At 34.0% G+C, this 57,671-nt stretch carries 45 protein-coding genes (1 of these 45 running past the window's edge); 4 read left to right on the top strand and 41 right to left on the bottom strand.

From position 1 onward, the window contains the following. The 13 genes from BLT22_RS08810 to xylB all read right to left on the bottom strand — a co-directional run. Positions 1-338 carry the 5' portion of a PilZ domain-containing protein gene (locus tag BLT22_RS08810; protein ID WP_091762567.1) on the bottom strand. It extends 43 nt beyond the left edge of the window, so 338 of the gene's 381 nt are visible here — the first part of the coding sequence; its start codon is at positions 336-338; the stop codon falls past the left edge of the window. Positions 339-1,152: 814 nt separating this feature from the next. Further along, positions 1,153-1,275 (bottom strand): hypothetical protein, encoded by a 123-nt coding sequence (locus BLT22_RS12495; RefSeq protein WP_256333884.1) that lies wholly within the window; start codon positions 1,273-1,275, stop codon positions 1,153-1,155. Between the two features lie 605 nt (positions 1,276-1,880). Beyond that, entirely contained in the window at positions 1,881-2,816 is a 936-nt protein-coding gene (gene whiA / locus BLT22_RS08800) for a DNA-binding protein WhiA (protein WP_091762563.1), read from the bottom strand. A 33-nt stretch (positions 2,817-2,849) separates the two neighbouring features. Beyond that, on the bottom strand, positions 2,850-3,863 hold the full coding sequence (locus BLT22_RS08795; protein ID WP_371861801.1) for a gluconeogenesis factor YvcK family protein: 1,014 nt from the start codon (positions 3,861-3,863) through the stop codon (positions 2,850-2,852). Then, positions 3,860-4,747 carry an RNase adapter RapZ gene (gene rapZ / locus BLT22_RS08790; RefSeq protein ID WP_091762559.1) on the bottom strand — a complete coding sequence of 296 codons (888 nt, stop codon included), beginning with the start codon at positions 4,745-4,747 and terminating at the stop codon, positions 3,860-3,862. The genes BLT22_RS08795 and rapZ overlap by 4 nt, the downstream gene beginning before the upstream one ends. 306 nt (positions 4,748-5,053) lie before the next feature. Then, positions 5,054-5,248: a YgaP family membrane protein gene (locus tag BLT22_RS08785; protein ID WP_176935418.1), complete on the bottom strand. Its 195-nt coding sequence runs from the start codon at positions 5,246-5,248 to the stop codon at positions 5,054-5,056. 199 nt (positions 5,249-5,447) lie between these two features. Beyond that, the gene (locus BLT22_RS08780) at positions 5,448-7,181 is read right to left on the bottom strand and encodes a phospho-sugar mutase (protein WP_091762555.1); all 1,734 of its coding nucleotides are present in this window, start codon (positions 7,179-7,181) and stop codon (positions 5,448-5,450) included. A gap of 257 nt (positions 7,182-7,438) precedes the next feature. Beyond that, the gene (trxB, locus tag BLT22_RS08775) at positions 7,439-8,392 is read right to left on the bottom strand and encodes a thioredoxin-disulfide reductase (protein WP_087058886.1); all 954 of its coding nucleotides are present in this window, start codon (positions 8,390-8,392) and stop codon (positions 7,439-7,441) included. Between the two features lie 99 nt (positions 8,393-8,491). Further along, entirely contained in the window at positions 8,492-8,917 is a 426-nt protein-coding gene (locus BLT22_RS08770) for a tetratricopeptide repeat protein (protein ID WP_091762553.1), read from the bottom strand. A gap of 126 nt (positions 8,918-9,043) precedes the next feature. Next, entirely contained in the window at positions 9,044-11,950 is a 2,907-nt protein-coding gene (locus BLT22_RS08765; RefSeq protein WP_176935416.1) for an insulinase family protein, read from the bottom strand. Between the two features lie 1,249 nt (positions 11,951-13,199). Continuing rightward, positions 13,200-14,627: a D-xylose transporter XylE gene (gene xylE, locus BLT22_RS08760; RefSeq protein WP_091762549.1), complete on the bottom strand. Its 1,428-nt coding sequence runs from the start codon at positions 14,625-14,627 to the stop codon at positions 13,200-13,202. A 1,328-nt stretch (positions 14,628-15,955) separates the two neighbouring features. Further along, entirely contained in the window at positions 15,956-17,284 is a 1,329-nt protein-coding gene (gene xylA / locus BLT22_RS08755; protein WP_091762547.1) for a xylose isomerase, read from the bottom strand. Between the two features lie 418 nt (positions 17,285-17,702). After that, positions 17,703-19,193: a xylulokinase gene (gene xylB / locus BLT22_RS08750; RefSeq protein ID WP_091762545.1), complete on the bottom strand. Its 1,491-nt coding sequence runs from the start codon at positions 19,191-19,193 to the stop codon at positions 17,703-17,705. Positions 19,194-19,690: 497 nt separating this feature from the next. Here xylB and BLT22_RS08745 point away from each other — a divergent pair, with 497 nt between their 5' ends. Next, positions 19,691-20,848, top strand: coding sequence for an ROK family transcriptional regulator (locus BLT22_RS08745; protein WP_091762543.1), 1,158 nt, complete (start codon positions 19,691-19,693; stop codon positions 20,846-20,848). 230 nt (positions 20,849-21,078) lie between these two features. On the opposite strand, the gene galU is transcribed toward BLT22_RS08745, so the two are convergent. The 23 genes from galU to BLT22_RS08630 all read right to left on the bottom strand — a co-directional run bounded on the left by galU (position 21,079) and on the right by BLT22_RS08630 (position 49,024). Continuing rightward, entirely contained in the window at positions 21,079-22,017 is a 939-nt protein-coding gene (galU, locus tag BLT22_RS08740) for a UTP--glucose-1-phosphate uridylyltransferase GalU (RefSeq protein ID WP_091762576.1), read from the bottom strand. Between the two features lie 117 nt (positions 22,018-22,134). Beyond that, entirely contained in the window at positions 22,135-23,136 is a 1,002-nt protein-coding gene (locus BLT22_RS08735) for an NAD(P)H-dependent glycerol-3-phosphate dehydrogenase (RefSeq protein ID WP_091762541.1), read from the bottom strand. After that, positions 23,121-23,816, bottom strand: coding sequence for an HAD-IA family hydrolase (locus BLT22_RS08730; protein WP_244945727.1), 696 nt, complete (start codon positions 23,814-23,816; stop codon positions 23,121-23,123). The genes BLT22_RS08735 and BLT22_RS08730 overlap by 16 nt, the downstream gene beginning before the upstream one ends. A 35-nt stretch (positions 23,817-23,851) precedes the next feature. Then, positions 23,852-24,721 (bottom strand): prolipoprotein diacylglyceryl transferase, encoded by an 870-nt coding sequence (gene lgt / locus BLT22_RS08725; protein ID WP_091762537.1) that lies wholly within the window; start codon positions 24,719-24,721, stop codon positions 23,852-23,854. An 18-nt stretch (positions 24,722-24,739) separates the two neighbouring features. Beyond that, complete coding sequence (hprK, locus tag BLT22_RS08720) at positions 24,740-25,678, bottom strand: HPr(Ser) kinase/phosphatase (RefSeq protein ID WP_087058905.1); 939 nt, start codon at positions 25,676-25,678, stop codon at positions 24,740-24,742. A gap of 297 nt (positions 25,679-25,975) precedes the next feature. Next, entirely contained in the window at positions 25,976-26,311 is a 336-nt protein-coding gene (locus BLT22_RS08715; protein ID WP_087058907.1) for a phage holin family protein, read from the bottom strand. 2 nt (positions 26,312-26,313) lie between these two features. Beyond that, entirely contained in the window at positions 26,314-26,625 is a 312-nt protein-coding gene (locus tag BLT22_RS08710) for a PspC domain-containing protein (RefSeq protein WP_091762535.1), read from the bottom strand. Positions 26,626-26,643: 18 nt separating this feature from the next. Then, on the bottom strand, positions 26,644-28,419 hold the full coding sequence (gene liaX / locus BLT22_RS08705) for a daptomycin-sensing surface protein LiaX (protein ID WP_091762532.1): 1,776 nt from the start codon (positions 28,417-28,419) through the stop codon (positions 26,644-26,646). Between the two features lie 346 nt (positions 28,420-28,765). Next, positions 28,766-31,618 (bottom strand): excinuclease ABC subunit UvrA, encoded by a 2,853-nt coding sequence (gene uvrA / locus BLT22_RS08700; protein WP_091762530.1) that lies wholly within the window; start codon positions 31,616-31,618, stop codon positions 28,766-28,768. A 157-nt stretch (positions 31,619-31,775) separates the two neighbouring features. Further along, positions 31,776-32,435, bottom strand: a complete 660-nt coding sequence (locus tag BLT22_RS08695; protein ID WP_091762528.1) for an HD domain-containing protein — start codon at positions 32,433-32,435, stop codon at positions 31,776-31,778. A 189-nt stretch (positions 32,436-32,624) separates the two neighbouring features. Further along, positions 32,625-34,421: a two-component system histidine kinase PnpS gene (gene pnpS / locus BLT22_RS08690; RefSeq protein WP_091762526.1), complete on the bottom strand. Its 1,797-nt coding sequence runs from the start codon at positions 34,419-34,421 to the stop codon at positions 32,625-32,627. Further along, positions 34,418-35,128: a response regulator transcription factor gene (locus BLT22_RS08685; RefSeq protein ID WP_087058921.1), complete on the bottom strand. Its 711-nt coding sequence runs from the start codon at positions 35,126-35,128 to the stop codon at positions 34,418-34,420. The genes pnpS and BLT22_RS08685 overlap by 4 nt, the downstream gene beginning before the upstream one ends. A 58-nt stretch (positions 35,129-35,186) precedes the next feature. After that, entirely contained in the window at positions 35,187-36,386 is a 1,200-nt protein-coding gene (locus BLT22_RS08680) for a PDZ domain-containing protein (RefSeq protein ID WP_087058924.1), read from the bottom strand. A 347-nt stretch (positions 36,387-36,733) separates the two neighbouring features. Next, positions 36,734-37,930, bottom strand: a complete 1,197-nt coding sequence (locus BLT22_RS08675) for a C40 family peptidase (RefSeq protein ID WP_171034381.1) — start codon at positions 37,928-37,930, stop codon at positions 36,734-36,736. Between the two features lie 94 nt (positions 37,931-38,024). Continuing rightward, complete coding sequence (gene ftsX / locus BLT22_RS08670; protein ID WP_091762525.1) at positions 38,025-38,912, bottom strand: permease-like cell division protein FtsX; 888 nt, start codon at positions 38,910-38,912, stop codon at positions 38,025-38,027. Further along, positions 38,902-39,588 carry a cell division ATP-binding protein FtsE gene (gene ftsE / locus BLT22_RS08665; RefSeq protein ID WP_087058932.1) on the bottom strand — a complete coding sequence of 229 codons (687 nt, stop codon included), beginning with the start codon at positions 39,586-39,588 and terminating at the stop codon, positions 38,902-38,904. Before ftsE ends, ftsX begins: the two co-directional genes overlap by 11 nt. A gap of 450 nt (positions 39,589-40,038) precedes the next feature. Continuing rightward, positions 40,039-41,140 (bottom strand): peptide chain release factor 2 gene (prfB, locus tag BLT22_RS08660; RefSeq protein ID WP_176935414.1). Its coding sequence is split into 2 segments (ribosomal slippage): positions 40,039-41,076 and positions 41,078-41,140, totalling 1,101 coding nucleotides; the frame shifts between segments, so codons are not numbered across the junction. 219 nt (positions 41,141-41,359) lie between these two features. Next, a complete protein-coding gene (gene secA / locus BLT22_RS08655; protein ID WP_091762521.1) occupies positions 41,360-43,825 on the bottom strand; it encodes a preprotein translocase subunit SecA in 2,466 nt (821 codons plus the stop codon). 226 nt (positions 43,826-44,051) lie between these two features. Then, a complete protein-coding gene (locus tag BLT22_RS08650; RefSeq protein ID WP_091762519.1) occupies positions 44,052-45,050 on the bottom strand; it encodes an IS30 family transposase in 999 nt (332 codons plus the stop codon). A gap of 168 nt (positions 45,051-45,218) precedes the next feature. Next, positions 45,219-45,797, bottom strand: coding sequence for a ribosome hibernation-promoting factor, HPF/YfiA family (hpf, locus tag BLT22_RS08645; protein ID WP_087058940.1), 579 nt, complete (start codon positions 45,795-45,797; stop codon positions 45,219-45,221). 160 nt (positions 45,798-45,957) lie between these two features. Beyond that, positions 45,958-46,653: a ComF family protein gene (locus tag BLT22_RS08640; protein ID WP_091762517.1), complete on the bottom strand. Its 696-nt coding sequence runs from the start codon at positions 46,651-46,653 to the stop codon at positions 45,958-45,960. Beyond that, a complete protein-coding gene (locus BLT22_RS08635) occupies positions 46,646-48,013 on the bottom strand; it encodes an ATP-dependent helicase ComFA (protein ID WP_236048904.1) in 1,368 nt (455 codons plus the stop codon). The genes BLT22_RS08640 and BLT22_RS08635 overlap by 8 nt, the downstream gene beginning before the upstream one ends. 153 nt (positions 48,014-48,166) lie before the next feature. After that, the gene (locus BLT22_RS08630) at positions 48,167-49,024 is read right to left on the bottom strand and encodes a DegV family protein (protein WP_091762515.1); all 858 of its coding nucleotides are present in this window, start codon (positions 49,022-49,024) and stop codon (positions 48,167-48,169) included. Between the two features lie 161 nt (positions 49,025-49,185). Between BLT22_RS08630 and BLT22_RS08625 the strand changes: the two genes are divergently transcribed. Both BLT22_RS08625 and BLT22_RS08620 read left to right on the top strand, forming a co-directional pair. Beyond that, positions 49,186-49,821 (top strand): YigZ family protein, encoded by a 636-nt coding sequence (locus tag BLT22_RS08625; RefSeq protein ID WP_087060398.1) that lies wholly within the window; start codon positions 49,186-49,188, stop codon positions 49,819-49,821. 179 nt (positions 49,822-50,000) lie between these two features. Beyond that, positions 50,001-51,092 carry an LCP family protein gene (locus BLT22_RS08620; protein ID WP_091762513.1) on the top strand — a complete coding sequence of 364 codons (1,092 nt, stop codon included), beginning with the start codon at positions 50,001-50,003 and terminating at the stop codon, positions 51,090-51,092. Positions 51,093-51,140: 48 nt separating this feature from the next. On the opposite strand, the gene BLT22_RS08615 is transcribed toward BLT22_RS08620, so the two are convergent. Further along, positions 51,141-52,232: a glycosyltransferase family 4 protein gene (locus BLT22_RS08615; RefSeq protein ID WP_091762572.1), complete on the bottom strand. Its 1,092-nt coding sequence runs from the start codon at positions 52,230-52,232 to the stop codon at positions 51,141-51,143. A 171-nt stretch (positions 52,233-52,403) separates the two neighbouring features. Between BLT22_RS08615 and BLT22_RS08610 the strand changes: the two genes are divergently transcribed. Further along, entirely contained in the window at positions 52,404-53,504 is a 1,101-nt protein-coding gene (locus BLT22_RS08610) for an LCP family protein (RefSeq protein WP_091762511.1), read from the top strand. A gap of 76 nt (positions 53,505-53,580) precedes the next feature. On the opposite strand, the gene BLT22_RS08605 is transcribed toward BLT22_RS08610, so the two are convergent. The 4 genes from BLT22_RS08605 to nagA form a co-directional block, all read right to left on the bottom strand. Further along, positions 53,581-54,399: an SGNH/GDSL hydrolase family protein gene (locus BLT22_RS08605; protein WP_091762509.1), complete on the bottom strand. Its 819-nt coding sequence runs from the start codon at positions 54,397-54,399 to the stop codon at positions 53,581-53,583. A 227-nt stretch (positions 54,400-54,626) separates the two neighbouring features. Then, complete coding sequence (locus BLT22_RS08600; protein WP_091762507.1) at positions 54,627-55,343, bottom strand: GntR family transcriptional regulator; 717 nt, start codon at positions 55,341-55,343, stop codon at positions 54,627-54,629. Between the two features lie 103 nt (positions 55,344-55,446). Next, positions 55,447-56,145 (bottom strand): glucosamine-6-phosphate deaminase, encoded by a 699-nt coding sequence (locus BLT22_RS08595; RefSeq protein ID WP_091762570.1) that lies wholly within the window; start codon positions 56,143-56,145, stop codon positions 55,447-55,449. A 22-nt stretch (positions 56,146-56,167) separates the two neighbouring features. Next, positions 56,168-57,304: an N-acetylglucosamine-6-phosphate deacetylase gene (nagA, locus tag BLT22_RS08590; protein WP_091762505.1), complete on the bottom strand. Its 1,137-nt coding sequence runs from the start codon at positions 57,302-57,304 to the stop codon at positions 56,168-56,170. Positions 57,305-57,671 lie beyond the last annotated feature (367 nt).

Below are 57,671 nucleotides of genomic sequence, written 5' to 3'. Positions count from 1 at the left end.
CTTTGATATCTATTGATTCGTCTAATTAGTTCTGATTCTTTCTTAGTGGATAAAGAAATCAGCTTCACGCCATATTTGATATATCTATCTTCTTCTTTAAAAGAGTTCCTAACAATATAGCCTTCTAATTCAAATTTTTCACCTTCTAATTCAAACATAAACGTATATTTATTATAATTCGATATTGGGAATTTCTTTCGACTCATAAAAGATAGACCATTTCCACTAATATTGATTAATATAATATTATATGTAGATTTTTCATTGGCGTAATTAATCATAGTTGCCTGCTCAAAACCTTTTATTCTAACTCTAAATAGTCTTCTCCTGTTCAGCATTCACTTTGCCCTCTTTTCATGAAATAGTAATTAAACCCATGACCCTCTTCTTTTTCTATTTGATCTATATACGTAATTATTATCTAATTAATTTTTCAATTCTATCTTAACATAAAACAATCAAAGTGAAATAGAACTAAAAAAGATTAATCTTCCTTGATTTCAAAAAAAGACCCTATTTTTTAGGGTCTGAAAGTTTATATTACCTCACCAGAAGAGAATCGTAATGAAATAAACTTTAAGAACTATAAGGAAGATTTAACCTGATATAACAACGATTTACTCTTTCTCCAAGTTATAGGAAGTATAAGATATATACTAAGGAGAGTACTTTTTTACTGATAATACTTAAATATAATAAAAGAGCAGAACTTAATTTACATTTTTTGGTTTCTTTTTCTTTAATGAATTATATAAAACTATTACGCTTTGTATGGTGATCCTTGCTGATCATATTTAAGTTTTGGATTTTCCATCTTATATGCAGACCAACCCAACTATTATTATTAGTATCTAATGCTTTACCCAAAGCAACACTCGTACTTGCATAAGTTCTCATATAAAAAAGTAGAAATGACGCACCCAGTTGGAATTGGAAAAAATGCAGCTATAGATGCAACAAGTGATGATACTCAAAAATTCGCAACAGCTTCAACAACCCGTCTACCAACAGTTTCTTTAGAACTTAAACCACTACTTTTTTCGCTTTCTTTCACTACAGCAGAGGTTTCAATGAGCATTAGTGATGTTTTCTTTTTGGTTTCATTATTTACTATTTCTAACAGAATAACTTTAGAATCTTTATCTAAGTATTCTAGAATGGTGTTCCCATTTTTTTATATTTATTAGTGGTATGATCGATAGAATCAATTTGTGCTTCTTTTTCTAAGGATAGTTCATGTTCACTAATTTCTTCATTATCGTAAAATTCAGCCATCCAAACACTTGGCTCACTAACGATATAACTCGTATCAAAGTTTTCTTTTGCATGAGCCGTATTATTTTCTAAAACACTAAAGGTGGAATAAAAGATTAGATATTATTATTTTAACACCATTAGCAATAACTATTTACTCAATTTATATAACAATTTAGTTATTCGATGTAATAACAGTATAAGTGTTATAAAAATAATCATACTAAAAAAAATATTAAGACTGAAAACATCACTAATTACTGTCTGAATATATGCAGACAAAAAAAGGATGACAAAAAAAAGGAAATTTGGAGTCCCTGTTATTTCAGATAACTTCTTTTTATCCATATTATACTTCTCCTCTCTAACGTATTATTAAACTCAAATCATATCGGTTTTTAATCTACACGGATTCAAAAATTGATTCAAAAAAACAGAAGTGCTAATATATCAACACTTCTGCATTATATTACCTCACCAGAGGGAATCGAACCCCCAGCTTGAGAACCGGAATCTCAGGTGTTATCCATTACACCATGGTGAGTTGACAACTCTGTAATTTTACTTTATTTTATCTGTTTTTACAAGGATATCCTGATTCTATTAAAGCTGGATATCCTTACTTCCTAAGCATGCTGCTGTTTCAGCTCTTCTGCCATCTGATTTAGTTTGCGTAATCGATGATTGACGCCGGATTTAGAAACGCCCCCATTAGGTACAAGTTCTCCTAATTCTTTTAAGCTGATATCGGGGTATTCAACTCTTAATAAGGCAATTTCTTGAAGCTTGTCAGGAATAGAGTTAAGACCAACAATACGGTCAATAAATTTGATATTCTCAATTTGTCTACCGGCTGCATCAATTGTCTTATTCATATTCGCATTCTCACAGTTCACAAGACGGTTGACCGAGTTTCGCATATCTCTTACAATTCGCACATCTTCAAACTTGAACATACTCCCTGTAGCACCTATCAAAGCTAAAAAGTTTGCTATTTTCTCAGATTCTTTCAAATAAACAATGTACCCATTTCTTCTTTCATGCGTTCGACCATTCAATTCAAATTCTTGCATCATCTGACAGATGTCTTCATTATGCTCTTCATAGCTAGAATGAATTTCAAGGTGATACCGACTCGTTCCAGGACTATTGACAGATCCTCCAGCCAGAAATGCCCCTCTAAGATAAGATTTAGCTTTTTGTCTACTAGTCAGAATTTCATTTGGGATATGTCCATGATACAACATCCCATCCATTATACCTAGTTCCGATAAAATCAGTTTACTGCCACTTTTCAATCGAACAATGTACACATTATTTTTCTTTAATTTCATCTTTTTTCGAACCAAAAGCTCCGATTCCACATCAAAATTATCTTTGATTAGAGAATAGATTCGTCTTGCAATTGCTGCATTTTCAGTTTGTACATTCAACAAGAATTCTTTATTAACTATACTTAAGGTCCCATTCATTCTAATTAATGCTGCTAGTTCAGCTTTTGCATGTTCAGGATGAACTTCTAGCATGGTCAGTTCTTTTTTTACATCAGCTGCAAATGACATTCCATTCCCTCCCTTCATTTGAAGCACTTCTTCTTAAAAGTTTTTAAAAGCTCGTTGAGAGTTAAAAGCAGTTCTAAAAATCTCTTCAGCTACTTTTTCACCATTATGATAAACACCATGATTCCTCATCTCTAGAAAATCATCAGAGATAATATGTGGCACTGCTTTTTTCAAACCTTTGAAATCATGTTCTACTTGGAGCAGATTTTCTGTCGACTGTTCTTCTTCTACATACTCAGCAGGAACTTTGCCGATGTTCGCTAATGCAATATCTATAAATTTTTCACCTAAATGTCGATGCAGTACGTCAATATGATCAGCGTCTGACATCCCTTCAGTTTCTCCTAATTGAGTCATAATATTACAGATATATACGACGTTTGCTTCTGTAGCCATAACTGCTTTTCCTATATCAGGAATCATTAAATTTGGTAAGATGCTTGTGAATAGACTACCTGGGCCTAAAACAACCATATCTGCATCCATGATTGCTGAAACGACTTTCCTGCTTGCTTTGATTGGATGAGGTTCTCCTACACAGGACAACGCAACATAATCGATCAATTTGCCAGATTGAGCGATGTGTGACTCGCCTTTTGCAGTCGTTCCATCCATATACCGTGCATTTAAAACAAGTGGTTCTTCAGCAGCTGGATATACATGACCTTTGACTAGCATCATTTTTGCTAGAATCTGAATAGCTTCGTAAATGTTTCCTTTCATATCTGCAGTTGCTGAAATAATCAGGTTGCCGATCGAATGCCCCGATAAAGACTGATCCTCAGATTGAAAACGATACTGAAAAATATCCTTGTGCACTTGAGGAATTTCTGACAATGCAATTAAAACATTTCTTAAGTCTCCTGGTGGAACAGCATTGAGGGTTTCTCGCAGTGCCCCACTACTTCCTCCATCGTCTGCTACAGTTACGACTGCAGTAACATCCGCTTCTTTCTCTTTTAAACTTTTTAATATAACTGGAAGTCCGGTGCCACCACCAATCACAACAATTTTAGGACGCCTTTTTTTTAATCTTGTTTTTATCATGATCTCACGGTTGACTCCTTCGTTTTGTCTTTATCACGATGAGTAATATTAACTAAATACCCATCTGCTTCAACTTTATGACCTAATCGTTCGGCGATGGCTACAGAACGATGTTTTCCGCCAGTACAACCAATCGCAATTGTAATATTACTCTTTCCTTCTCTTTTATATCCTGGTAAAGAATAATCTAGTAGCTCTGCAAATTTTTTGTAAAATGGCTCTGTTTCAGGCTGCTGCATAACATAATCATATACTTTCTTATCTAAACCAGTCTGAGGTCTCAATTCTTCGATATAATGAGGGTTTGGCAAGAACCTAACATCCATCACAATATCTGCATCAATAGGCAATCCATATTTAAACCCAAAAGAGACCATTTCGACACGAAACATTTCTTTTTCTTTTGCTTTAAAACTTTCAATTAATTTTTCTCTTAATTGTCTTGGAGTTAAATTTGTCGTATCCAACACAACTTGAGCTCGCGTTTTAATATCTTCAAGCAGCTCTTTTTCTTTTCTTATCCCATCTATTGTGCGTCCGTTTGTTGCTAAAGGATGTGAACGACGAGTTTCTTTATATCGAGAAACAAGTTCTTTTTCTGTTGCTTCTAAATACAAAATACGCGTAGTAATATGGGGACTATTTTCAACTTTCAAAATGGTTTCTTTCATTTGTTCAAAGAAATCCCGCATTCTTAAATCCATAACTAAAGCAATCTTTGAAAAATGACCAGATTCTCTGACTAAATCCCAGAATGTTGGAAGTAAATTTGGCGGCATATTATCAACACAATAATACCCCATATCTTCAAAGCTCTGCATGGCAACGGTTTTACCAGCGCCACTCATACCTGTAATGATAACAAGTTCAATATTTTCTCCCATAGCTCAACACTCCTTTTTCTATAAAAGTCCCACATTAGTTTAACACTCTATTCTGTCCATTCCTTACATTATAACATTCCGGGCGTGTCATGTATAGCCTGTGTATACATTAATTTAAAAATATTACCTCAATATTAACCTATTTATGCTCCTAATGAATTATATAATTTCAAGCAGTATTAAAAGGACAATCAAATCTAGAAAAGAAACGCTAGTTTGATTGTCCTTTTAACTCTCTATTCTATTAGCAGTTCCAAAAAAAGTTAACCTATCATTCCCTATTTCGCTGAACATTCATTAATTTTTCTAATCACTTTTCAAAGTGCTTTTTCCAGTCACTTCATACATTCCACATTTTTGTGTTTTTCCTGATACCAGTAAAGCTATACCAACTATTCCTACTATTTTACCTATTCCTTTTGTAAATAAGAGTAATGGCGCTAAAGCCGCTCCAAAAATAATTCGTATAGTACTATCTAATTCTCCGACATTTTTATCCATAGCAATTAGCATCCTTTCTTTGATTCCATTTATTCACTTATTATAAAAAACATTTGCATGTACCTAAAGAGATACACCTTGATAAAATTTATATTGAATATAAATTTGTATAGAAATAGATAAAAACAGAGCAACTCTATAAAACCTAGAGATACTCTGTTTTTAATATTGAATACTCATTTCTTTAATAACAGTTGATCTAATTATCTTCTACAATTCTTTGTATCGCTTTTTCAAATGCAGTAATTTTTTCTTCAACAGCTACACCTGAGTCATCAAAAGCAGCAATATAGAATTTAATTTTTGGTTCTGTACCAGAAGGACGCGCTGCTATCCAACTAGAATCTACTAAACGATATTTTAAAACGTCAGCTGATGGCATATCAATTGTTTCTTCTATTCCATCCTCGTTTATACGTTTACCCGTTTTAAAATCTTCAATTTCTTTAATTTTAATTCCACCAAAACTTTTTGGTGAATCATTTCTTAATCTTTCCATTAAATCATTGATTTTTTGAGCGCCTTGGATTCCGTCCATTTTGATTGAAATAGTTTTTTCTTTATAGTGACCATATTCATGATAAAGATCTTGTAAAGCATCAAAACAACTATAATTTCTTTCTTTATGATAAGCAGCCATTTCAGCACTCATAATTAATGCTTGTATGGCATCCTTATCCCGAACAAAAGGTTGCACAAGATAACCATAACTTTCTTCGAATCCATACATAAATGTATGAGAATAATCTTGTTCATATTGTTTGATTTTTTCAGCTATAAATTTAAATCCAGTTAATACATCAATTGTTTTTACACCGCTTTTTTCAGCGATAGATTTTGGTAAATCGCTTGATACAATTGATTTGATTATGACACTATTTTGAGGTAAAGTTCCAGTTTCACGGTGAGCTCTCAGAATGTAGTCTAACATCAAACTAGCAATTTGATTCCCGGTTAACACCTCATAGTGACCCTTAGCTGTTCTCACAGCCATACCTAGGCGATCAGCATCTGGATCGGTCGCAATCAGAATGTCGGCATCTATTTTACATCCAAGTTCTATCGCTTTTTCGAATGCAGCCGGATCTTCCGGGTTAGGAGATTTAACGGTTGAAAATTCTGGGTCTGGTTCAGCTTGTTCAGGAACAAGTTCAATATTACGGAATCCAGCTTGTTTTAATGCTTTTACTCCTATCATCTTCCCAGTTCCATGTAAGGGAGTGAATACTATGGTTAAATCATTGGCTACTCTATCGATCATATCAGGGTTAATCGTTACTCTTTCCATTGCATCCAAATAAGCTTTATCAACATTTTCACCAATAATTTCTAAGAGGCCATTTTCCTTGATTTCAGATTCTTCAGCAACTTCAATCGCAAGCATATCTTCCACACTTCTTACATACCTTGTTAAATCGTCTGCCTCTTTAGGAGGTAATTGCCCGCCATCTTCTCCGTACACTTTGTAGCCATTATATTCAGATGGATTGTGACTAGCGGTTATCATAATTCCTGCAGCAGCTTGAAGATGACGTACTGCGAAAGAAAGTTCTGGAGTGGGACGCAAACTTTCAAATACATAAGCTTTTATGCCATGAGCACCTAAAGTTCTAGCTGACTCAATAGCAAATTCTTTAGACATATGACGAGAATCGTAAGCTATTACTACTCCACTTTTCTTAGCTTGCTCACCTTGTTCTTCCTCAATAAATAAGGCAAGACCTTCAGTTGCTTGACGCACAGTATAAATATTCATTCGATTAATACCTGCACCAATGATCCCTCGCATACCCGCTGTACCAAATTCAAGTGGAGCATAAAAAGCATCTTCTAATTGAGATTCATCTTGTTCAATATTTTCTAAATCTTTTAAAATATCTGCATCTAGTTTAGAATGATTTTTCCATGTATTGTAGGTTTCTTGCCACTTCATATATATAACCTCTCTTTTAAGTAATTTTATTTTGATATTGATTTAATTGTACCATTTTTATTTTTTTTATGCATGAACTTGATATAAAAGGCTTACATAACACCTCTTATTATACGCATTTTAAGACTGTTTAACAATATAAAAAAGCACAGTTTTAAGATTCATAAAACTTTAGACATTTTCTAAAGCTTTAATGATACTTAAAACCATACTTTTTATTTATCATATTAAAAATCAAACACATTTAACGATTAGAGTTAAACACTTTGTTTTTCCAATTTTTCTTTCAACTCTTCAACATATTGGTAAGCAGCATTACCAGCGACAGAACCATCTCCAACAGCTGTGGCTACTTGACGCAATACTGTTTTGCGCACATCTCCAACAGCAAAAATTCCTGGAATGTTCGTTTCCATATTTTCATCTGTTTCAATCCAACCTTCTTCATCAGTAATTTCTAATGATCGGAATTGATCGGAATTAGGTAATAACCCGATATAGATAAAAGTACCTTCTGCTTCTAAAGTAGAAGTTTCCCCCGTTTGGATATTTTTAATGCGCACAGCATTGACAGCATTCTCGCCTTCAATTTCTTCTACAACAGAGTTCCAGACAAATTCGATTTTATCGTTTTTAAACGCTCTATCTTGGAGAATTTTTTGTGCGCGAAGAGAATCTCTTCTATGAACAATCGTTACTTTACTAGCAAATTGCGTTAAATAGGTTCCTTCTTCAACAGCAGAGTCTCCTCCACCAACTACGATAATGTGCTTTTGCTTGAAGAAAGCTCCATCACAGACGGCACAATAAGATACGCCTCGCCCATTAAATTCAGCTTCTCCAGTAACACCCAGTTTCTTATGCTCTGCACCAGTTGCTACAATAATTGATCGTGTACGAAATGTTTTATTAGAGGTTACGATTTCTTTATATTCTTCCCCATTAATTATTTCCTGAACATCTCCATATGCATATTCAGCACCGAATTGCTGTGAACCTTCAAACATTTTTGTGGAAAGATCTGGTCCAAGGATACTATTAAATCCAGAATAATTTTCAATTTCAGCGGTATTATTCATTTGTCCGCCTGGAAGGCCTCTCTCGAGCATCAGTGTAGCTAAGTTAGAGCGAGAAGCATAAAGTCCAGCAGTTAAACCACCAGGACCTGCACCAATGACAATTACGTCATATATTTTATCAATGACTTCCATATAATAACTCCTTTCAACTGTTTCTCTTTCTATTATAATAGAAATGCTAGTCAATACGCTAGTGTTTTTTCTTACTTTTAGTAAGTTTCAATTTTTCAATCAAATGCCTTTCGATTGCGTTTCAATTATTTTCTTCATTTCTAAAGCTTCTAATTTATAAGAACCTGAATGATTTCCTTCAATATATTTTTCTAATAATGATAGAGCTTTATTGTATTCTTTTAAATGCAAATAATTTGTTGCTTGAAAAAAATAAACTTCATGATATCTTTGAATTAGATTATTTAAAAGTGAATCAAATAGTTCAACTGATTTTTCAAATTCAAAAGAATGCTGATAAATCAATGCAAGCTGAATATGACCAAACATTTTTTCTTCTTCATTCTTAGCTAAACTAATTCCTGTTTTAAAGTGGTTTTTTGCTCTTTCAAAATTCGTTTTTTCATATGCTATCATCGCTCGCCCATAATAAGTTTTTGCACTAGGTGTGAGTGAAATAACTTGATGATCATCCGATCGTTCCATAACTACGATTCTCCTCTTATCATTAAAACAATTCGTTCAACCTTTCTCAAGTTACTATTGCTCGTTTCAATTACACTAGAATTGATTATACCTTCATTATGTTGCCTTATGCAACTTTTTATCTTTTTACTTGAATAAGCCTTCCTTGTAGTCAAATTCAGCGGAATTCTCTTCTATTATTCTTCCATTTCCTATCACACAGGTTGACTCTAAAGACCTTAATTTATTAAATATCTCAGAAGTCGTTTTAATATCATTGAGTGTAGTGTTTAAAATTTCTTTACGTCTTTGCTTACGTTTAGCTTCACTTATTAGTTGGAAATGATTTGCATCTGAAGCATTTCCTTTCATACGAGCATTCATTGGCCGATCCATTTTGGCTATAGTCCCAATAATAAATCGCTCAAGTGCTAAATTACTCAATTCTAAATTTTGAATAAAATCACTTACTTTATCATACGTATTCAACGTAGTAGAAATATTGGGATCTCTATAGGAATAAAATACAATATTACCACTGGAAGATAATGACATTCCACCCCCATACGCTCCCCCAACTACACGCAGTTTTTCCCAAAGGTATTCTAAGTTTAATATACTATTAGTAACAGAAAGATATCCGCTTACTTCTTCACCAATTAAATTAAGATTTGATCCTTTTGAAACATATACAACTGAATTACTATTTGTGAAGGCTTCTTTACTAATTTCTGGTTTATATTCATTTATTGCTTTAACTGACTCAGATATAGGATAGTCTATAGTTAATATTTCTTTTTTAAAACTATTAAATAAAGCCTTTTCTCCTGTAAAACTTACAGTCAATTCTTTTCTACTGAAGATTTTATGGGCAATGTTCTCCATCTGTTCCACTATATTTTCATACTGACCATCAAAATTCTCTTCTAGATTGGTTAAAAAGCGATAAAAGCTGATTCCTTCTAATTGCTCAGTTATATGTCCTGAAATGGATGAATGGCTGTTCACCCGCATCATACCGGCTACATGTCCACTATTTTCTAAAAATTGTTTTACTGAAGAACTTAGCCGGCCTAAAGTTTCCTTTATTTTATTTTTATCATCAAAGATTGTTTCAGTCATAATATGGTTAACTAAACTTACAGATTCCTTTATTAAAGATTCTTTGGTTCTAACTCCAACTTTTATTTTATGCACAGCTTTGTCAATATCAGGAGCATACACTTGATTAGAAATAGAAATTTGCCCTACCTTAATAGCAATTTCTTGCGATAATTGTTCACTAGTATATTTAGAAGTCCCTAATTCTTTTAGTAGAGTAGTGAATAACCGATAATAAGGTAATTCACTATCACTTATAGCAGATACATTAAAATAAAGGTTATAGTATGCTAGTTTGTTCGTTTCTAATTCATGATATAAGAACTCTATTTCATTCTCTATTTCTTTTTCTAAAGGTAGTTCGATTGGTTCTTGACTTATATCTGCTAGTTTTAAATTTGGCAATGTACGTTTATTTTCTTCAGAATCAATCGTAGTCTGGAAAGCGACCAATTTTTCGTTTTCTCGAATCAATTCTACTATATCATCTTCAGTCAAAGTCGCCTTAAACTGCTCTAATTTATTTTGCTCTTCTTTATATTCTTCTTTTTCAATTTCAGTTGAAGGTATACCTACAGCAATTGTTTTATTCTCATTATTTAATAGATATTTTTCAATTAAATTTTCAAAATATTTTTCATTTAGCTGCTCTTTAATCATACTAAAGCTTTCTTCATATTTAAAAGTAGGAAAAACTGGTCTACTAGCGACCCAGGCTTCAGTTGCATTGATGCCATAGTATAATCCCTCTGGGGAAGATCCAAAATCACCTTCTCTCAATTGGAATTCTACTGATGCAATCGCTGCTTGAACTGTCGCTTCATTAATCCCATCATTTACCAATCTTTCTAATACAGAACTAATTTCATTTATAAAACGATCTTTCTGTGCTTCGTCGGTCTGACTAACGCCAATATTAAATGAGGGCATAGTAGAAGAAGTATCAAACCATCCAAATACATTTTTCCCGATTCCTTCTTGGAGTAGACGTTTTTTTAAGGGTGCATCATTTCCACGCAACAAGATTTCATCAAGGATTTCAAAAGCTAACAATAATTCGTATTTATTTTCTATTGAAAACTTAGTTCCGTAACCAAGATAAGCTTGTTTTTTCTTACCTTCATCTTCTGCAATCGGAAACTCAATTACAGTCTCCGATAGAGAGGAGTCCCCTTTAAGATCAATCAGTTTATTAGAAATATCTTGATAGTTAAATTCATTTAAATACTCCGCTAGATGATCTAGCTGTTCTTCAATATTCATTTCTCCGTATAAATAAATAAAACTGTTAGAAGGATGGTAATAAGTCTGATGTGCTTCTACTAATTGTTCCCAAGTTAAATCTAAAATAGATAGAGGTGTTCCTCCTGAATTCGTAGCATATGGCGTGTTTGGGTACAATGCTGCTTCAAGCCCTTGTATAAATCTTCTTTGAGAAGAAGATTGTGCTCCTTTCATTTCATTGAAGACAATTCCCTCAAATCCATATCGGCTTTCACTTTCATTATATTTCAAATTCCAACCTTCTTGCTGGAAAATTTGTTTGTTGTTTAAAACGTTCGGGAAGAAAACAGCATCTAAATATACATCCATGAGATTTGAGAAATCTACTTCATTCATGCTTGCAACAGGATAAATTGTTTTTTCGCTAAATGTCATTGCATTTAAAAAAGTCTGTAAAGAGCCTTTCAATAGTTCTACAAAAGGATCTTTTAAAGGATATTTTCTTGATCCATTTAAGACAGCGTGTTCAAGTATATGAAATATTCCACTATCATCCTTAGAAGGTGTTCTAAAGCCAATCGAAAACACTTTTTCTTCATTAGGATTCTCTACATACACAATCGTTGCGTCTGTCTTTTCATGTTTTATTTGATAAACTGTTCCTTTTACTTCTGGGATTTTTTCTAAATGTGTAACAACAAATCCATTATATCGTTGATTTAATTCCATTATTTGCCTCCGATTTATAAGTCTTCCTTTATACATTACTTACATTATAACAGATGATACTTTTTTTAAAGCTCATTTTATCTATATAAAGTATAATCAAGTCCAGATCTCTGTGTGAATTCTACGATACTTTGTTTTTAGTTTCATTTGTTTGATTCAAACTGAATATTTTATCTTGAAGAACTGATCCGATTTTCGTAGAAGTTCTTCAAGTCATCACCAATGTAGAGATTAGCGGAATCCATGTTGGAGAAACTCCTGATCACTTTTTCTCTCTACCTCACTTCCACATTTAATCGTTCAAGCAGTTTTGTTCTTTTCAATCAATTGTAACTTTTACCTACAAGCTTATACTCGAAGAGATCTTCGAAACCTTCATCTAATTAGTTTGCTTGATCATCATATGCTTCATTCAATCAATGCATACTTAGCTTTACGGGCTAAATTAATACTCGAGAATATAAATAGCATTTTGACCGCCTTAAAAAAAGATATTATCTCTAAAGTAATAGGTAGAACAAAAACGGAAGAGCTCAATGCCCTCCCGTTTTTGTTCTATTATATTTTTTTCTTCAACAAAGAATGGAAAGTGATAGCATATAATGGTAACTCATTCAAATGTTAAGTCCAGTTAAAAGAGACCAATCTTAACTAAAGCTCCAAAGTGTATTTTTTTAAAAGCTCAACCACAAAAGAACAATATGCTAAAGATCCTATAGAATCTGAAAAAATCTTAGATTTTACCCTTCATGGATACAGCTTAGAGGATATAAACTTTGATTTTACCTCTTATTCATATTTGAAGGACAAGATCCTAACACTGTCACTTGAAAGCTTACGTCTCAGGCACTATAATCAATGTGATCTAACACCATAAAAGATCACTAGTTTACAATAAATCTTATTATTACTTTTTGAATTTAAATAGCTTTTTTCAAAAAATATGCAATTATAATCTACATTGTATTTGTTTTTTTAAAAGATGGACGAGCTATTGATGAAACAAAACAATTATTAAATTGTTGCACATTGGTACGATGCAATTTTTATCTAATTCTTCAAATAGTACATGTTTTCAAATTATTCCTCTTCCTTGTTTTGAAATTCCGTAACAAGAAGACTTTCTTCCACCAGATCGGATTAGTACTTGGAAGTTCTGTTGGAGGTACTTTCATTTCACTAAAAAGCATTAGCCTTATTTATTATTTTGATCTATTTCCTATAAGGTACCTCTCTCCCCCGTATGTCGTTATGATACTTTAGTTTTTAGTGATTGTATTTTTTCTTTTCTTGAGTTTACTAAGATTTGTTCGAGTTCTTCTAGTGATCTCCCTTTTGTTTCTGGTACGAATTTCCATATGAAAATTGCTGAGATTAGACTCACGGTGCCATATATTGAATACGTTACTCCACCGCTAACTTCCATCATCGCTGGATAGGTAGAAGAAACGAAATAGTTTGCTGCCCATTGTGCAGCTACAGCAATTGCGACAGCCTGTCCTCTAATTTTATTAGGGAATATTTCGGAAATGAGCACCCAAACAACTGGTCCCCAAGACATCATGAATGATGCCGTATAAATGATAATGAAGATTAACGTTCCAACCCCAATTATGTTTGAATAAGCCATTCCAGCAACGCCAAACATTCCAATAGTCATACCAATCGAACCAATAATTAATAATGGCTTTCGTCCAAATTTATCAACTGTGAAAATCGCAATAAGCGTAAATACAACATTCACTAAGCCCATAATAATCGTTTGAAACATAGAAGCATCTTTTCCTGCCCCCATACTTTCAAAAATCCGTGGTGCATAGTAAAGTGCCACATTAATCCCTACAAATTGTTGGAAGACAGATAACAAAATACCTATGACTACAATTTTTTTACCGAAAGAAAATAGCTTTGCTTTTGCATTATTTTTATCAAATGATTCCTTGATTTCATACAAAGTGGCTTTCGCCATTGTAGTTTCATAAATTTTAGATAAAACAGACATCGCCTTTTCATCTTTATTTTTCGAAACAAGATAACGTGGTGTTTCTGGAACAGTAAATAGTAAAGTCATGAATAATAGTGCAGGGACTGCTTCTGAAAGAAACATGTACCTCCAACCAATATCATTTATCCACTCCAACGTTTGTCCGCTAGCTATACCATAGTTCACAAAATAAACGACTAACATACCAAAGATAATTGCAAATTGATTTAATGAAACCAAGGTACCTCTAATATGTGCAGGTGCCATTTCACCAATATACATTGGGGCAACTGCTGATGCTAGTCCAACACCAATGCCACCAATAATACGATAAATGTTAAATGTAATAAGTAGAGCTACAGTTGGATTATCTTTTGTAAAGAATAAAAATTCTGGATAGGCTGATCCAAGAGCTGACATCAAAAATAATCCTCCCGCTAATATAAGCGAATATTTCCGACCAAATTTTGATGAAAAGAAACCGGATGCAAATCCACCAATAACACAACCGATTAAAGCACTAGACACGGTAATTCCGTGTACAAGTGAGCTAAGTCCTAAATTATCTATAAAGTATGCTTGAATTGATCCCTCCGCTCCAGATATAACAGCTGTATCATACCCGAATAATAACCCTCCTAGGGTTGCTACCAATGTGATTAATACAATATAAAAATAACCATTTTTCTTCATCTTATGTCAGAAAGAGATAAATTCTCTTTCTTTCCCCCTCCTATAGTATATTTAAGAACAACAAATTACTCTTTAAAAAACGAATAGTAGATTTACATTAAACTTTTTACTTGGATACTCCAATTTTTTTGAAAGGAGATCCTTTTCGTGGAATTATTCGTAGGTATTGGTGTTAGCTCTAAAAAAATGATGGGTGGTTCTTTGACAGCTAAGGCAACCGTCTAAAATAAGACATACTTTACAATGACTTATATGGTATCTACCAGATCAAGGAAACGATTCTAGTCTTCAACTGAAAGTTCCATTGCGATCAAATTGTCATTGACATAAAATCTGCATTTGTTTAAAATTTTTATCCATCAACACTTTCAGATAATAGTAGGGACATAAAGATTTGGTGTAGAAGTTATTGTTCAAAACTCTATAGTCCTTTATCGGCTTAGGGGCCTTAGGCGGTATAGTAAAACCATCATTAAAAAAGAAAAGTATAGGACCATTCAACGGTTAACGAGATAACTTTATCAATGTGATACAGCAAATAACGGATGGCAAGCAACCTTTTCTTGAGAATCTTTATTAAAAGTGCAATATGCTCTCAAATGAACTACACACTTCAATCTTTGAAGCTGCCCTGTTGGAAGTATTTGCCGATTCCTTTTCGTTAGCTAACGTTGCCAGTATGTAATTAGAAGAATTAGCTCTTTTCCTCTAGGGGAAATACAAGGAACGTTTTTATGATCCAAAAAAATTGGCTAAAACCATTCAAATATAGTATTGACTTCATTAGTAAAAGACCAAATTTCTAAAACTTGATCTCCTCGTCCATATTTTTTTGTTCTGTATCTTATCATAGTTCAGCCTTATCAGTATCTGCCTCATTTCCAAAGCTATAACTGAGTTTCCTTCATTCCCATATGCTTCAAAAACCAATTAGCTCATAGCTGCTAAGATGACCATATCGATCTATTTTTTAATAATCTTCCTCCGTATAATTTTTAGATTTATTCAAGCTAATTACTATTTCAGAAGTGATCGCTATCATTTTAATTTATAAGAATACAAAAACAGAGTAGTAGAATCTGTTAATCTTTATTTTTCGCAAGGATATGGAAGCATACCAACATTTCGTCAAACGCTTACACAATTGACTTTTGTTCATTCAAAAAAAATTATATTTAGTTTACTCCTTAACTCTTTTGGTTCTCACCAATATATTTTTAAATATTTAATACTAAAGACCGAGCTGATTTCTCTATTTTTAATATTTCTCATCGGAGAAGAATAAATCTTCCCCATGAGAAATTTTTTATTCTATCTATTAATTTTTACTATTTTCCTGAAAGAGCTTGGAGAATATATTGGTTTAATACACCTTTAATAACTTCTAGCTGACCAGATTCATTCTTAACTTCTTTTAAGTTCAATGCATGTTCTGTCAATTTGTCAAAGTCTGTATTCCCTTCAACAATATCTTTACCAATTCCTTCATTGAAACTCTTATAACGTTTATCAATGATGTTTTCAAAGACATTTTCTTCTATCATTTTGTGCGCCACTTTTAATCCTAACGCAAAGCTGTCCATGCCTACTATATGAGCTCTAAATAAATCTTCTGGCTCAAATGATGTTCTTCTTACTTTAGAATCAAAGTTTAATCCACCTTTTTCTAACCCACCATTCTTGAGAATTTCATACATTGCCAAAGTTGTAGCGTACATATCTGAAGGGAATTCATCTGTGTCCCATCCAAGTAATGGATGACCTTGATTGGCATCTACAGACCCTAGCATTTTATTTATACGTGCATAGCGCAGTTCATGTTCAAACGAATGACCTGCTAGCGTAGCATGGTTAGCTTCAATATTGAATTTTAGCTTATCATCCAAATTATATTTTTGTAAAAATGCATGTGTAGTAGCTACATCGAAATCATATTGATGAGAAGTTGGTTCTTTGGGTTTTGGTTCAATCAAAAACTGCCCTTCGTAGCCAATTTTACTTGCATAATCGATTGCCATATGGAAAAAGCGACCCAAGTTGTCCACTTCTAATCCCATATCTGTATTTAATAAACTCTCGTATCCTTCACGACCGCCCCAGAATACATAACTTTGAGATCCTAATTTTTTACCAACTTCCAGACCTTTTTTTACTTTTGCTGCTGCATAGGCAAAAACATCGGCATTATTTGAGCTAGCTGCTCCATGAACAAAACGAGGATGCGAGAAATTATTAACCGTATTCCATAGAAGTTTAGTTTTACTTGTTTCCATTTTTTCTTTAATTAAATCAACAATAATATCCATATTTTCAAAAGTTTCTTTTAAACTTTCACCTTCTGGTGCAATATCTACATCGTGAAAAGCAAAATATGGAACATTTAACTTATCAAACAACTCAAAAGCTGCTTCTACTTTTGCTTTCGCTTTTTCCATTGGATCCGTTATATTATCCCAAGGACGAATAGCCGTTCCTGAACCAAAAGGGTCCGTCAATTCCTCAGCAAAAGTATGCCAATAAGCAACAGAAAACTTAAGGTGTTCTTCCATTGTTTTTCCACCAATAATTTCTTCTGCATTATATATTTTAAATGCTAGAGGATTTTTTGAATCTATCCCTTCATACTTGACTTTCTTAACATTTGTAAAATATTCCATTATTTTCCCTCCATGATTATATTAGTTAGTTTAACTTACAAACTAAATATACAACACTATGAAACCGTTGTCAATAATATATACGAAGTTTTTATTTTTATCTCAATTCTTCCTGATTAATCAACATGATTATCTCAACCTAACTAATATTTCCTTCCGAACTATCTTTTAAACGAAATATAATATTAATATGAGCAATGAATTCTTTTACCTAATAATTCTAATTTCTATCGTCATGTTGTATTTTGAAAGGAGTTTTCAATACTTTTATCGCTTATTTAAATCAGTTAATTTATTCATTAAATGCTTTTTCACAAAAAATATCCTATCCCTTATAAGATATATCAGTAAGGAAGAGGATACTTTTCTTTATTAATAAAGAGATACTCGTTAAACGTTTCAATGATTGATTATTGTCTTAGTTTACAAGCTGGTGACTAATTTTTTTGATAGCTGGATAAATATCTCTATAGTTTTGGTAAATACTTTCATATTTCTTAACAGCGGCTGAATCTGGTTTGAATTCTTCTTTAATTTGTACAAATATCTCTGAACATTCTTCAAAATTTGGGTACCATCCAAGCCCTACAGCAGCAATCATGGCTGCTCCCATAGCAGGTCCTTGTTCTGTTTTTAGTGTGACTATTGGAGTATTGAAAATATCAGCTTGCATTTGAAGCCAATCTTTATTTTTTGCTCCGCCTCCTACAGAAACAACTTGATTAAAATTTTTCCCAGTATGTTCACGCATAAGCTCTTGAGAATCACGCAAGGAAAAAGTGATCCCTTCCAATACTGCCCGCACGAAATGATCCTTCGTATGACTAATATCGATCCCTAAAAACGTTCCCCTAATATCACTATCGGTATAAGGCGTTCTTTCTCCTGATATATACGGAGCAAATAATAAGCCGTTGGATCCTGGTTCAATCAGATTGACATTTTCAAGGAGTGATTCAAATGAATCATTAGGTGCAAATTGTTTTTTAAACCAATTCAAACTACTTCCAGCAGACAATGTAACCCCCATCGAATAAAATGCATTCGGAATTACATGGTTAAAGAAATGCAATTGTCCCTTATACTCTTTATCCCCGTTCTCTTCATAGGTTAAGAAAACACCTGATGTTCCTATGCTTACCATAGCTTGATTGGATTTTACAATCCCCGCCCCTACTGCAGCACAAGGGTTATCTGCTCCACCTGAAAATACTGATATAGAGTTTGATATTCCTAATTCCTCAGTCAATTCTGTTTTCAATTCTCCTATTTTAGCAGTAGATTCAACTAATTGGGGGCAGATTTCCACATCAATATTAAATTGATTTAAAATCTCTTTACTCCATTCTCTGTTTGATACATCTAACATTAGTGTTCCAGCAGCATCTGAATATTCCATTTGTATATTTCCTGTAAGTCGATAACCCAAATAATCCTTAGGTAATAAAAAGTGAGCTGTTTTCTTCCATAAATCGGGTTCATTTTCTTGTACCCAAAGAATTTTAGGAAGTGTAAATCCTTCCAAAGCCTTGTTTTTTGTAATTTCAATTAAATGAGTTCCTAATTTTTCAGTTATTTCCTCACATTGTTTTGTAGTACGGACGTCATTCCAGAGAATAGCGTTACGAACCACTTCTCCATGTTCATCTAATAGGACCATACTATGCATCTGACCTGAAAAACTAATACCTTCAATTTTTCCTGCTGCATCTGGCATAATTTTTATAATCTCTTTCATCACTAAAACAGCTGCTCTATACCATTCTTCTGGATTTTGTTCACTATAACCTCTTTTGGGGTTTAATACTTCATATTCTTTTGAAGCTGAAGCTATAACTTCACCTTTTCCATTTAACAATATCCCTTTTAACCCACTCGTTCCAATGTCAAGTCCCAATACATATCCCATATTTTTTTCTCCATTCCATTTGAATTGAGGTCATGAAAATCCCAAATAACCTCTTATATTTCAATATTCTTAAAAAGATAATGGTGATATATTCCATTTTTTATCACTAGTTTGTCTAGCGTAAAATACAACTTGTTGTTCTCTCTATATTCTCTTCTAAAAAACTTTTATATTAAAACATCCCCATCAAATATTGTCTTCAATAAAGATTAATTAATGTATAAACACCTCCCAAATAACAGCCTGCTAAACGGAGCTAAAATTATTTTTTATAAAATCTCTATAATTTTGTTAGAAAAATGCTATACTTTATTGAAGAGACTAGATTAATTAAGTAAAAATGAATTAGTTTCCTTTTCTTAAAATATATCTATTTTATTTTCAAGAATTATGATAAAGTAAGTTTGTTGCGTAAATAAACTAACATAACTAGATCTTAATATATCAACGCAACCTTGTCAAGCGTTTTCATTTTTGTAATGTAAGGAGAAAGATGTATGGTTAAACTTCAAAATTCTATTCGAGAAAATAATGTACTACTAGTACTTTCAGAAATAATTAATAATCCAGGCTTGTCGAGAGCTCGAATTGCCGAAAATATTGGTTTAAATAAAGCTACGATATCAGAAATTGTTAAAAGATTAATGCATGATCATTATGTGATCGAAACTGGTATCGGAGAGAGTTCTTCGGCTGGAGGTAGAAAACCTATTTTATTAGAAGTAAATAAACAAGCAGGTGTGTCTATCAGTTTTGATATTCGGTATGATCAAATTAGCTACATGATTAATTCACTAGATGGTGAAATAATTCATAAGGAATCTCAAAATATAGAATTGAACAAAAATAATATCTGTTCTATTATTTCTAAAATTGTAAAAGACTATGAGAAGGGAATGGAAAATACCCCTTTTGGCATAACCGGTATTGCCATAGCGATTCACGGAATTGTTCATAATAATAAAATTACTTTTACTCCTTATTATGATCTTGATCAAATTGACTTAGCAAGTGTACTGGAACAAGAATTATCAATACCTGTTTATATAGAAAACGAAGCAAATCTATCTGCTTTGGCGGAATCTACTTTTGATTCTGACTACTCCAATCTAATTAGTGTAAGTATCCACACAGGGATCGGTGCAGGAGTTATAATAGATTCAGAATTATATAGAGGATTTGAAGGTCGTAGTGGAGAAATTGGGCATACAACACTTTACCCAAATGGCATAGAATGTCCATGCGGAAATAGTGGGTGCTTCGAACAATATTGCTCCCATAAAGCTCTTATGAAAAATTATAGAACAATCAAATCAGATAAATCTCTTGAAGTATCAGATCTAATTGAAGGTTACTATTTAAATGACATAGAAACAGTCAATCTTCTAAAAGAATTTGCTGTAAATCTTGGAATTGGATTATCAAATATCATGGGGACTTTTTGTCCGCAAGTTCTCTTTATTAATTCGGAAATTCTTTTTGAAATTCCTGAATTATTTAACACCATTAAATTACAAGTTGAAAAAACTGTTTCAAAAAATATTCCTATGCGTCTTTCTGCTTTAGGTGAAAATGCCAGTTTATATGGTGGTTCCATATTAGCTATTCAAAATTTTCTACAAGTCGATTCTCTTGATTTCTCATTTTTAAAGTAAGCTTAATTTGGAGATAGATTTAGTATGACGGCTATCAACTATCTGAAATATCCCTATAGAAAAATAAATAAACCATCTACTCATTAGTCTTTCTCTTAAAGAAATATGGTCAGAGATAATAAAATAGAACCGGGAAGAAATCATAGTTGATTTCTTCCCGGTTCTATTTATGCATAACAATACTTTTTGCTTTATCATTTTATTTGAACAAATAAGTTCTTTAAGAAAAACTATTTAGATTGTTTATCTTCCAATTCATGAGATTCTGCATCCATTTTAGTTTTTGCTCCACCATTTTCAAGTTCTTTAGCTAGTTCAATGACATAATTTTTAAGATCATCTTTAACTTGTGGATGAGTCAATCCATACTGAATGGTTGTTTTTAAGAACCCAAATTTGTCTCCAACATCAAAACGATCCCCTTTAAATTCTTTAGCAAAAACGCGTTGTGTTTTATTTAATGCATCAATTGCATCTGTTAACTGAATCTCTCCACCAACACCCGGTGCTTGCTTCTCTAATAGATCAAATATTTGAGGCGTTAGCAAATATCTACCGATTATTGCTAAGTCACTAGGTGCATCCTCAGGATCAGGTTTTTCAACAAATTTACGCACGTTGTATAGCCCTTCTTCTGCTTCTGCCTCTGGATCAATAATTCCATAGTTAGAAGTTTCTTCATGAGGGACTCGCATAACAGCAATATTAGAAGCATGTGTTTTTTCGTACCCTTCAATCAATTGCTTGGTTAAAGGTACTTCATCTGCCATAATATCGTCACCTAGCATTACTACAAAAGGTTCGTCGCCTACGAATGCTTTTGCTTGCAAAACAGCATGTCCCAACCCTAGAGGATAAGATTGTCTCGCAAAATATAAATTCAACCCCGTTGTTTCTTCTACTAATTTAAGTAATTCATGTTTTCCTTTTGCTTTTAAATTTTCTTCAAGTTCAGGATTAGAATCAAAGTGATCTTCGATTGGTCGTTTTAATTTCCCTGTAATAATAAGAATATCTTCGATGCCTGAAGCAATTGCTTCTTCTACAATAAATTGAATCGTTGGTTTATCTACGATTGGAATCATTTCTTTTGGCATTGCTTTTGTAGCTGGTAGGAAACGTGTCCCATATCCTGCTGCTGGAATAATCGCTTTTCTGACTTTTTTCATTTCTTTCTTCTCCTTTTTCATTCGAATCTCCTTCTTTTAGCTTAGTATGTAGAAAATCTTCCTTCTACATTCAAGTAGATTATGATACCTTAAATTAAATTTACATTCAGACCAATATTATTCTGATTTCCCTTCACGTTGCATTAACTTAAGTATAACATATTTTACTTCAGCATCCTCATAAACCACTTTATAGATTGCGTCTGTAATCGGCATATCTATATTGTATTCTTGTGATAATTCAAATGCCGCTTTTGTTGTCGATATGCCTTCCACAACCATTCCCATTTCATTTAGAATTGTATCGATCTCTTGTCCTTCTCCTAGTAAATGACCTGCACGCCAGTTTCTAGAATGAGGACTTGTACAGGTCACAATCAAGTCTCCAACACCACTCAATCCCATAAAAGTTAGTGGATCGGCCCCCATTGCGACACCCAATCTGGTTATTTCAGCCAGTCCCCTAGTTACTAGTGCAGCTTTAGCATTATCCCCAAATCCCATACCGGAAATTGCTCCTGCACCCACTGCAATAATATTTTTTAAAGCAGCTCCAATTTCTACCCCTAAAATATCCTTATTTGTATATACTCTAAAATAGTCATTTATAAATAAGGCTTGGACAGTCTTGGCACTCTCATCATCTTCAGACGCAGCTGTAATAGTTGTTAGATCATTTGCCATAACCTCTTCTGCATGACTCGGACCAGATAAAGCAACAATGGCTGTTCTTTTTTTTATAGGAATTTCTTCTTCTAAAATCGTTGAGATTCTTTTATGTGTCAGTTGTTCTAGCCCTTTGGAAGCATGAACAATTAATTTAGGTTCACTAATAAATTCAGCTACCTGGTGTGCCAAATCTCTAATTGCCTTTGTAGGAACAACAAAAATAATTACTTGAGCTGTTTGAATAGCTGTTTTCAGGTCACTAGTTGCTCTAAGTTTCTCTGGTAAAACAGAGTCTGGTAAATACTTTTTATTAGTGTGATACTGATTAATTTCGTCTACTTGGTCTTGATTTCTGCTCCAAAAATTTACTGAATACCCATTTTCATGTAAGACTTTAGAAAGCGCTGTGCCCCAAGATCCTGCTCCTAAAACGGCTACTTGTTTTTGCACTGACTGGGCACCTCCTCGTGCTGGATCTGTTTATTCATATTTTCACCCAGAATTATAGCTGATAAGGCTCTCATGTTTTTCACTGTGTAAGTTGGTTCATACGGCTCTATCTCTTTTAAAGTTTTCTGAGACCACTCAACAAATATACTAGGTATTCCCGCATTAGTCGCAGATTCTATATCATGCGTATTATCTCCAATCATAACCGCTTGATTATGCGGTACATTCAACTCTGCTAGGGCTCTATAGACTGGCTCCGGATCAGGTTTATAATGACTATAAGAATATGATCCAATCACAACGCTAAATAGATTTTCCAGCCCTAGAACTTTGATTCCACGTTCAATCATGTCATTCCTTTTTGTTGAAACTATTGCCAACTTTACACCTTTTTCTTTCAGCAAAGTCAATTCTTCTTTTACACCATTAAATAACGTAATCATTTCATCATGTAATTCTGAATTCAACTGACGGTATTTAGTAATGATTTCTTGTTTTCTATCAGGTATTAATGTGCCATATACTTCATCAAGTGAAGGGCCGTTAAATTGACGAACTGATTCCATTGTATACTTTCCGGGAAAAAGTTCTTCTAGAACTGTATAATGGGTTCGGTTAATCAATTCATTGGAATTTGCTAACGTCCCATCAAAGTCAAATAATGCTGCTGTATATTCCAAAATAATTCCCTTTCTTTTCCTAAACATTCATTTTATTATTTTGATTGAAATTTTCTCTTCTTCTCAGCAAAAGTCTGCTCTGGAAGCATCCCTTCTGTATAATAAGGAGGTTTTGGATACTGATAATTTCTTCTGTATATGATCCAAGCTATAGAGCCTAAAAATAGAATGACAGATAAGACTTGTGAAACACGGAATGGTCCAAAATAAAGACTGTCTGTTCGCATACCTTCTATCCAAAATCTTCCTAGTCCATACCAGGCAACGTACCCTAAAGCGACCTCTCCTCTTCTCAACACTTTATCTTTGCTACGTAGAACCATTAAGATTATAAAACCTACAACATTCCATAATGATTCGTATAGGAAGGTTGGATGATAGTAAGTACCATTTATATACATTTGGTCAATAATAAATTTTGGTAAAAATAATCTTTCTAAAAAAGCACGACTAACTTCTCCACCATGAGCTTCTTGGTTGATAAAGTTCCCCCAGCGGCCAATTGCCTGAGCTATCATGACATGTGGAGCTAACACATCTAATAATAACCAAACTGGGATACCTCTTTTTTTGGTAAACCAGACTAAGGTTGCAAAGCCTGCAATCAATCCTCCATAAATCGCGATGCCGCCTTCCCAGATATAGAGCATTCGAATTGGGTCTTGCAAATAGACATCCAATTCAAACAGTACATAGTAGATCCTAGCCCCAATTAATCCTGCTGGAATAATCCAAAAAGCTAGATCTACGATAAAGTCCTCTTTAATTCCTCGTTTTTCCCCTTCTCTGATACTTAGCCAGACAGCTACAAACATTCCAAAAACTATAATGATCCCATACCAAGCAACCTTTAAAGGGCCAAATTGAAAAGCCACTGGATCAATCGCTCCTAAAGTAAAATTCATTGATTTATTTCCTCCATACTACAAGTCTTGTGAGTTTCTTTCGATTAATTTTCCTAAATTGCGCTCAAAGGTTACGGTAGCATCATAGCCCATCTCTTTGGCTCTAATATTCATAGCAGCAATTTCGATAATGATTGACAGATTACGTCCAACTCGAACTGGAATAGATAGTTTGGGTACATCAACATTAAAGAAACGCATGTTTTCTAAGTTATTTCCTAATCGATCATACTCACGATTACGGTCCCAATGTTCTAAATTCATTACTAAATCTACTGTTTTACTTGTTCTAATTGCACCCACCCCAAATAAATTCACGACATCAATTACGCCAATTCCTCTGATTTCAATCAGGTGCCGTAATATTTCTGGTGGCTCACCGATGATACGATTTTCATCCATCATATAAAGTTCTACTCGATCATCAGCCACTAATCGATGACCTCGTTGAATCAATTCTAGAGCTGTCTCAGATTTCCCAATTCCCGAATCTCCAATAATCAATACGCCCATACCGTAAATATCGACAAGGACTCCATGTTGAGAAATACGTTCAGCTAAACGTTCTTCTAAAAAATTTGTTACATTAGACGATAATCGAGTTGTTGGTCTAGTAGACACCAATACAGGAATGCCTTTTTCAGTAGCTGCTTTGATCAGCTCTTTTGGCGGTTCTTGGCTTCTAGAAACTAAAAATGCCGGCGTATCTGCCTGACACATTCTTTTCATAATAATGTATCGTTCATCACTTGTCATTCGATCAACAAATGATAGCTCCGTACGTCCCAGTAGTTGAATACGATTTTGAGGATAAAAGCTGAAGTATCCTGTTAATTCCAATGCCGGACGAGACAAATCACTGATGGTTATATGGCGGTCTAAGTGATCTTCACCTACTAAAACTTTTATATCATTCATTTCTGCAACAAGCTCTTTGATTGTTACTATATTTGTCATTTTACTCTCCTTCGCTAACCTCTGACTTGCATTAGGAAATACAATAACTGATTCTACCTTATTAGTTTTCAAGTCAGTTTATTTCCCTAAATCAACTATTTCTCAAGAAATTTATTTCTACTATTTAACGTTGCTTAAAAACTAATAAGCACTTACATCATATCACAATTAAGCTTTTGTTTATAGATAATAAATCAGTACTTCCCAAGATAAGACCTTCCATTTTAATAAAAAAAACTATTGAAATCAGAGTAACTAATCTGATTTCAATAGTCAATTTTTATTAGTTCGAACAACTTATTCATATCCGCTGCTTAAAAAAGCATTAAGTGCAGATACAATCAAAGCTACAACAAGCGCAAGCCAAAATGAACTAAACTCAAACCCACTTACTAATGATGCTGTGAACCACAGCATCAATCCATTAATGACAAAGTAAAATAATCCTAAAGTCATAAAAGTAATTGGAAGTGATAATAAGACTAATATCGGTTTAACAAAAAGGTTCAGTCCAGCAAACACAACAGCAGCTATCAGAGCAGTTGCCCATGTAGAAATCATAAATCCATCTAAAAATCCAGCTAATGCTAAGAATATGATGGTATTAGCTAATATTCTCTGCCACCATTTCATTATTAAAAATCACTCCAGTCATCCTCTTTTACCTTTTCAGCTTCTTTTCTTTGTGATTTAGATTTTTGTTTATTTGTATGCCCACTTGAAGAATTCGAAAAGGGATTATACTCTGTGTTTTTTCTTGATGAGTTCCCGTCCGGCATTAGTAGCGCCATTACCAGATAGACAGGAATCGTAGTTCCGACTCCTAAGAAAGTAATAACAACTAAGATAACACGCAATAATACTGGATCAATATTAAAATATTCACCAATACCTCCAATAACTCCGAATATCACTGCATTATCTTTTGATTTTTTTAAATTTCCCATTATATTAACCTTCCTTTACTATTTAGATTCATTTGTATCTTTTAATAAAACATTCCCAGAAGTCGTTTGTGCAGTTAGTTGAAGCACTTGTCCTTGACGAATACGTCTAAAATTAAGCTTTGTGTCTTTTTGTGATTGAATATCAATCTCATTTAATCGACTTTTCACTTTCCCAAAAACCGTTTTAGCTTCTCCTTCAACATCAACTTCTAACGGAATAGCGATTTTAACATCTCCATTTACAGAACTCGCTTTGATTCGAGTCATTTCTTTACTGTTCAAGGTAAGTTTAATATCTCCATTTGTTGTGGATACATCAGAACTTAAAGGGGCACCTTTGTAAGCAATATTTCCATTGACGGTGCTGACTAAGAAATCACGAATTTCTGAATTTTTAACTTGAATATCTCCATTTGTTCCTTTAATTTCTAACATAACAGCTTCAGTATTTTTGAATATCATATCCCCATTTGTTGATTTAACAAATACATCTTTACCTGCGAACTCATTGAATAAGACATCTCCATTCAATAGTTTAATTGCAGTATAATCATATATTCTTTTAGGAAGTGACATTGTAATAGTCGCTTCGACTCTTTTATTTGGAACATGGAAAATAAACTTATCATCATCAATTTCAATATGACTACGATCTTCAAATGCTTTTAACGGCGTTTCTTCATTTATTTTACCATATATTTTAATTTTTGCAGAGACTTTGATTGTATTGTTTGGGCTAGATTCAATTTTAAATTGTCCATTGGCAAGTTTAAAATCTAAAATGCTAGCTGTTGTTTCTTCAAATGTCCATTCGTGTTCAAATGCTGTAGAAGCTAATTTCGGTACCTTAATATTAATATCTTTCCAATCAAAGTTCTCAAATGCAGAATTGATTGAACCTTTAACTGATTGAGCAGTATCACTTTTCATAGAAGTAGAAACTGATTCTCTTATTAGTTTCCCTAGTTCTTTCCCGCTTGCTTCGATTTGCTTGCCAGCTTTAGAAAATGTCTCACTTGCTTCGTCTTTCCAATTTTCAGGAATTTCTAATTTCTCTGAAACTTGTTTTGCTTTGGTGGTCCATTGTTTCATTTTAATAGCATGCAATTTCTTCATAAGTGTTATTTTATCTTTTTGAGTTTCCTCAGCTTGTTCTTCTAACCTTTTAATTTCTTTCTCTAATTCTTCGATTTCTATTTTTTTATCTGGATCAGTTTCAGCTTGTACTTTTTCTAACTCAGCTATTTTATCATTCAAATCAGATTTCAATTCTGCGACTTCTGCAGTATTATCTAATTCATCAATTTTTTGAATTAAAGAGATTTCTTTTTCCAAGTTAAGAATATCAGATCGAATTGCAGTAATTTCATCAGATTTTTCTAATCTTGAACCTTCTTTAATTTTATATAACTCAGACTTTTTACTTTCTAAGACCTTTTTAGTGTTTGTCAGTTTATCATTTACTTGATCAAGTTTCACAGAGTAATGATTAATTTCTGATGACAAATTCTCTAGTTCTTTTTCTAATTGAGAATTTATTTTTGCTTTTTCAGCATCAGTATATTTTTGTTGATTTGTTTCTTGTGTATTTGCTTCAGAATATTTATCTTTTTCTTCACTTTTCTGTTCTTTTTTCTCTTCTGCTTTAGACTGTTTTGTATCTGGTTGAGCGAAGTCTTTTTTTTCTTGTTTCTTATCTTCTTTTTTCACTAATGATTCTAATAGATCTAAGCCTTCCTGAGTTGAAATCACACCATTTTTAACTAATTCTAAAATACGTTCTCTCTCTTGCATGTCTTTTCCTCCCGTTCAATTTTCAATCTACTATCCCTAAAATCACTATAATTTAATTTATTCTTGAGTCTAATTTAATAGCGGCACATTCAGGATAGGTTTTTTTCTATCCTTATAAACATTATGCAACATATGAGCGTAAATGTCATAGGACTTACGACTGATATTTTATTTTTTAAAACCTTAAATACGTAAAAACGAGACTGGTACAAAACTAGATAGAATGTAAAACCCCGTCAAATCAAGGATTGAATTTCCTGGATTTGACGGGGTTTTTGGTTGTTGTACACTTCAAATTATGGCTTAATAGAAACTTTTGTCCCAGCCTCGTTTCTGATTTTCTACACTATACTTTTAAATTTTCTTTACGTAGTCTATCTTTTTCGAGGGCATCCTTTAGATAAAGTCCCGTGTGACTTTCTTTGACTTCAGCAACTTCTTCAGGCGTTCCGGTAGCAATAATCGTACCGCCGCCAGCTCCTCCTTCTGGACCTAAGTCAATAACATAATCTGCAACTTTAATTACATCTAGATTATGTTCAATAACTAGGACGGTATTGCCCGCCTCTACTAATCGGTCTAATACAACTAATAATCTTGAAATATCATCTGCATGTAATCCAGTAGTGGGCTCATCTAATATATAAAAATTATGCCCATTTTGTCTTTTGTGTAATTCACTGGCCAATTTCATACGCTGTGCTTCTCCACCGGATAAAGTTGTAGCCGGTTGGCCTAACGTCATATATCCTAAACCAACATCAATAATCGTCTGCATTTTCCTAGAGATTTTGGGTACATTTTCAAAAAATTCAGCAGCTTCCGTAATGTCCATTTCAAGAACTTCAGCAATATTTTTGCCTTTATATTTAACTTCTAATGTTTCTGAATTATACCTTGTTCCATGACAGACTTCACAGGGCACATAAACATCAGGTAAAAAGTGCATCTCTATTTTTATGATTCCATCACCTTTACAAGCTTCACATCGTCCGCCTTTTACATTGAAGCTAAAACGACCCTTTTTGTAACCACGCATCTTCGCTTCATTTGTTTTAGCAAACAAATCTCTTATATCATCAAATACACTTGTATAAGTAGCCGGGTTACTTCTAGGCGTTCGTCCAATTGGGCTTTGATCAATATCAATAATTTTTTCTATTTCTTCATACCCAGTAATCGTATTATGCAATCCAGGTTTTGCTTTTGAACGACCAATTTCTCTAGCTAAAGCTTTTTTCAAAATCCCATTGACTAAGGAACTTTTTCCCGAACCAGATACACCTGTTACAGCGATAAATCTGCCAAGTGGAAAAGCAACATCTATATTCTTTAAGTTATTTTCTCGAGCACCTTTTACTACAATCTGTCCCAGTTCTTCTGATCTTCGTTTATCAGGAACCGAAATAAATTTATCACCCGAAAGATATGCACCTGTTAATGAATCGGTATTTTTTTCTACTTCTTCTGGTGTCCCGATTGCAACGATTTCTCCACCTTGTTCTCCAGCACCTGGCCCAATATCAATCAGATAATCAGCTGCACGCATAGTATCTTCATCATGTTCTACAACAATTAATGTATTCCCTAAATCTCTCATTTTTTTTAGTGATTCAATTAATCTATTATTGTCTCTCTGATGAAGACCGATAGAAGGTTCATCTAAAATATAAAGAACGCCCGATAAATTAGATCCTATCTGCGTTGCTAGTCGGATTCTTTGTGCTTCTCCCCCGGAAAGTGATCCTGCTCTTCGGTTCAATGTAAGGTAGTCTAATCCAACATTTTTTAAGAAACGTAGTCGATCTAAAATTTCTTTTTGTATTGGCAGTGCAATCGTTGTATTTCTTGAAGATAAATTCATTTCTTCAAAAAATGAATGCGCATCTTCTATAGATAACTGGTTAATCTCTCCGATATCTTTACCTAATACTTTAACTGATAATGCTTGTCGATTTAATCGTTTACCTTTACATACTGGACATTCTAGCTCAGTCATATATTGCAGCATCTGATTTCTCGTAAAATCGCTACTTGTTTCTTTATAGCGTCTTGTAATATTGTTTAAAATTCCTTCAAATGGAATCATTGTATCTCTTACATTACCAAAATCATTTTTATAATGAAAATGAAATTTTCTATCTCCAGAACCATTCAATATAATTTCTTTATCTTCTTCTGACAAGTCTTTGAATGGAACATCTGTTTTAATTCCAAATGTCTCACACGCTTGTGAAAGCATCTGTGGATAATAGTTAGAACTAATTGGATTCCAGGGAATAATGGCTCCATCGTCAATAGAAAGAGAATCATCTGGAATTACAAGGTCTAAATCGACTTCGAGGTTTGTCCCAAGTCCATCACAAGCTTCACAGGCACCAAATGGAGCGTTAAATGAAAATAATCTAGGTTCCACTTTCGGAAGGGTAAATCCACAATGAGGACAAGCATAATGTTCACTAAATAATTCTTCTCTATCTCCCATAATGTCTGCTACTACGAAACCATCGGCTAATCTTAAAGCAGATTCAATAGATTCAAAGAGACGTGATCTAATCCCCTCTTTAATCACAATTCTATCCACAACTACATCAATTGTGTGTTTCTTATTTTTTTCCAGCTCAATCGTATCGCCGATATCAGCCATTTCTCCATCAATTCTTAAGCGAACATAGCCTTCAGATTTAATTTTCTCAAGCACCTTTTTGTGTTGTCCTTTTTTCTCTTTTATAATAGGAGCTAAAATTTGAATTCTCGTTTTTTCAGGATTCTCCATAATTTTGTCTGACATTTGGTCAATCGTTTGACTAGAGATTTCAGTACCATCATTCGGGCAGATTGGTGTTCCAATACGAGCGTACATCAATCTCATGTAATCGTTGATTTCTGTAGCAGTTCCTACAGTAGATCGAGGATTATTACTCGTTGTTTTCTGATCGATCGATATGGCTGGACTCAATCCATCAATACTATCAACATCGGGTTTATCCATTTGCCCTAAAAATTGTCTTGCATAAGCAGATAAGGATTCTACATATCTACGTTGTCCTTCTGCATATAAAGTATCGAATGCTAACGAGCTTTTACCAGATCCCGACAGGCCCGTCATTACAACAAATTTATCACGTGGTATAGTTACATTGATATCTTTGAGATTGTGTGAACGTGCACCTCGGACTTCAATTTTATCGTTACTCATTAATTAAATCATTCCCTTTATTAGAATCTATCTTCAGTTCAGCCAGAGTTCAATCATAAAATTATTCATTTAAACTTTAATTTAGCTAACGTTAATGAAGAGGTAAGTGGAAATCTCCCTTACCTCTTCTTCATAGTAAATTATAGCATATCTACTTTTAGTTAGCGAATGTTTGTTCCGTATTTTCTCCTTTTATTATCAGACTGGTTATTCTTTCTAATTCAGCTTGATTAGTAAATTCTCCACTTATTAAATCTGGTAAAATTTCTTTCAAGAAATATTGTACACTCTCTAGATCTTTAAATTCTAAAATGGTTCCCAATGATTCTTCGTAGATTTCGGTAAATAAAGATTCAGGATTCCCTTTTTGAATTTCGCCAAAAGACTCATATAGTAAATCTACTTTATCAGCTACTGATAATATCTTTCCTTCAAGTGAATCATCTTTTCCTTCTTTAAATCTTTCTCTGTAAATGTTTTGAAATTTTTCTGGTATTTCTTGATCAATAAAATGATGTGCCATTGATTCTTCCACATTTGCTAATCGTTCTCTTAAATCTGGATCAGCATATTTAACTGGTGTTTTTATATCCCCAATAAAAATTTCTGTATAATCGTGATTTAATGCTTTTTCATAAAGCGATTTCCAGTTTACCTTTTTACCCGCTTGCTCCTCAACTGTTCCCAAAAACTGAGCAACTTGTGTTACTTTAAAGGAATGTGCTGCAACTGAGTGTTCCGCATACTTAAATTTTCCAGGACAACGATTGATTTTTTCTAAGTCACTAAGACTTTTAAAGTATTCATGCATTCCCATACTTGATCATCTCACTTTCATTTTAACTACTGTTCCTGATTTGACTAAATTTTTACTATACTAACAGCTTCTCAATATAAATGCAACCTTATTATTATTTTAAACTTGTTTATATAAAGAAATCAATTATTCCGTTCCGCATCAAAAAAGACTCTAGTCTGCGAAACTGCATAACTAGAGTCAATAACTTCACTTTTGTGTTAGCTGTTTATTTTCAAACTTAATAGGAAGATGAATTTCAAAGCTAGTGCCTTTTCCTAATTCACTATTCAGCTCTATAAATCCATTTAAATTTTCAACCAAATATTTCACGATTGACAATCCTAAACCAGTTCCGCCAGCATTTCGACTTCTCGCCTTATCTACTCTATAAAATCTTTCAAAAACTCTTGATTGTTCTTCTTGGGGTATACCTATTCCATTATCAACAACTTTTATAACGGCTTCTTGATTGTCGTATCCTAGTTCAACTTTGACAATCCCATTTTCAGGTGTATACGATACAGCATTCCCTACAAGATTTAAGATAATCTGTTTCAATTGATCATGATCAACTTCAAGATAAACTGGTTCATCATACTCAATAGATAATTCAATATTTTTCAACTCTGCCTTTTGCTGCAAAATCTGGAAAACTTCTTTAACAATTACTTTAGCTTCAATGGCTTCGACATTTAATCTGACTTGTTTTTGTTCCAACTTCGAAAGCTGCAAAATATCTTGAACCATTAAATCTAGACGACTGCTTTCCTTCAGCATGATTTCTAAAAATTCAATCAGCACTTCTCTATCTTCTAAAGCTCCATCAAGAAGGGTTTCACTGAATCCCTTCAAGGCTGTGATTGGCGTTCTTAATTCATGAGATGCATTGGCTACAAAATCAGTTCTGACTTTTTCTAATCTTCTAATTTCTGTTATATCATAAAGCAATACAATATAATTTGTAGTATTTTTCATACGACCAGGGATAGGTACAATATTGACATCTACTATTTTTTCAGCTTGTATCAGTAGTGCTATTTCTCTATTTTGAAGTTCTTGCTTTTCATAAGCTGCTTCTATTAACTGATTTAATCCGAAACTTTTGAATACTTCTAAATAAGAATGTCCTATTTTACCATATAGGTTTTCTTCTAAAATTTCATTCATAATTGGGTTTACCATTGTAATCTGTCTATTTTCATCGATTAACATGACCCCGATAACAAGATGATTAATCAATTCCCTTAGCCTCTTGTCATTTTGCTTGATTTCTTGCATTTGTGACTCAAGACTACCGGCTAATTCATTGACCGTCTGGCCAAGTCCATCTATTTCTTGATATGAAGTAGATTTATATCTAACTTTATATTTTTGCTGAGAGAGTTTATTAGCTACAAATTTAATTTCTTCAATTGGGTCCCCAATACGCTTAGTCCAATAAAAAGTAAACAGCATGGTTAAGATAAGAGAAATTGTTATGAATACTAGTAAATATCTAACAATTTCATCTGTAATTCCAATCATTTCCTCTACTTTTTTTGACAATCTCAGAATTCCTATTTGTTCCCCTGATGTGTTCTGCAATGGTACAGCGGCATAATATCTGAAATCATCGGTACTACTACTCACGCGATCATAAGTCCCTATCTCTTCGCCTTCAAGCACCTCTTGAAATTCAGGCCTATCAAAATGGTTTTCAATACTACTTTGATCAACATGAGAATCAAAAATCACTTTGCCGGATAAATTGATCAAGGTAATTCTTTCAGAAATGAGAGCAGAGGTTTCTTCTAGACTTTCGTTGAGTTCGGGTAAATCCTCTTGAGTTTCAACTCTTCCATCTACCTGACTTTGAAGTGTTAATAACTGTGCCTGTAAGTCTTCGCCTTGCTGGTCCATTGCTTGTTGAATGAAAGTATTTGAAGAAATATAATAGAATATAATTGAAAAAGCACCAAATAATATCAGAAAAAAGAGTAAAATCCTTCTTCTTAGTTGCTTCATTTCGGCTCCTCTAATTTGTATCCAAATCCTCTTGCCGTTTTAATATATTGAGGATTTTTAGTATCTTCTTCAATTTTTTCTCTCAAATGACTAATATGAACATCTACAATTCTTGTTTCACCCGCAAAGTCATAATCCCATATTGCATTCAGCAATTGTTCTCTGCTTAAAATCCTATTTTGTCTTCGAGCCATGTATAGTAGTAAATCAAATTCTTTTGGTGTACATTCTATTAGATCACCTTTTACGCGTACTTCATACTGATCTGGAAAAATTTCCACATTTTTAATAATAATTGACTTTTCAGGATTTTCTTTTGATTCAATTTTAGTTTCACTTTTACTCTCATACCTTCTAAATACTGCTTTCATACGAGCTAGGACTTCTCTAGGGCTAAAGGGTTTAGTCATATAATCATCAGCGCCTATTTCAAGTCCGATAATCTTATCAATTTCAGAATCCTTTGCAGTCAACATAATAATTGGTGTATTAACTTTTTCTTGTCTTAGGCCTTTACAAATATCAATACCGTCTTTTGAAGGTAGCATCAAATCTAAAATAATTAAATCATAAGCATTCGTTCGTGCCATATCATATCCTTCTTCACCATCCATAGAAGAAGTAACTTGATATCCTTCTTTTTCTAAATTATAGGATAATAACTTAATAATTGACTGCTCATCTTCGACAATTAAAACCTTTTTCATGATTTTATTTTCCACCCTTTCATTTATTAATCCTATTTTTTACTTATAATCTAAAATTTTAAACTACTTTAATTTCTTCTAGAGTGATTAATCCTAAATCATGAGGATCGTCTTCATAGATAGAGGTTTCTGTCAGAATTATTTCCCCATCTATTCTTTTCACTTTTAAATGACAGTAAGCGCGATTAGAAAACAATGATTCATTATATTCTTCAATATTGTGTAATACTATATTATTACATTCTAAAATAGCATCTCCGATGTCTAATCCCATTTTTTCAGCTGGACTATTTGGTCGAACCGCAATAATTCTCAACCCTTGTTCTGCAGGGCCAAATCTAAAGCTCCACTTTTGTTCTCGTTTCCTATGTCGATACAAAACAACAATCCCACCAATAATCAGGATCATCAATCCAATTGCCGCTATTTCTTTAATCCAGAAAGTTAAAGCAAAAACTATGGTTGCAATGATAGAAAGACCCATGAAATCTCTTAAAAGTCTATCTTTTGCCTGACTTGGCATTTGAGCTTGAACTGTATATCTAAGACCAATCAAAACAGGTAAAATGAAGAAAGAATATTGTTCATTTCCAATTGAAAAAACTGGCCACCATTCAAAAAATGGTCGAAAGCCTTCTCCCGGTATCACAAATAATAAAGGTACAAGCCATAAAGGGGTCATTCTATAAGTCGCTACCAGTTTTCCCCTTTTTGTTGAAAGGAAACGTGGAATAAATTTTGCCATATCCCCAACATGTAAAACTAGTATAGTACTTAATAATAATAAAAGCGCGATAACTAAACTGACTTGAGTTAATTCAAATGCTACTGAAGAACCTTCTTCTAAAGGACTAAACCAACTAGCAGGTAGTGTAAATAATTGACTAAAATTCAAATCAAAATAAGTCAGGATCAGCAGAACCAGACTTGTAATAGAAAAAGTGAAGATTGGATGAATAAATCGATAACCAAATCCTAAGAGTAATAAAGTAACGATTTGATATAAAATTATCCAGTCTAAAGTAAGCGGGATACCTATAAATATGTTTAAAATGGATAACAACAATCCAGGTAATAGTCCCCAAAGTAAAAATCTTTTAATTTCAAAGTTATCTTTATAAATCGTAGCTCTTAACTGTTTGCGATCATAACTGACCCTTCTACTTTTGGATAATAAAACGAGTATAATACCTACGATGAATAACGGCTGTATAAAAAAAAGTCCAATGGATAATAATAAGTTTTGTAAAATATTCATTTCTCTACACCTTTCTTCTTATCTTTCTTTATTATTTTAACACATCTTAATGAAAAGTAATGCATAGGTTTGATAATGGTTTATTTCATTTATTTGAATTCTACTTGAGACTTTATAGTATATTGAGTATAAACAGTAAATCGTTCAAAAAAATAATACATTACTTAGTATCTATATTTACATAGTTCTATATTTCCGCTTTTTTACCTAGTACCTCTCATTAAAACCTTCCTATAGAAACAAATAGGTTAGTCTAAATCTAGAAAGAAACCAGATCTAAACTAACCTATTTTATTAAACTTGTTCATTTAATTTTTTTATTTATTTAAAAAGGATAGACATACAATTTACGGACGTCCAAATCCAACTACATGATTAGACCAGTAGCCTGAGGTAAATGAAGCTATTGCAACACCAGTTGATGATTGAGATCCAATAAAGCTTCCGCCACCTAGATAAATTCCGACGTGGTCAATTGATCCAGATTGGTTGAAGAAGATTAAGTCTCCTGGTTTTGCTTGTGATTGTGTAATTCTTGTAGTTGCACTATATTGTCCAGCCGCTGTTCTTGTAATGCTGCGGCCAGCTTTACGAAATACATATTGTACGAATCCTGAGCAGTCAAATCCTGCTGGTGTACCGCCTGTCCATAAATAAGGAACACCAATCAAACTTTGTGCAACGCTCGTGATTGAACCACCATTTGTTGCTGCTGGGATATTTTTCTTAGCAACATCAGCTTTACTTGAAGAAGTAGATACGGTTGTACTATTATTTTCTGTTTTATTACTTCCATTTGACTCATCTGACACTGAAATTGTGCTTGTTTCTTCTGCAACAGTTCTAGCTGTTTGAATTTCTTCCATACGTTCTTCAGCAGCTTTTTGTTCAGCCAAAAATGCGTCTTTTTCTTCTGAAACTTTAGCACGTTGGGCTGAAATAGATGCCACTAAACGCTCTTGATTTGCTTGCTCTTCTTCTAATTCTGTTTTTTGACTTTCAAGTTTAGCTGCTCGAAGCGTTTGTTCTTCTTGTTTAGCTAGCGTTTCTTTTTCTTTTTCGACGACTAACTCTTTATCATCAATCTGTTCTTGAATTAAATTTTGATTAGCAGTGACTAGTTTGCTGACAACATCTAACCGGCCAATAACATCTCCTAAAGAATCAGAATCCAATACAAATTCAACTAATGAACTAGAATCTCCTGTAACTTGAACTGCTCGAGCTTGCTCTTCAAGACGAGATTCGCGTTCTTCAATCTTTTCATTTAAGACTTTGATTTCATCTTGTAATTTTGTTAAAGCTTCAGTAGTTGCAGTCATTTCTTCAACTAGCTTATTCATATCATTTTCTTTATCTTCTATTTTTGAAGCAACTGCTTCTAATTCTTTTTCAGCATCACTTTGATCAGTCGAAAGATCCTCTAACTTCTGGTTATATTCTGACTCACTTCCAGGTGCTGCAAAAACTGTTAAAGGTGCTGCTAAATAAGTAAATCCTATTGTAGTTGTTAATGCTAATTTCAAGATTAATTTTTTATTCACGTCGGTTACCTCTTTCTCCATTAAATTATTTTTCACTATGTATGCAAGTGGAGCGATTAAAGCGTATTTCTCGCTCCACCATTATTCAAAATATTTATATTTTCAAAAATTTCCTTATTGATAAAGCTGACCCTAAACTGCCAATCACAATACCAATACCAAGCAATAAGGCAATTAGTAAGAACAAGAAAGGATTGGGTTCAAGTAAAGAATAGGTAGAACTTGCTAAATAGTTAGTCATTGAACTATATCCTGTTAGATAAACATACGAGATGATTGAAACTGGAATCAGTGCACCAACCAAACCAATCATGGCCCCTTCAATTAGGAAAGGCCATCTGATAAACCAATTTGTTGCGCCTACAAGTTTCATAATTTCAATCTCAGTTCTTCTGGAGAAAATTGTAATCCTAATCGTATTGGATATTAAGAATACTGCCGTGAAGATGAGGGCAACAATAATGATCGTTCCAACATTTCTAACGGTACTCATTACCTCAAAGAGTCGTTCAGCATCGGATCCGCCATAATTCACCTCTGCTACATAATCTAATCCTTCTGCTGCTTTTGCTACCTCCGCAGTAGATTCTGGTGAATTAGTATTCACTTCAAAGACATCATATAACGGGTTATTATCTCCATCGAAAAGTCCGAAAGTTTCTCCGTAGCTACCAATAACATTCTGCAGTTCAGTATCTCGACTAACAAATTCAACACTTTCTACATTGTCTAATCCTTCAAGCGATGATTTCAGTGATTCCTGATCAGCTTCTTCAGCAGCTAAATCTATATGGACACGGACGAGTACGTTATTTTCTATATCAGAGGCCAGCTTATTTACATTCATTAATAAGGCTATAAAGCTACCAACCAGTAATAGCGTTACTGCAACAGCACTAACTGCCGCTAACGTCATCCATCCATTACGTACTATACTTCTTAGTGATTCAACTATATGTCTTTTGATTGTTCTAAATTTCATATCCGTATTCCCCTCCTTCTTGATCACGGGCAATACGTCCATTTTCAACTGCCAAGACTCTATGTCTGACACGATTTACAATTTCACTATTATGTGTAGCCATTATAATTGTTGTCCCTTGATTATTGATTTGTTCAAGCAACTCCATAATCCCCCAAGCTGTTTCCGGGTCTAGGTTACCTGTTGGCTCATCGGCAATTAATACTCGAGGCATATTCGCAATTGCTCGAGCGATTGCAATACGTTGCTGTTCCCCTCCTGAAAGTTCATTCGGAAACATTCTTACTTTATGTTTCAAGCCAACCAGATCTAAAACCTCAAGAACCCGTTTTTGAATCTGTTTTGGATTCTTTTCTAAAACTTGCATTGCATAGGCAACATTTTCATATACTGTCAGTCTTGGAAGTAATTTAAAATCTTGAAATACTACTCCGACATGTCTTCTTAAATAAGGAATTTTTTTAGGTTTCAAGTTTTCAAGCTCGAATTCTCCTACTTTAACAGTTCCTTTAGTGGGCAATTCTTCTCTATATATCATTTTTATGAATGTAGATTTTCCTGCTCCACTCGGTCCAACGACATAAACGAATTCTCCCTGCTCTATTCGAACATCTAAACCGTTTATTGCTGTAATGCCATTTGAATATTTCTTATAAACATTAGACATTTCAATCATTATATAATCACCTATCTATTTATATTTATTCTTATCAATTCTGGTAGGCCATTCTGCTCAATAAATCATAGTAGTTATTTCTTTGTCTTAAGCCTTTTCTAGTATATCATTGGATTTACGGATGTCTGTTTTAATCCAATTACAAAAACATTTCAAAAAGTCATGATTGTATAATTCTGAACGGTCTAAACTTGGTTTTCTTTAGATCCACCCTGTATTCCCCCACTTTTTACATAAATATTCTTTTTATAATCAAAACACAACCCACTACGGCCTTTAATTTCGATTTTTTATGGGATTATATATATTTCTGTTATGTTACAAAAGAGTAATAATTTGAAATTAAAAATATGTCCGAATTTTGACACTTCTTATGAACTTTCAATTTTTACGTAAAAAAGACTGCTTTGGATAGCCTTTCTATCCTCAAACAGTCTTCACCTTATTCATTTATTGTATTAGAGAACGCAAGTACGCTTCAATAAACTGATCAATTTCGCCATCCATAACAGCATCTGTATTTCCACTTTCAACATTTGTTCTATGATCTTTCACCATAGAATAGGGATGGAATACATATGATCTAATTTGAGAGCCCCATCCGATTTCTTTTTGTTCACCTTTTATCGCAGCCATTTGTTGCGCTTTTTCATCTAATTCTTTTTGGTATAATTTCGCTTTTAACATATTCATCGCTTGTTCTTTGTTCGCTAGCTGAGATCTTCCTGCTTGACTCGCCGCTACTAGTCCCGTTTCTTTGTGAGTAATTCTTACAGCAGATTCTGTTTTATTGATATGTTGCCCGCCAGCTCCGCTAGCACGATACGTATCTACTCTGATATCATCTGGATTAATTTCAATATCGATATCTTCATTAATTTCAGGCGCGATATCTATAGATACAAACGAGGTATGCCTACGCCCACTTGAATCGAATGGTGATATTCTAACTAGTCTATGAACACCCTTTTCAGCTTTTAGCAAACCGTACGCATGCTGCCCTTTTACCAGTAATGTTACACTTTTGATTCCTGCTTCTTCTCCATTCTGGTAATCAAGCACTTCATATGAAAATCCTTTTTTATCAAACCATCTGGTATACATTCGATAAAGCATTTCTCCCCAGTCTTGAGACTCCGTTCCTCCAGCTCCAGGATGAATTTCCAAAATGGCGTTATTATTATCATATGGTTCACTTAATAACATTTCTAGTTCAAAAGCTTCGACATCACTTTGCAGTGTTTGTACGCCTTCTTCTAATTCAGCTCGGATATCTGCATCTTGCTCTTCTTCTAACATTCCCATCATTATTTCATATTCTTCAACTTGATCTGCTAAAGATTGAAAAGACTGGTAGGTACTTTTTATACTGTTTGCTTCATCAATAATTTTTTGTGCTTTTTGTTGATCATTCCAAAAGGACGGATCAGACATTTGTTCATCATACTCTGCAATATCTACTTCCATAGCCTCTAAGTCAAAGAGACCCCCTGAAATCTGATACTTTTTGACTCGCTGCCTGTAACGCATTCCTTATTTCACTTATCTCCATTATGTGTTCCTCCTAAAATTCGGGTAGAAAAATCCCCTCTTACAATTAGTATTTGTATTAATAAGCGTATTTTTACCAGTTTCTAAAGCTACTTTCTTTTATAGAATTAGGTAATTACTACAGACAGATTGATATTTAATCAGTCTAGCTTTCTTATTTTAACAATACTTCATTTTTGTAAGAGGGTACAACTTTATTGATTATGAGTTATCGCGCAATCTATCCTAATCTTGTATGTGTTTCTTCGTCATGTGAAAAGGTTGGTTTCTTTGCTTGTCCGCGTTTTGCCTTTTTCTTGCTACTATTCGGTGTAGCTTGTTCACGCTGCAAGTTTTGACGGATCTGTGATTTCATCAATAGACGTGTTACTTCATATTCAATTTCACCGATCATATCTTCAAATAAAGTAAATCCTTCTTGCTGATATTCTGTTAAAGGATTAAATTGACCATAAGAACGTAAGCCAATCCCCTGACGTAATTGATCCATTTGATCAATATGATCAGTCCATTTACGGTCTACCACTCGCAAAACAACTACTTTCTCGAATTCTAACACTTGTTCTTTTCCATTCAACTGATTGGTTTTCTCTTCATAATTTTCTCGAGCTAAGTCAACTAGAATTTCTTCAATTTCTGCAGCTGATTTATCTTTAAGATCATCTTCTGATAACTGCTCAGGATGTACTAGAACTGTATGAGCAAATTCAACAATATGAGAAAGATTCCATTTACTTCTATCTTCTTGTTGCGTATTTAATTGAACATAACGTTCAATGGTTCTGCGAATCATTGGAACTGTTACATAGTTTAACGACTCTTCTTCAAGAATAACTTCTTGTCTTTGGTTGTAGATAACTTCACGCTGTTCACGCATAACATCATCGTATTTCAGAACATTTCTACGAGTATCGTAGTTGTTTCCTTCAACACGTTTTTGTGCTGATTCCACTTGACGACTAATCATGCGACTTTGGATAACCGCATCATCTTCTGAAATTTTCAATTGTTCTAATACCATACGAATACGTTCAGATCCAAATCGTTTCATTAAATCATCTTCTAGAGATAAATAAAATTGGGAAACTCCAGGATCTCCCTGACGACCAGAACGCCCACGCAACTGATTATCAATACGTCTTGATTCGTGTCTTTCAGTACCAATTACAGCCAGTCCGCCTAATTCTTTAACCCCAGGACCTAATTTAATATCTGTCCCACGTCCAGCCATATTGGTAGCGATCGTAACGGCTCCCGGCTGGCCAGCGTTCACAACAATTTCCGCTTCTCTGAAATGGTTTTTCGCATTTAAAACTTCGTGTGGAACGCCTTCTTTTTTTAATAAGCGACTGATTCTTTCAGAAGTTTCAACAGCTACTGTACCAACTAGAATAGGCTGACCTTTTTCATGACGCTCTTTAATATCTTGAGCAACAGCATTAAATTTACTTTCTAAAGTTGGATACAACAAATCATCACGATCGTCACGAATCAATTCTCGGTTTGTTGGAATTGCAATAACATTCATATTATAAATTTCACGGAATTCTTCTTCTTCTGTTTTAGCTGTACCAGTCATCCCAGACAGTTTCTTATACATACGGAAGTAGTTCTGGAAGGTAATGGTTGCCATTGTTTTAGATTCTTTCTGAATCTCAACGCTTTCTTTAGCTTCAATAGCCTGATGCAATCCATCAGAATAACGACGTCCATCCATAATACGACCAGTAAACTGATCAACGATCTTGACTTCTTCATTATCAACCACGTAATCAATATCTAATAGCATAATATAGTTAGCTCTTAGAGACTGATCTAAATGGTGGATTAAAGTTTGATTTTCCAAATCATATAAATTGTTTACTCGGAAAGTTTTTTCAGCTTTTTCGATTCCTTCTTCTGTTAACGAAATGGATTTTGACTGCAGGTCTATAGTATAGTCTTCTTCTTCTTTCAACCCTTTAACAAAGAAGTCACAACGAGTGTAGAAAGAAGTCGAACGATTCGCTTGTCCAGAAATAATCAACGGCGTTCTCGCCTCATCAACTAAAATCGAGTCTACCTCATCAAGAATTGCAAAGTTTAACGGTCTTTGTACCATTTGTTCTTTGTATACAACCATATTGTCTCTTAAATAATCGAACCCTAGTTCATTATTAGTAGAATAAGTTATATCACAAATGTATGCTTCACGTTTCTCGCTGGAATTTTTTCCATTCAGATTCAATCCGACTGTCAATCCCATCCAACGATATAATTCTCCCATTTCTTCAGCATCACGAGTAGCCAGATAATCATTAACTGTTACAACGTGCACCCCTTCACCAGAAATGGCATTTAAATAAACCGGCATAGTAGCGGTTAATGTCTTACCTTCACCTGTTTTCATTTCAGCGATATTACCTTCATGGAGTGACATCCCCCCCATCAACTGTACACGGAAAGGAAACAACCCTAATACACGTTTAGCCGCTTCACGAATAGTAGCAAAAGCTTCAGGTAATAGATCATCCAAAGTTTCTCCATTGTGGTAACGTGACTTGAATTCTTGTGTGCGAGCTTTCAACTCTTCATCAGATAAAGCAGCCATTTCTTCTTCCATGCTTTCAATACGGTCGGCAATTTTTCCATAACGACGTAATTCTTTCTTATCGTTATCAAATAAATTTTTAAGTAAGTGAGCCATTTATACAAATCTCCTCTTTAATTGTGTAATCTCTTCATTATTATTATATATCAAAAGTTAAACTAACCGATTTTCATACTATACTATCATACCATTATTGTTTCTCAAAAAAAAGCCCGGTTATCGTGCTGTAAAGCTATTTACAAAAAATATAATAATTACCTGTTGAGACCTGTATCCTCAATTCTATATGACCACCATAAAATCTATTTTAAACCTTGAATTGTCAAATTAAGTGCAACGCTACACCAAAAAATACTTCATAGGGTGTTTTCCAGTTTAAACACTTCCTTGGGCGTAAGTTGAGTTTGCGAACATATTGATCTACAACCTGATCAGTGACCGTATCCATCTCTTTTGTTTTCGGTAAATACTCTCTTAATAGGCCGTTAGTGTTTTCGTTCGTCCCTCGTTGCCATGGAGCGTGTGGGTCAGGAAAGTAGAATGGGACGTTATTAAGAGCTTTAGTGATTTCCCAATGTCTTGAGAACTCCTTACCGCGATCTGGAGTAATTGATTTTACTTGATTAGACTCAATAGAAGAGAATAAATGAATCATCTTATCTCTGACTAGTTCAGATCGTTTTTTCTCGATTTTTCCACTCATCAAGTATCTTGATCTACGGTCGGTAAGCGTAACTAAACAAGCACCACCCGTCTTACCAGCCACTGTGTCTGCCTCCCAATGACCAATTTCAGAACGATCATTAGCAGTAGCTGGACGCTCATGAATCGTATTAGAGATCTGTATTTTACCTCTTCTCTCAATATGATGTTTCGTATGTCTAGTTTTTCCACGGTGTCTGAGAGAACGAACCAGCCCGCGGTTTCTTTTACTGAGTGGTTCTGTTTCAAAGACTCCACTGTAGATTCCGCGATAAATTGTCGTGTAACTTATATGGATATCTACCTGTTCGTCTTTCAATCGATAGGAAATCTCTTCAGGTGACCATTGCTCTTCTACGAATAGCCTTCGAACGATTTTCCACACCTTGGGATTAGACAAAATCAACTTTCGCCCACAGTTTTGCTTTCTGTAAGAATATAAGATCTGAGCAAGGATAGGAGAATAAGTCCCATTCTTAAAATTACGTTTCAGTTCTCTAGAGATCGTTGACGGACTTCGGTCGACGGCAGCGGCAATAGTGCGAATAGAATGACCTTGGTTGAACATTAAAAATAGTTTTTCTCTTTCAAATATTGTAAGATGGTTATAGTGGCTCATAGCTATCTTCCTTTCAAATAGTGTTCTGGACAACCCTATTTTAACTGGAATTTAGCTATGGGTCTTTTTTAAGGATTAAGTGTTGCACTTAAAGTGTATATTCAAGACATAAAAAAGGTGAGCATAGTTTGCTCACCTTTTTACTGATTGTTTCTTCATTAATATTCCTTAATCTGTTTCAATCAATCCATATTTCCCATCTTTACGTTTATACACGATACTTGATCCGTTAGTGTCAGCGTCTTCAAAGATAAAGAAATTATGTCCCAGCATATCCATTTGTAGAATTGCTTCTTCAGCATCCATTGGTTTCAAACTTAGACGTTTTGTACGTACAATAGCTGCTCCAATTTCTTCTTCATTCGCTGTATCTTCATCATCAATATCAAGATCTGCCCATAAGTCAGGATTTGTTGGTTGTGGCACATCAACACCTTGTGATCTACGGTTTTTGCGATTGATTTTAGTTTTATATTTTCTCATTTGTCTTTCAAGTTTGCTTACTACCAGATCAACACTTCCATATAAATCTGGAGAAGTTTCTTCCGCACGTAAGACGATATAAGGAAGTGGTACTGTAACTTCTACTTTCGCAGTTTTATCAGAGTAGGTTTTAAGGTTAACATGCGCACTAGCTTCAGGCACATCTTTAAAGTATTTTTCGATTTTACCTACTTTTTTCTCAACATATTCCCTAATTGCTTGGGTCACTTCTATGTTTTCTCCGCGAACATTGTATCTTAGCATATTGCTTCACCCTTCCAAATCTATTTTACTTTGAGTCATTTTAGCACACATCTTAAAATAATTCTTTAACAAACACTTTACTTTTGTTTGTTAACTTAGTTTCATTATACATGATAGCGGTTACTTTCTCAATGTATCTATTGTATTTAATTTAATTATCTTATCTAAATAAAGATAAAGTCTCTACTTTTCGCGCTCCACCACTTAAAACACATTCTACCGCATAAAGTATCGTTCTGCCGGTAGTGTAAACATCATCGATAATCATAACATTCTTACCTCTAACAGAATCTTTCAATTCACTTTTTATAAAAAACGGCTGTACTATGGTTAAGCGTTCTCGACGATTCTTAGTTACTTGATTTTTTTCTATACTCCTATTTTCTAAGATAGTTACAAATGGTACCTCTGCTATGTTTAATAAGATTTCCGTCTGATTAAATCCTCTGTTCTCGAAACTTTTATTTGAAATTGGAATAGGAATAATTATATCAACCTCTTTATGCCTTTTAATTGCTTTCGATAATTTCTCAGCTACCATTTTTGCCACACGTACATCTCCAGTAAACTTAAAACGCTCCATCCATTTTTTCCCAAACTCATTATACGAATAAAGTGCATCATGTTTAAGAAAATAGCTCGGATATTTTTTTTGCCATTTCAGACAATCTTGACAGATCAATTGGTCCATTTGCTTTCGGTGACAATTCGGACAGCATTTAGTCATTTCAATTGGATCGAATTTCAATTCACAGTCTTCGCAAATTATTTGTGGATCTAATTTCTTAAATGTCAGTAACTGAGAGACTGAACAGTTTGCAATTATTTCTTTATTACACCATATACATTTATTCATTTTTTATTAATCCTTTGCTTTTTGCGATCCTATTCATTCTTTGTATTTGTTTGATTGCTCTTTTTATATCTCGAGTCAGTCCATCATGATAATAAATCACTTCTCCCGTAGGATAATCTGGGGAACGTCCTACGCGACCCGCAATCTGTACTAATGCCGATTCTGTATAAATTGGATCATCAGCCCCAATAACGAGTACATCAATATTTTTAAAAGTAACACCTCTTTCTAGTATTGTGGTGGTTATTAGAAATTCAAGCTTTTCATCTCGCATCTTCTGAACCTTTTTTTTCCTTTCCGTGTCTTCTGAATGAACGGCTTCAAACCTTGCACCTGGAATACATTTTCTTAAAACAAGTTCAAACTGGTTCATCCATTTAATATTGGGAACGAATAATAAAAATCTTTTTTCTAATCTTAATAATTCCTTTATTTTCTTATATATTTTTGTTTTATATGTATTATTTAATAAACGTCTTTTCCATTCACTTTCTTTGACTTTTACAGGTATTGGTAAAGGATGTCCATGATATCTGGCTGGCAAAATACTTGCCGAGATTTTATTTTGTCTAATTTTTTTCTGATAATTTCTGTCTGGCGTTGCAGTGAGATAAATAAGTGCAGACTCTTTCTTCCGAGATTTTTCTGCAGCAAATTGTAAAGAATCCTCTACTTTATATGGAAATGCATCTATTTCATCAATTATTAGTAGATCAAAGGCCTCTTTGAATCGATATAATTGATGCGTCGTAGCAATTACTAATTGTGTATAAGTATACGCTGTTTCCATCTCTCCATATAAAACATTCGTTGTGACTGTGGGGAATGCTTTTCTGATTCGTGGGGCCAGTTCTAAGCAAACATCTACCCTTGGAGAAGCAAGACAAATTCGCTTATTTTGTCTAATAGCAGTTTCTATACCGGAAAAAAGCATTTCTGTTTTCCCAGCTCCAGCAACAGCCCATAGTAGTCGTGTTTCATTTTGTTCAATTGATTGAACAATCTCCTTAGATGCTTCTTCTTGTTGTTGAGACAATGTGCCTTTCCACTGTAGAATAGGTTCAGCAGACTTTTTAAAAAGATTCGGTTCTGGAAGATGATAAAACTTACTACATCTTCTGACTTTACCCATTTGTATACAGTTCGTACAGTAAGTACAAGGCTGTTTACAGTAACACTCGTTATGCGGTATAGGGTACACAGAAGCATTACATCTTCGACAATACTCCTTTTCTTTTCGCTTAACAAATCCTGAAGTTATTTCTATTTTTAATTGTGTATTATTAATTAAATCACTTTCATTTATTTCTTGTCTCATAACCTCTCTACCAAATAAAATAGATTCATCATACATCTTCATTTTTCAGCGACCTCCTGTATATAAAATCTTCTACTTATATACTGGTTTATATTTTAATAAACTAACTTTTTTTATTCAGAGAAACAAAAAAACTAGCGTATAAATACGCTAGTTCAACTAAAAGTGATTATGTTATTTAATCTTGGCTTATCTTTACTCATCATTTGTCTTGATAGTCCATGTCATTCCGATTGCTCCTTCACCCGTATGCACACCAATAACAGGACCTAAAAAGCTGAGATTAAACTCTACAGTTGGAAACTCAGCTTCCATCTTTTCTTTGAACTCTAAGCCCTCTTGCTCACTAAAAGCATGTACCACAGTGGCTTGGATTGGATATTCGGAAGAACGCACAGATTTTTCTAATAAAGTTTCAATTTTTCTTAAAGCTTTTTTCTTTGTACGTATTTTATCAAAAGGCACGATCAATCCATCGACAAATGTTAGAACTGGTTTGATACTTAATAAGGTCGCTACACTTCCTGCAGCTCTTGATAACCTGCCACCTTTCACAAGGTTTGTCAAATCATCTACCACAAAATATAGTTCTGTTGCTTCTTTAACCTGATCTAATTTTTTTAGAATCTCTTCAACTGTTGCACCTTTTTGTGCTAATTTAGCAGCTTCTATCACTTGAAAGGCTTGTCCTGCAGCAGCTAGTTCAGAATCATAAGGATAAATCGCAACATGCTCAACCGCTTGAGATACACTTACTGCATTTTGATAAGTTCCAGAAATTCCACTCGATAAATGTATACTAATAATGGCATCATATTGTTTTCCTAATTCTTCATAAAGTGCAGTAAAATCTCCAACAGTAGGTTGTGAACTGGTAGGCAGTTTCTCCATTTCTCGTACTTTTAAAAAGAACTCTTCTGAAGTAATATCTATCTCTTCTTTGTATACTTCATTTTGAACTATACAAGATAAAGGCACTGAATAGATATTATATAAATCATATTGTTCATGAGATAAATACGCTGTACTATCTGTAACAACGGCAATACTCATCCTTTCACCCCGTCTCTATAATTCTCTAGTCAATTATATGTTTCTAAATAAAGCAATTTCCTCAGCAGATATACCTATACTTCTAGTAGAAAAATCGCCTTGTAAACACATCAAATTCATTATACACTAATTGGATAAAAAAGAGAAAGGTTGATTTAAACATGCAGAATTTTCGAACCATAAAAGAAAACGGTTCGCATGAAATTGAAATTAAAAAATCCCGATTTATCTGTCATTTGAGTAGAACAGAAACAGAAGAAGAAGCCATAAAATTTATTGAATCTATAAAAAAAGAACATTCAAAAGCTAACCATAACTGTTCAGCGTATATATTAGGAGAAAGACAAGAATTCCAGCGTGCTCATGATGATGGTGAACCAAGCGGGACTGCTGGTGTTCCGATGTTAGAAATGCTTAAGAAAAGAAAATTAAACAACGTGACTGCGGTTGTTACAAGATATTTTGGTGGAGTAAAATTAGGGGGCGGAGGATTAATTCGCGCATACGGCGGTTCTGTCAATGACGCTTTGTCCTCTATTGGAATAGTGGAAAGACAATTACATCAGTACATTACTGTAATGGTTTCTTATCCTATGAGTGGAAAGCTTGAAAATCAGCTCCGAATATCTACCTATATTTTACAAGATATTCATTATACTGAATCAGTAAGTTTCGAATGTCTAATTCGTATAGAACATATTGATCAATTTATTAATGAAGTAATTGAATGGACTAGCGGTCAAGGCACTTGTACCATGGGGGCTCAGGCTTGGATTGAATCAGAAATTAGTGAATAACAATAATTCACCCGATCTTTTTTACAATTATGATAACTTTGTGTCTGCTTCTGTACATAAATCATACTGTATCGTAAAATTTTCTAACTAAGCTTGACACTATCATCAGGAAAGATAATAATGTAGAGTAGAATATTTCGTTATTTAATAAATTTTCTTCCTATAAAGGAGTACTAATTTTGTCTAAAAATAATAGCAGCCGTTCTAATATACGGCGTTCCAGTAAAAAGAAAAAGCAAAGAATTATCTTAGCGATACTTATCCCGTTTTTCATCATTGTTCTTGTGGGTATGGCTTATTTCGCAAAACTACTTGCCACAACTGAAAATGCAATTGAAGCTTCTTATCATGAAGTAAAGCGAACCACTCCAATCGCAGATGTCGACCCCATAACAGAACCTGTATCTTTTCTAATTCTAGGAGTCGATAATGACCAGGATGATTCTCGTTCTTTAGGTTCGACTCGTGCAGATTCCATCATCTATGCTACTGTAAATCCAATTACGCGTAAAATGAATATGGTCTCTATTCCTCGAGATACTTATGTACCGATCATGCAAGACAATCAAATTGTTAAATATGACCGTATTAATTCTGCTTATGCATTGGGAGAAGAAAGCACAATGATTGAAACAGTGGAATCATGGCTGGATGTGCCTATCCACTATTATGCTACTTTTAATTTCGATGCTTTTTTAGAAATTATAGATGCATTAGGCGGGATTGAAATGGATGTCCCTATCACATTCTCTGAACAGGATTCTTCCGGAAAATTAGGAACGATCCATTTAGAAGAAGGTTTACAGATATTAAATGGCGAAGAAGCTCTTGCACTCGCTAGAACTAGAAAAATTGACAACGATGTAGAACGTGGCCACCGTCAGCAGTTAGTTATACAAGCAATCATGAAAAAAGCTCTTAGTGTCGGTTCCATTCCCCAGTACACGGATATCGTAGAAACTGTTGGAGCTAATATGCGTACTAACATGCGTATCGGTGATATGACTGCACTCGCTAAAACAGGATTAAATTCTAAGTTTGAAATGAAGTCACACGTTTTTGAATGGTCAAGTTTTACTGAAAGAGGCATGGACCTGGTTAAAATTGATCCAACCAGTTTTGCAAATATACAACTAGCATTACAAAATTCTCTTGATCCGAGTCTATCTGATGATTCAGCTTATACGGATGACGATAATCCTGAAGAAACTACATCTAGTGACTCTTCTGATCAAGATACTAAAAGTCCTGATCTTGAAGCAGCCGATTAAAAGAATGATTTCTAACTAAGCGCAGACAAAAGAAACCCGATGAGGTGATTACCTGTCATCGGGTTTCTTTTTATTTATTCTATTCCCAAATTCTCGTAGGGATTTCAGCAATGGTCTTCTATCCGCTCCCACTAACCCAATAATTTCTACAAATAATTCGACTCCTATAAATACTGAAATAGTGAGTAAAATTGATCCCCAGAAAGTCGAGAAATTATACAACAAAGCAATCACCGAGAAAATTGCTGAAACACTATAAATTGCTAAGACTGTCTGTCGATGAGATAAACCTAAAGACATCAATCGGTGATGAATATGGTTCTTATCAGCAACTGAAATGGATTGACGATTCATTTTTCTTCGAATCATTGCAAATAATGTATCCGTAACGGGAATTCCTAAAATTACCACAGGTAAAACAAGAGAAATTAGAGTCGCATTTTTCAATCCTTGTAGAGAAAATATTCCAATCATAAATCCTATAAATAACGCCCCAGTATCTCCAAGAAAAAGGCTGGCCGGATGAAAATTATAAGGTAGAAACCCAGCAATTGCCGCTACAAGTACAAAAATCATAATAGATATAGACACTTCTTGTATCGTTAGAAAAAAGAAGCCAATAATTCCCATAGTTGTTAAAGCAATAATGGAGACTCCACTTGCAAGGCCATCTAGACCATCAATCAGGTTCACTGCATTGGTAAATCCAAGGATCCAAATCAAAGTAAAAGGTAAACTCCAGGAACCAAATTGCAGTGTTCCAATTAATGGCAACGTCATTGTTTCAAGGGAAATCCCCCCAAAGTAATAAACGACTAACGCACCTAACAAGATACCCAATACCTTTAACAGGGGTGTTAAATTTTTCAAATCATCTATAAATCCTGTTATCAAAACAATCAAAGAACCGCAAAAGATCGGCAGTATCAGTGAAATTGGTATGGGCAACAATAAAAATAACGCAAAATAATATGAAATAAAAATTGCAATACCACCCATTGTAGGCATTATTTTATTGTGGACTCGTCTTGCTTCGGGTACATCCACCCAGTTAAATTTCGTTGCAACTCTCTTGTAAACAGCCGTCAAAATCATGCTGAGTATTACAGTCGCAATACAGACAAGAAGAACTAAGTACATATCATACATTTTAACTATCCCATTTCTGGTTAACTTTCTTTCATTATAGCATTGAGAGAATCAAAAACACAATTGCATTATGAAATCATCTGAATTAAACTATAAAATAGAGAAATATTATATTTAAATTTAAAAACAACACATTAAGTTAATTAAAGAATCGAGGCTGACATGCGTTCACAAAAACATGTTAAAAGACAAAGAAGAAACAAATGGATCAAACGAACTTTATTTTCAATTATGATTTTAGTTTTTTTCATTTTCGGAACCGGAGTAGGTTATTATGGTAGTGAAATCATGCGCGTTTTAAGTGATGTATCTGAGAACACACCCGAGGAACTACAAGATACTTCTGAACAAGATGCTCTACTAGAAGAGCTGAATCCTTTTTCTGTTTTATTACTTGGACTAGATGATGCAGATGGAACTAGACGTTCAGATACATTAATTGTCGCAACTATCAACCCTAACGATAATTCTGTGAAACTCGTTTCTATTCCTCGAGATACAATGATTACTTTACCTGACTCAGATCGTTCAGAAAAAATTAATGCGCTCTATACGATCTATGGCATCTCTGGAACCATTGATTTTGTTGAAGAATATTTGGACATACCCATTTCTTACTACGCGACTCTGAATTTTGAAGGGTTAGTTGATCTTGTTGATGCAGTAGGTGGAATTACTGTCGACTCTCCTTTAGATTTTACTGTACAAGATAGCGAAGAAAATTCAAATGCTATAGAAATTGAAGAAGGACTACAATCTGTTGATGGAGAGCATGCTTTAGGATATGCTAGAATGAGAAAGCAAGATCCTCGAGGAGACTGGGGACGACAAGAGAGACAGCGTGAAGTCATCCAAACATTAGCAGAAGAACTAATGTCATTAGACTCTTTTATTAACTTTGCTCCAATAATGGATGCAGTAAGAGAGAATTTGCAAACGAATCTTTCTGGTCAGCAAATCTGGACTATTGCCAATAATTATTCCGAAGCTGCAAATGATATTGAGTCTCTTGAAATACAAGGTGAAGCAGATTATGTCTATTTTCCATCTTACGATCTAGACCTTTATGTCTGGCTTCCATTTGATGAATCTATTGAAGACATTCAAAGTACATTGCGTAATCACTTAGAGCTAGATCCTGATAGTGATAACATAAATGATGGTGAAGTCGGGATTGATGAAGAATTAGAGCAAATCCCCTCTGAACCAGACGATTCATTTTCTAATCCGCTAGAAGATGAGCAAGACTCAGAAACAGAATAATTTCAATTTACGAATTCTATTAAAAAAAGTCTTATTGAGTGGTAAGTAGCTCAATAAGACTTTTTTGATTAATCTACTATTTTAAAGATGATAATGGTTTGTTCAATCTTTCATCCAGCTGCTTATACCATAGTCTATATCCCTCTCCATTAGGATGTACTGCATCATCCAGGTAGTATTCTAACGTATGATTAGAATTCGCGATTTCTTCGGACATCAATGAATATATATCAATAAAATTCCATCCTTGATTTTGAACAAAAGTACTCACTTCGTCATTATACTGATCATAAGTAAGCGTTCCTTTATCTAAATATATTTCATTATAAATAGTCGGATTTGCTGTTGTAAGAATGACTAGCGTATTAGGCAAAGCTTCCTGAAACTGATTCATAATTCCAATCAACTCTTCTTTTGTTAATGAAACATCGTTTTGAGGGAAGCGATTATTATTGATAAGACAAAGCTCAAAAATGATTATATCTGGCTTTGAATCAATCGTTTCGATTACTTTTTTTTGAGTCAATAAATCAGTTGTGCTATACCCGTTGTACCCTCTATTCCATACCTTAGCCTTAATTTCTTCATCACGGTTCAAACGCTGTTCTAGTCTTTCACCCCAAACAGGCTGCTTATTCGTAGCTCCTTTTCCTCTAGTTACACTGCTTCCCAATACAGCTATATCGACTTTTCCATCACGATTCGTAATAAACTTTGCTCTATCTAAAATCGTTTCTGAATCTCTAGTTGTCAATTCCATATATTCTTCGGTAAGTTCTTGAGATACGGCTTCTTGGTGCTTTACGACAAACCAATATACCGTGCTTAAGGAGATCAATATCAGAAAAAAAATGACTAAATAATTTATTTTTGTTAGTCTTAATTTTTTCCGCAAAATTTCTCACTCTCCTTTTAATTAAATAATAAAATTTGTAATAATTTATTTGACTAATCGTTTTCTATGTAACAATTCCATTTTAACGAATTCCTAATCAATTGTCTTAATAAATAATATATTGTTATATTTCTGGCACATTTTTTTTAACGTCTGGATTTTATTTTGAAAAATTAAAAACCTGAAGAATAAATTTTCTCCAGGTTTAACTCATTCGTTTTTATCTATTATTTTTTGGTCGCTTCCAGGAAAAATTCATATCGATCTCCCACATACTGAGAGCGGACATACTCAAATGGTGTCCCATCTTGACTATAGCTCACTTGTCGTAATCTAAGAACGGAAGAACCACGCTTGATTCCTAGCATTTCCGCAATGGATTCTGATGCCCAAGTAGCCGATATTGTCTGTTCTGCATGATCTACCCGCATTCCTTTTTCTAATTCCAAGGTTTTGAATAAATGTTGTGTGATTTGCTTCTTGCTCAAATCTTTTACATATTTATAAGGAATCGTTGCAACTTCATAACAAATAGGTACGCCATCAGCAGCACGGATTCTTTCCATAATCAAAACTTCTTCATTATGTTCGATCATCAATTTCTCGGCTTCACTGATACTGGCCGGCTTAGTATGAAAAGCAACTAATTGGCTTGTAGGGTTTTTCCCTTGCCGCTCAACAGTTTCCGTAAAACTTGGTACGCCACTCATTTTTTCACGAACTTTTTCTAGTGCTACAAATGTACCTGAACCTCTTCTTCTTTCAAGTAACCCTTCATCCACTAAGGTATTTACTGCTTGTCTGGCAGTCATACGACTCACATCAAACTGTATAGCTAAATCTCTTTCGGAAGGAATCTTAGTTCCTTCTTTCCATTCACCAGTGTTAATCCACTCTCTCATCTGGTTATGCATTTGAATATAAACAGGCATCTTTTTGGGCATACAATTCTTCCTTTCTAACTCCATATGTCAAACTTCATCTAATGTCATACTGATAAATCGACATCAAATTAAACTCTGCATGACAAAGAGATGTTAGAATACCTTAAAGTTTACTTGCAGCTGCCTCATCGATTATGACCGTCACATCATTATGTGTCTGTAAAATACTGGCTGGTACCTGTTCAGTAATAGGTCCATTTAACATGTTGTACACAGCCTCTGCTTTGTTCTCACCAAAAGCCATTAGCAGTATTTTTTTTGCAGATAAAATAGATTTAATTCCCATGGAAAAAGCATATTTTGGTACATCTTCTTCGGATTTAAAATATCTTTTATTTGCATTAATCGTTGCTTCAGTAAGCTTTTCTACATGGGTTTCTTGTAGAAAAGATGTACCAGGTTCATTGAAACCGATATGAGCATTAGTCCCAATACCAAGAATCTGCAAATCAATAGGGTATTCTTCTATAGTCTTATTGTACCTTTTTACTTCGTCTTCTTCATCCCCTAATCCATCAGGAATAAAACTTTTTTTGAATGGCTTAGCATTAAACAAATTTTCTTGCATAAAAGTATGGTAACTTTGTGGATGATCCGCCGGAAGACCTTTATATTCATCTAAATTAATAGAAATCAGGCTTGAATAATCTGTATTGCTTGCTCTCATTTCTTTGTAGAGAGTTTCAGGAGTGCTTCCAGTGGCAAGTCCCAAGACTGATGCATCATTGTGTATTGCTTTTTCAACTAATTCAAATGCCTTTTTTCCCGCTTCAACTTTATCTTTTGTAATAATTACATTCATTTTTGAATGATTTTTAATTGTTTTATCTAACATTGTGTATTTTTCCTCCTAATATCGTTTCAAGCAACGTCAAATCGTCTTCCAAAATCAACATATCTGCATCGTAGTTAGGCAATAATAAACCTTTCTTTTCTAATCCAAATTCCTTCGCTTGATTAACTGAACTCATTTTCACTGCTTCTTCAATGCTGCAACCTGTATACTCAATGACATTTTTAAAGGCATCTATATAAGTCAATACGCTACCTGCAAGAGTTCCATCTTCTAATCTTGCTTGCTTATCTTTTACAATAACTTCCTGTCCACCTAATTCACTTTTTCCTTCTGGAAATCCTTTTGCCCGCATAGAATCTGTAATTAATTCAATCCCATCTGCTCCCTTAGCTTTATAAGCTAGTTTAACCATCTCCGGAACTATATGAAAACCATCCACAATCATCTCAACCATAACGGCTTTTTCCAACAAACCAAATCCGGTCACACCAATTTCTCTATGATGTAATCCCCTTTGTGCATTGAACAAGTGAGTGACATGCGTAGCAGCAGATTCCTTCAAATCATTATATTTAGCATCTGAATGCCCAACAGACATGATGATATTATTTTCTTTGCAATACTCTTCAAATTCAGATACGTCTCCTGTTTCAGGTGCATAAGTAACGAGGCGAATTCGACCACCACTTAGATTATTCCATTTTTCAATTTTATCTTTATCAGCAACCACTATATATTTCTCTGGTTGAGCTCCTTTATGTTCAACTGAAATAAAAGGTCCTTCAATATGAATGCCTTGTATAACAGGATTCTCTTCAGCTGCCTTACTAAGGTTTCTCAGTGATCTTTCAATATTTTCATCCGATTGTGTCATCGTGGTAGGAAAATAACTTGTAACACCTTCACTTAACATTTTTTTAATCATTTCGTTGATTTCTTCTGATGTCCCATCCATATTATCAATGCCATATCCACCATGACTATGCACATCAATAAATCCCGGAATGACTTTTTTACCGTTCAAGTCCATGACTTCTTCATCCGGCTGTGCTTCGAATACTTCCATTTCACCCACACTGATTATCTCTTTATCAAAACGAATATATCCCTTTTCTATTGAGTCTTTTCCCGTATAAACATGCGCATTTATCAAAACCTTAGTCAAAATAATTCCTCCTTTGATGTTATTCATGCTCATTATAATTGGTATATACCAAAAAGTCAAATCTATGATTTTCACTACTGATTTAAAAGTGATTTTTCTATTCATTCAATTATCTTATCTATTAGAGTAGTCGATGATAGGTATTTTCTATTCACCCAGACTCTTCTCGGTTTGAATTGATACGTTATGACTTTTTGCCTCTCTACCCAATTTATCTTCCGATCTGAGTTGATACTTAAAGCCCTTTATCTTTCTACTCAATTCATTTTGCAACCTCAGTTAATACATAAAGCCCTTTAAGCTCTCTACTCAATTTGTTTTGCGATTTCAGTTAATACATAATACCTCTTTATCTCTCTACTCAATT

Source organism: Marinilactibacillus psychrotolerans (genome assembly GCF_900101525.1).
Lineage (GTDB): Bacteria > Bacillota > Bacilli > Lactobacillales > Carnobacteriaceae_A > Marinilactibacillus > Marinilactibacillus psychrotolerans.
The sequence above is the reverse complement of the archived record's forward strand: the minus strand, read 5'-3'. Positions and strand labels throughout refer to the sequence as shown.

What these genes read in the sequence shown, in the direction of transcription:
- hprK (WP_087058905.1), bottom strand. Translation starts at nt 25,678, where the DNA reads ATGACAAATATAGTAACAATCAAAGAGCTTGTTGCAGAAATGAATGAT.
- trxB (WP_087058886.1), bottom strand. Translation starts at nt 8,392, where the DNA reads ATGGAAGTCATTGATAAAATATATGACGTAATTGTCATTGGTGCAGGT.
- BLT22_RS08785 (WP_176935418.1), bottom strand. Translation starts at nt 5,248, where the DNA reads ATGGATAAAAATGTCGGAGAATTAGATAGTACTATACGAATTATTTTT.
- BLT22_RS12495 (WP_256333884.1), bottom strand. Translation starts at nt 1,275, where the DNA reads ATGGCTGAATTTTACGATAATGAAGAAATTAGTGAACATGAACTATCC.
- BLT22_RS08765 (WP_176935416.1), bottom strand. Translation starts at nt 11,950, where the DNA reads ATGGAATTAAATCAACGATATAATGGATTTGTTGTTACACATTTAGAA.
- BLT22_RS08680 (WP_087058924.1), bottom strand. Translation starts at nt 36,386, where the DNA reads ATGAATATTTTACAAAACTTATTATTATCCATTGGACTTTTTTTTATA.
- BLT22_RS08595 (WP_091762570.1), bottom strand. Translation starts at nt 56,145, where the DNA reads ATGAATGTAATTATTACAAAAGATAAAGTTGAAGCGGGAAAAAAGGCA.
- BLT22_RS08615 (WP_091762572.1), bottom strand. Translation starts at nt 52,232, where the DNA reads ATGTACTTAGTTCTTCTTGTCTGTATTGCGACTGTAATACTCAGCATG.
- BLT22_RS08600 (WP_091762507.1), bottom strand. Translation starts at nt 55,343, where the DNA reads ATGCCCAAAAAGATGCCTGTTTATATTCAAATGCATAACCAGATGAGA.
- xylE (WP_091762549.1), bottom strand. Translation starts at nt 14,627, where the DNA reads ATGAAGAAAAATGGTTATTTTTATATTGTATTAATCACATTGGTAGCA.
- BLT22_RS08625 (WP_087060398.1), top strand. Translation starts at nt 49,186, where the DNA reads ATGCAGAATTTTCGAACCATAAAAGAAAACGGTTCGCATGAAATTGAA.
- BLT22_RS08795 (WP_371861801.1), bottom strand. Translation starts at nt 3,863, where the DNA reads ATGATAAAAACAAGATTAAAAAAAAGGCGTCCTAAAATTGTTGTGATT.
- hpf (WP_087058940.1), bottom strand. Translation starts at nt 45,797, where the DNA reads ATGCTAAGATACAATGTTCGCGGAGAAAACATAGAAGTGACCCAAGCA.
- BLT22_RS08745 (WP_091762543.1), top strand. Translation starts at nt 19,691, where the DNA reads ATGGTTAAACTTCAAAATTCTATTCGAGAAAATAATGTACTACTAGTA.
- BLT22_RS08780 (WP_091762555.1), bottom strand. Translation starts at nt 7,181, where the DNA reads ATGAAGTGGCAAGAAACCTACAATACATGGAAAAATCATTCTAAACTA.
- BLT22_RS08640 (WP_091762517.1), bottom strand. Translation starts at nt 46,653, where the DNA reads ATGAATAAATGTATATGGTGTAATAAAGAAATAATTGCAAACTGTTCA.
- BLT22_RS08710 (WP_091762535.1), bottom strand. Translation starts at nt 26,625, where the DNA reads ATGGGAAATTTAAAAAAATCAAAAGATAATGCAGTGATATTCGGAGTT.
- BLT22_RS08635 (WP_236048904.1), bottom strand. Translation starts at nt 48,013, where the DNA reads ATGAAGATGTATGATGAATCTATTTTATTTGGTAGAGAGGTTATGAGA.
- BLT22_RS08770 (WP_091762553.1), bottom strand. Translation starts at nt 8,917, where the DNA reads ATGGAACGATCGGATGATCATCAAGTTATTTCACTCACACCTAGTGCA.
- BLT22_RS08715 (WP_087058907.1), bottom strand. Translation starts at nt 26,311, where the DNA reads ATGAAATGGTGGCAGAGAATATTAGCTAATACCATCATATTCTTAGCA.
- pnpS (WP_091762526.1), bottom strand. Translation starts at nt 34,421, where the DNA reads ATGAAGCAACTAAGAAGAAGGATTTTACTCTTTTTTCTGATATTATTT.
- secA (WP_091762521.1), bottom strand. Translation starts at nt 43,825, where the DNA reads ATGGCTCACTTACTTAAAAATTTATTTGATAACGATAAGAAAGAATTA.
- xylA (WP_091762547.1), bottom strand. Translation starts at nt 17,284, where the DNA reads ATGGAATATTTTACAAATGTTAAGAAAGTCAAGTATGAAGGGATAGAT.
- rapZ (WP_091762559.1), bottom strand. Translation starts at nt 4,747, where the DNA reads ATGGGAGAAAATATTGAACTTGTTATCATTACAGGTATGAGTGGCGCT.
- BLT22_RS08685 (WP_087058921.1), bottom strand. Translation starts at nt 35,128, where the DNA reads ATGAAAAAGGTTTTAATTGTCGAAGATGAGCAGTCAATTATTAAGTTA.
- ftsE (WP_087058932.1), bottom strand. Translation starts at nt 39,588, where the DNA reads ATGATTGAAATGTCTAATGTTTATAAGAAATATTCAAATGGCATTACA.
- BLT22_RS08610 (WP_091762511.1), top strand. Translation starts at nt 52,404, where the DNA reads ATGCGTTCACAAAAACATGTTAAAAGACAAAGAAGAAACAAATGGATC.
- liaX (WP_091762532.1), bottom strand. Translation starts at nt 28,419, where the DNA reads ATGCAAGAGAGAGAACGTATTTTAGAATTAGTTAAAAATGGTGTGATT.
- ftsX (WP_091762525.1), bottom strand. Translation starts at nt 38,912, where the DNA reads ATGAAATTTAGAACAATCAAAAGACATATAGTTGAATCACTAAGAAGT.
- lgt (WP_091762537.1), bottom strand. Translation starts at nt 24,721, where the DNA reads ATGAATTTTACTTTAGGAGCGATTGATCCAGTGGCTTTTCAATTTGGC.
- xylB (WP_091762545.1), bottom strand. Translation starts at nt 19,193, where the DNA reads ATGGGATATGTATTGGGACTTGACATTGGAACGAGTGGGTTAAAAGGG.
- galU (WP_091762576.1), bottom strand. Translation starts at nt 22,017, where the DNA reads ATGAAAAAAGTCAGAAAAGCGATTATTCCAGCAGCAGGATATGGGACA.
- uvrA (WP_091762530.1), bottom strand. Translation starts at nt 31,618, where the DNA reads ATGAGTAACGATAAAATTGAAGTCCGAGGTGCACGTTCACACAATCTC.
- BLT22_RS08695 (WP_091762528.1), bottom strand. Translation starts at nt 32,435, where the DNA reads ATGGGAATGCATGAATACTTTAAAAGTCTTAGTGACTTAGAAAAAATC.
- BLT22_RS08650 (WP_091762519.1), bottom strand. Translation starts at nt 45,050, where the DNA reads ATGAGCCACTATAACCATCTTACAATATTTGAAAGAGAAAAACTATTT.
- BLT22_RS08630 (WP_091762515.1), bottom strand. Translation starts at nt 49,024, where the DNA reads ATGAGTATTGCCGTTGTTACAGATAGTACAGCGTATTTATCTCATGAA.
- whiA (WP_091762563.1), bottom strand. Translation starts at nt 2,816, where the DNA reads ATGTCATTTGCAGCTGATGTAAAAAAAGAACTGACCATGCTAGAAGTT.